General features: G+C 63.0%; 37 protein-coding genes and 2 tRNA genes (1 of these 39 cut by a window edge). 19 read left to right on the top strand and 20 right to left on the bottom strand.

Features of this window, described 5'->3' with window-relative positions; all coding sequences use genetic code 11:
* A partial coding sequence (locus ACFOMF_RS01895) for a sodium ion-translocating decarboxylase subunit beta (RefSeq protein WP_386360670.1) occupies window positions 1-100 on the top strand: 100 nt, incomplete at its 5' end.
* Window positions 101-162: 62 nt separating this feature from the next.
* On the opposite strand, the gene ACFOMF_RS01890 is transcribed toward ACFOMF_RS01895, so the two are convergent.
* The 3 genes from ACFOMF_RS01890 to ACFOMF_RS01880 form a co-directional block, all read right to left on the bottom strand.
* Window positions 163-489, bottom strand: a complete 327-nt coding sequence (locus tag ACFOMF_RS01890; RefSeq protein WP_386360651.1) for an Arc family DNA-binding protein — start codon at window positions 487-489, stop codon at window positions 163-165.
* 257 nt (window positions 490-746) lie between these two features.
* Window positions 747-929 carry a PA3371 family protein gene (locus ACFOMF_RS01885; protein ID WP_386360649.1) on the bottom strand — a complete coding sequence of 61 codons (183 nt, stop codon included), beginning with the start codon at window positions 927-929 and terminating at the stop codon, window positions 747-749.
* Window positions 930-971: 42 nt separating this feature from the next.
* Entirely contained in the window at window positions 972-1,100 is a 129-nt protein-coding gene (locus tag ACFOMF_RS01880) for a hypothetical protein (protein WP_386360648.1), read from the bottom strand.
* A gap of 383 nt (window positions 1,101-1,483) precedes the next feature.
* Here ACFOMF_RS01880 and phnN point away from each other — a divergent pair, with 383 nt between their 5' ends.
* A complete protein-coding gene (gene phnN / locus ACFOMF_RS01875; RefSeq protein WP_386360646.1) occupies window positions 1,484-2,062 on the top strand; it encodes a phosphonate metabolism protein/1,5-bisphosphokinase (PRPP-forming) PhnN in 579 nt (192 codons plus the stop codon).
* A 38-nt stretch (window positions 2,063-2,100) separates the two neighbouring features.
* Window positions 2,101-2,177, top strand: a tRNA-Arg gene (locus ACFOMF_RS01870).
* Window positions 2,178-2,452: 275 nt separating this feature from the next.
* On the opposite strand, the gene ACFOMF_RS01865 is transcribed toward ACFOMF_RS01870, so the two are convergent.
* From ACFOMF_RS01865 to glcD, 5 genes are all read right to left on the bottom strand, one after another.
* Complete coding sequence (locus tag ACFOMF_RS01865) at window positions 2,453-4,636, bottom strand: malate synthase G (RefSeq protein WP_386360644.1); 2,184 nt, start codon at window positions 4,634-4,636, stop codon at window positions 2,453-2,455.
* A gap of 29 nt (window positions 4,637-4,665) precedes the next feature.
* Window positions 4,666-5,067 carry a heme-binding protein gene (locus ACFOMF_RS01860; protein WP_386360642.1) on the bottom strand — a complete coding sequence of 134 codons (402 nt, stop codon included), beginning with the start codon at window positions 5,065-5,067 and terminating at the stop codon, window positions 4,666-4,668.
* Between the two features lie 187 nt (window positions 5,068-5,254).
* On the bottom strand, window positions 5,255-6,472 hold the full coding sequence (glcF, locus tag ACFOMF_RS01855; RefSeq protein ID WP_386360640.1) for a glycolate oxidase subunit GlcF: 1,218 nt from the start codon (window positions 6,470-6,472) through the stop codon (window positions 5,255-5,257).
* 1 nt (window position 6,473) lies between these two features.
* Window positions 6,474-7,535, bottom strand: coding sequence for a glycolate oxidase subunit GlcE (gene glcE / locus ACFOMF_RS01850; RefSeq protein ID WP_386360638.1), 1,062 nt, complete (start codon window positions 7,533-7,535; stop codon window positions 6,474-6,476).
* The gene (gene glcD, locus ACFOMF_RS01845; RefSeq protein ID WP_386360636.1) at window positions 7,535-9,034 is read right to left on the bottom strand and encodes a glycolate oxidase subunit GlcD; all 1,500 of its coding nucleotides are present in this window, start codon (window positions 9,032-9,034) and stop codon (window positions 7,535-7,537) included. The genes glcE and glcD overlap by 1 nt, the downstream gene beginning before the upstream one ends.
* Window positions 9,035-9,250: 216 nt before the next feature.
* On the opposite strand from glcD, the gene glcC reads away from it, so the two are divergent.
* Window positions 9,251-10,024, top strand: a complete 774-nt coding sequence (gene glcC, locus ACFOMF_RS01840) for a transcriptional regulator GlcC (protein WP_386360634.1) — start codon at window positions 9,251-9,253, stop codon at window positions 10,022-10,024.
* Between the two features lie 120 nt (window positions 10,025-10,144).
* On the opposite strand, the gene ACFOMF_RS01835 is transcribed toward glcC, so the two are convergent.
* From ACFOMF_RS01835 to ACFOMF_RS01815, 5 genes are all read right to left on the bottom strand, one after another.
* The gene (locus tag ACFOMF_RS01835) at window positions 10,145-10,870 is read right to left on the bottom strand and encodes a TorF family putative porin (protein WP_386360632.1); all 726 of its coding nucleotides are present in this window, start codon (window positions 10,868-10,870) and stop codon (window positions 10,145-10,147) included.
* 296 nt (window positions 10,871-11,166) lie between these two features.
* Window positions 11,167-12,213: a metal-dependent hydrolase gene (locus ACFOMF_RS01830; RefSeq protein WP_386360631.1), complete on the bottom strand. Its 1,047-nt coding sequence runs from the start codon at window positions 12,211-12,213 to the stop codon at window positions 11,167-11,169.
* Window positions 12,214-12,243: 30 nt separating this feature from the next.
* Window positions 12,244-14,508: a glucosylglycerol-phosphate synthase gene (gene ggpS, locus ACFOMF_RS01825; protein WP_386360629.1), complete on the bottom strand. Its 2,265-nt coding sequence runs from the start codon at window positions 14,506-14,508 to the stop codon at window positions 12,244-12,246.
* 137 nt (window positions 14,509-14,645) lie between these two features.
* Window positions 14,646-15,950, bottom strand: coding sequence for an MFS transporter (locus ACFOMF_RS01820; protein ID WP_386360627.1), 1,305 nt, complete (start codon window positions 15,948-15,950; stop codon window positions 14,646-14,648).
* 364 nt (window positions 15,951-16,314) lie between these two features.
* Window positions 16,315-17,433, bottom strand: coding sequence for a mechanosensitive ion channel family protein (locus tag ACFOMF_RS01815; protein ID WP_386360625.1), 1,119 nt, complete (start codon window positions 17,431-17,433; stop codon window positions 16,315-16,317).
* A 469-nt stretch (window positions 17,434-17,902) separates the two neighbouring features.
* Between ACFOMF_RS01815 and ACFOMF_RS01810 the strand changes: the two genes are divergently transcribed.
* Entirely contained in the window at window positions 17,903-18,235 is a 333-nt protein-coding gene (locus ACFOMF_RS01810) for a hypothetical protein (RefSeq protein ID WP_386360623.1), read from the top strand.
* Window positions 18,236-18,464: 229 nt separating this feature from the next.
* Here ACFOMF_RS01810 and ACFOMF_RS01805 read toward each other — a convergent pair.
* Window positions 18,465-18,554, bottom strand: a tRNA-Ser gene (locus tag ACFOMF_RS01805).
* A gap of 282 nt (window positions 18,555-18,836) precedes the next feature.
* On the opposite strand from ACFOMF_RS01805, the gene ACFOMF_RS01800 reads away from it, so the two are divergent.
* Together ACFOMF_RS01800 and ACFOMF_RS01795 are read left to right on the top strand one after the other, a co-directional pair.
* Complete coding sequence (locus tag ACFOMF_RS01800) at window positions 18,837-20,057, top strand: aspartate aminotransferase family protein (protein ID WP_386360621.1); 1,221 nt, start codon at window positions 18,837-18,839, stop codon at window positions 20,055-20,057.
* Between the two features lie 10 nt (window positions 20,058-20,067).
* Window positions 20,068-20,352, top strand: a complete 285-nt coding sequence (locus ACFOMF_RS01795; protein ID WP_386360619.1) for a topoisomerase II — start codon at window positions 20,068-20,070, stop codon at window positions 20,350-20,352.
* A gap of 45 nt (window positions 20,353-20,397) precedes the next feature.
* On the opposite strand, the gene ACFOMF_RS01790 is transcribed toward ACFOMF_RS01795, so the two are convergent.
* Together ACFOMF_RS01790 and ACFOMF_RS01785 are read right to left on the bottom strand one after the other, a co-directional pair.
* The gene (locus ACFOMF_RS01790) at window positions 20,398-20,802 is read right to left on the bottom strand and encodes a YgaP-like transmembrane domain (protein WP_386360617.1); all 405 of its coding nucleotides are present in this window, start codon (window positions 20,800-20,802) and stop codon (window positions 20,398-20,400) included.
* Between the two features lie 77 nt (window positions 20,803-20,879).
* A complete protein-coding gene (locus tag ACFOMF_RS01785) occupies window positions 20,880-22,922 on the bottom strand; it encodes a S9 family peptidase (RefSeq protein WP_386360615.1) in 2,043 nt (680 codons plus the stop codon).
* 208 nt (window positions 22,923-23,130) lie between these two features.
* Here ACFOMF_RS01785 and fadB point away from each other — a divergent pair, with 208 nt between their 5' ends.
* From fadB to ACFOMF_RS01755, 6 genes are all read left to right on the top strand, one after another.
* Window positions 23,131-25,284 carry a fatty acid oxidation complex subunit alpha FadB gene (gene fadB / locus ACFOMF_RS01780; protein WP_386360613.1) on the top strand — a complete coding sequence of 718 codons (2,154 nt, stop codon included), beginning with the start codon at window positions 23,131-23,133 and terminating at the stop codon, window positions 25,282-25,284.
* A 3-nt stretch (window positions 25,285-25,287) separates the two neighbouring features.
* A complete protein-coding gene (gene fadA / locus ACFOMF_RS01775; RefSeq protein WP_386360612.1) occupies window positions 25,288-26,463 on the top strand; it encodes an acetyl-CoA C-acyltransferase FadA in 1,176 nt (391 codons plus the stop codon).
* A 40-nt stretch (window positions 26,464-26,503) separates the two neighbouring features.
* On the top strand, window positions 26,504-26,731 hold the full coding sequence (locus ACFOMF_RS01770; RefSeq protein WP_386360610.1) for a DUF1653 domain-containing protein: 228 nt from the start codon (window positions 26,504-26,506) through the stop codon (window positions 26,729-26,731).
* A 119-nt stretch (window positions 26,732-26,850) separates the two neighbouring features.
* Window positions 26,851-29,463 (top strand): type I DNA topoisomerase, encoded by a 2,613-nt coding sequence (gene topA / locus ACFOMF_RS01765; RefSeq protein WP_386360608.1) that lies wholly within the window; start codon window positions 26,851-26,853, stop codon window positions 29,461-29,463.
* Window positions 29,464-29,570: 107 nt separating this feature from the next.
* Window positions 29,571-30,074: a DUF6586 family protein gene (locus ACFOMF_RS01760; RefSeq protein WP_386360606.1), complete on the top strand. Its 504-nt coding sequence runs from the start codon at window positions 29,571-29,573 to the stop codon at window positions 30,072-30,074.
* An 87-nt stretch (window positions 30,075-30,161) separates the two neighbouring features.
* Window positions 30,162-30,410: a hypothetical protein gene (locus ACFOMF_RS01755; protein WP_386360604.1), complete on the top strand. Its 249-nt coding sequence runs from the start codon at window positions 30,162-30,164 to the stop codon at window positions 30,408-30,410.
* A 16-nt stretch (window positions 30,411-30,426) separates the two neighbouring features.
* Here the strand turns inward: ACFOMF_RS01755 and sulA are convergent, their stop codons facing one another.
* Window positions 30,427-30,894, bottom strand: a complete 468-nt coding sequence (gene sulA, locus ACFOMF_RS01750; protein ID WP_386360602.1) for an SOS-induced cell division inhibitor SulA — start codon at window positions 30,892-30,894, stop codon at window positions 30,427-30,429.
* A gap of 8 nt (window positions 30,895-30,902) precedes the next feature.
* Entirely contained in the window at window positions 30,903-31,502 is a 600-nt protein-coding gene (gene lexA, locus ACFOMF_RS01745) for a transcriptional repressor LexA (RefSeq protein ID WP_386360600.1), read from the bottom strand.
* A 135-nt stretch (window positions 31,503-31,637) separates the two neighbouring features.
* On the opposite strand from lexA, the gene ACFOMF_RS01740 reads away from it, so the two are divergent.
* Genes ACFOMF_RS01740 through ACFOMF_RS01730 form a run of 3 tightly spaced genes read left to right on the top strand, consistent with a single transcriptional unit; the run spans window position 31,638 to window position 33,928 of the window.
* Complete coding sequence (locus ACFOMF_RS01740; RefSeq protein WP_386360598.1) at window positions 31,638-32,162, top strand: L,D-transpeptidase family protein; 525 nt, start codon at window positions 31,638-31,640, stop codon at window positions 32,160-32,162.
* Window positions 32,163-32,171: 9 nt separating this feature from the next.
* A complete protein-coding gene (gene nagZ / locus ACFOMF_RS01735) occupies window positions 32,172-33,170 on the top strand; it encodes a beta-N-acetylhexosaminidase (protein WP_386360596.1) in 999 nt (332 codons plus the stop codon).
* A gap of 20 nt (window positions 33,171-33,190) precedes the next feature.
* Entirely contained in the window at window positions 33,191-33,928 is a 738-nt protein-coding gene (locus tag ACFOMF_RS01730; RefSeq protein ID WP_386360594.1) for an S-methyl-5'-thioinosine phosphorylase, read from the top strand.
* Here ACFOMF_RS01730 and ACFOMF_RS01725 read toward each other — a convergent pair.
* Window positions 33,925-36,195, bottom strand: coding sequence for a DEAD/DEAH box helicase (locus ACFOMF_RS01725; RefSeq protein WP_386360668.1), 2,271 nt, complete (start codon window positions 36,193-36,195; stop codon window positions 33,925-33,927). The two genes, ACFOMF_RS01730 and ACFOMF_RS01725, sit on opposite strands and share 4 nt — an antisense overlap.
* A gap of 144 nt (window positions 36,196-36,339) precedes the next feature.
* Window positions 36,340-39,786 carry a transcription-repair coupling factor gene (gene mfd, locus ACFOMF_RS01720; protein WP_386360592.1) on the bottom strand — a complete coding sequence of 1,149 codons (3,447 nt, stop codon included), beginning with the start codon at window positions 39,784-39,786 and terminating at the stop codon, window positions 36,340-36,342.
* Between the two features lie 306 nt (window positions 39,787-40,092).
* On the opposite strand from mfd, the gene ACFOMF_RS01715 reads away from it, so the two are divergent.
* The 3 genes from ACFOMF_RS01715 to ACFOMF_RS01705 all read left to right on the top strand — a co-directional run.
* Window positions 40,093-41,559 carry a glyceraldehyde-3-phosphate dehydrogenase gene (locus ACFOMF_RS01715; protein WP_386360590.1) on the top strand — a complete coding sequence of 489 codons (1,467 nt, stop codon included), beginning with the start codon at window positions 40,093-40,095 and terminating at the stop codon, window positions 41,557-41,559.
* A gap of 331 nt (window positions 41,560-41,890) precedes the next feature.
* Entirely contained in the window at window positions 41,891-43,228 is a 1,338-nt protein-coding gene (locus tag ACFOMF_RS01710) for a Na(+)-translocating NADH-quinone reductase subunit A (protein WP_386360588.1), read from the top strand.
* A 2-nt stretch (window positions 43,229-43,230) separates the two neighbouring features.
* Window positions 43,231-43,753, top strand: partial view of an NADH:ubiquinone reductase (Na(+)-transporting) subunit B gene (locus ACFOMF_RS01705; RefSeq protein WP_386360586.1) — the beginning only. The gene runs 689 nt beyond the window's last position; only the first 523 of its 1,212 coding nucleotides appear in the window; it begins with the start codon at window positions 43,231-43,233; its stop codon lies beyond the right edge, outside the window.

Below are 43,753 nucleotides of genomic sequence, written 5' to 3'. Positions count from 1 at the left end.
CCCGCAGAACTTCCTGCTGATGCATGCCATGGGGCCCAACGTGGCCGGTGTGATCGGCTCGGCGGTGGCAGCGGGTATCCTGCTCAATATGGTGGGGTAGGTTCGTACTGAATAAAAAGCCGGCATATAGCCGGCTTTTTAATGCGCTCAGGACTGGTTCGACTACTCGGAGTCTGGAGGGTTGTCCACGTCCTGGGCAATCAGCGAGATGAGCGCGTTCTGCTGACGGCGCGACAACTGACGAAAGCGCTGCAGCAGTTCACGCTCATGCAGGGACAGTTCGGGGCTGTCGATCCGCATGCTCAATTCATCGTCCAGGGCCCCTTCCTGAAAAAGGCTTTGCTCCAGTCGGGCAATAATTTCGGAATTCATGCTGCGGTGATGATTGCGAGAAACCTCGGCAATGCGGTCTCGCATGCCGTCGGGAAGCCTGACCACGAACTTGTCAGCCGTGCGGCTGGAAAAAACAGCCTGTTTCATAGGGCGCATTATCTTAACCGGTTAGTCATTTGGGCGATGATGGCATTGCAGTTGCAACTGTCACCGGTCTGACAATCAAAGCGGGCATAGCGTTCCGTCCGCAACGCTATAAATGAGCATCACGGCGCAATTATGCGTCCTGGCGGGGGGACATGTAAGAGCGCTTCGCTATTACTGAGAGCTGCTCAGGGTAAATGCGCTGACGCTCACAAATCAGATCGCGCGCGGTACGGCCATTGTGCTAGCGACCCTAGGCCCAAGCTTGATCACCGAAGCACCGGGTCAAATTTGATGCGCCGTCCGACGAGCAAGGCACCAAACAGGAGAACGCTGAAGAGAGCCAGGCCGATCTTGCCAATGGCGTTCCAGGCTTCGCTTGCAGGCGCGAGGAGTACGATGAAGCCGCATACGAATACGGCACCGAGAAACAAGAATGCTGCCTTGGACATGAGTGTCATCTCCCTATTCTGCCTTCCGTCCTGGCGGGTGAATCAAAACACCCAGCGCTGGGTTTCGGCGGGGCGGACCATTTCATTTTCGCTGGTGGTCAGGATGTTGGCGCGCGGCTCCAGGCTGACCTGGCGAATCAATTCGTATTGCTGAGCTTGCTGGTAGGACATCCCAGTGTCGCGGTCGGGCAAATGAGTGGCTGCCGCGGAGGCCAGAAAAACTGCGCTGAGTGCGAAAACAACATATGGCATTTGGGCGTCTCCATTCGCTCGATAGCTTGAACGAAATAGAGAATTGCAGGTCCTGTGCCAATCACCTCAAAGAATATATTCCTTTAAAAACAATGACATATGAGTAAGGCACGAGCGCAGGGGATTGCGCATTGCACGAAGGGCTTTGGGTGACATTGCATTTTGCAAGGATCGTATTAATTCCAGATGACCCCTTGCTTCAGCTAGGCACTAAGCCCCTAGGCGAACCATTCAGCCTGCGCTGGCTCTACGATATGACCCCGTAACATACGGCTTTAGTTCCAACTACCAGGGATTTCGCGATGAAGGGACGGTTGATCTATCTGGTCGGGCCTTCTGGCGCCGGTAAGGACAGCTTGCTGGAGGCCTGCCGGGAGCGATTGCTTCTGCAAGAGTGCCGGATCGCGCCGCGGCAGGTGACCCGCGTATCAGGTGAACCCGAGGGGGGCACTTCGTGCATATCGCCCGACGAGTTCGAGGCATTGGAACGCAGCGCTGCCTTTGCGTTGCACTGGCATGCCAACGGTATTGCCTATGGAATCCCACTGGTGATCGATCAGTGGCTTGCAGAAGGCTATAGCGTTGTGGTGAATGGCTCTCGGGAATACCTGCCGCAGGCTTTGTGCCGCTATCCCGGCATGTTGACGGTGCTGTTGTCCGTGCAGCCAGCGGTGTTGCGCCAGCGCCTGCTGCAACGCGGCAGGGAGAGCCTCGATGAGGTGGAAGCTCGGCTGGCGCGTAACAGGCGATTTGCCGACGGCCTTGAGAGTGAGTACGAGCGGGTGATCATCCTCGACAACTCCGGCCCGCTCAGTGACACCGCCGAGCGCTTTCTGCAGACGGTCTGTACTGGGCGCACGACTGCCCAGGATTGCCCATGACAAAACCACCGCGGCCCGTTAACATTCCGCCTCGCCTTGTCCCAGTAGCTCAATTGGATAGAGCATCCCCCTCCTAAGGGGAAGGTTGCAGGTTCAATTCCTGCCTGGGACACCATGAATATCAAGCACTTAGCGCCGATGGCTCTGAGTGCTTTATGCTGGGCTGATCGTTTTGGAGGCGGCCGGCCGGCACTTTTCCTCGCCAGGCGGCACGGGCGGAATCGAATAAGCGCTGAGGATGTCACGCCGACACTGCTGGCCGAGTGCCCTGAGCGGGACAGCGCCGTGTGACCGGTGCCCGGTCGTGCAACGAAAAAGGCGAAGGATTGCTCCTTCGCCTTTCCTTTATTTCACCGCGAGCCGCTCATTCGTATGGGCGGCTCGGGTCGATCAGCCCTGGCTGGCTTGCTTGTACTTCAGACGCCACTGGTGGAGCAGCGGCTCGGTGTAGCCGGAGGGCTGCTCGCGTCCCTTGAACACCAGATCGCTGGCAGCCTGGAAGGCAGCCGAGCTGGCGAAATCGCCGGCCATCGGGCGGTACAGCGGATCGTGGGCATTCTGCCCGTCCACCACCTTGGCCATGCGCTCCAGGGTTTCCTGCACCTGTTCCTTGCTGACCACGCCGTGGTGCAGCCAGTTGGCCATGTGCTGGCTGGAGATGCGCAGGGTGGCGCGGTCTTCCATCAGGCCCACGTTGTGGATGTCCGGTACCTTGGAGCAGCCGACGCCTTGTTCAACCCAGCGGACCACGTAGCCGAGGATGCCCTGGGCGTTGTTGTCCAGCTCCTGCTGCTTTTCGCCTTCGCTCCAGTTGGCTTCGGGGGCCACCGGGATTGTCAGCAGGTCGTTCAGCAACTGCTCGCGCTCGGTGGCCAGATCGACCTTTTCCAGCTCCTGCTGGATTTGCTGCACGTTCACCTGATGGTAGTGCAGCGCGTGCAGCGTGGCGCCGGTGGGCGAAGGGACCCAGGCGGTGTTGGCGCCGGACTTCGGATGCCCGATCTTCTGCTCCAGCATCGCCGCCATCAGGTCCGGCATGGCCCACATCCCCTTGCCGATCTGCGCCTTGCCGCGCAGGCCGCAGGCCAGGCCCACCAGTACGTTGTTGCGCTCGTAGGATTGGATCCAGGGAGTGGACTTCATGTCACCCTTGCGCAGCACCGGGCCGGCTTCCATGCAGGTATGCATCTCGTCGCCGGTGCGGTCGAGAAAACCAGTGTTGATGAAGGCTACCCGGTGCTTCGCCGCCGCGATGCACGCCTTGAGGTTGGCACTGGTGCGGCGCTCCTCGTCCATGATGCCCAGCTTCACGGTATGGCGCGGCAGGCCGAGCAGGTCCTCGACGCGGCCGAACAGCTCATCGGCAAAGCCAACTTCGACCGGGCCGTGCATCTTCGGCTTGACGATGTAGATGCTGCCGGTACGCGAATTGCCCTTGCGCTTGAGGTCGTGCTTGGCGATCAGGCTGGTGAACACGGCGTCCATGATGCCTTCGGGAATTTCCCGGTCGCCGTCGTAGAGGATCGCAGGGTTGGTCATCAGGTGACCGACGTTGCGCAGGAACAGCAGCGAGCGGCCGTGCAGGGTCAGGCTCCCGCCATCGGGCGCGGTGTATTCGCGATCCGGGTTCAGCCGGCGGACGAAGCTCTTGCTGCCCTTGGCGACTTCCTCGCTCAGGGTGCCCTGGACGATGCCCAGCCAGTTGCGGTAGGCCAGCACCTTGTCATCGGCATCCACTGCGGCGACCGAGTCTTCACAGTCGAGGATGGTGGAAACGGCGGCCTCGACCAGCAGGTCCTTCACTCCGGCTGCATCGGTCTGGCCGATGGGGCTGTTGGGGTCGATCTGGATCTCGACATGCAGGCCGTTGTTCTTCAGCAGCACGGCCTTGGGCTCGACCGCATCACCCTGGTAGCCGACGAATTTCTCCGGCTGGGCGAGGCCGATGGTATTGCCGTTTTCCAAGGTGACCTTCAGCTGACCATCCTGCACGCGGTAGGCGACGGCGTCCGCGTGGGAGCCTTCGGCCAGTGGCGCGGCCCCGTCGAGGAACTGGCGAGCATAGGCGATGACCTTGGCGCCACGGACTTCATTGTAGCCCGGACCTTTCTGAGCGCCGCCTTCCTCGCTGATGGCGTCGGTGCCGTAGAGCGCGTCATACAGCGAGCCCCAGCGGGCATTGGCGGCGTTCAGCGCGTAGCGGGCGTTCATGATCGGCACCACCAGCTGCGGGCCTGCCTGCTCGGCGATCTCGGTGTCGACGTTGGCGGTCTCGATCTTCACTTCGTCCGGCACCGGCTGGAGGTAGCCGATGGACTCGAGGAAGCTGCGGTAGGCGGCCATGTCGCGGACCGGACCAGGGTTAGCCTTGTGCCAGTTGTCCAGCTCGACCTGCAGGCGGTCACGCTCGGCCAGCAGCTCGCGGTTCTTCGGTGCCAGTTCATGGACCAGCTTGTCCAGGGCTTCCCAGAAGGCCGGGGCTTCGACGCCAGTGCCCGGCAGGGCTTCGTCTTCAATGAAGCGCTTGAGGTTGGCGGCCACCTGCAGGCCGTGCAGCGATACGCGTTCGCTCATGGTTCTTCTCCGTCTTGTTGTTTGTCTGTTCAGCCGATGGCGGCGACGCCGGCTTTGGCAATTTGGGCATCCTGAGCGGCGGTGACGCCGGAGACGCCCACCGCACCGATCACGTTGCCATCGACGAGCACCGGCACGCCGCCTTCCAGCGAGCACACCACGGGTGCGGAGAGGAAGGCGTTACGGCCGTTGTTCACCATGTCCTCGTAGCCCTTGGTCTCGCGGCGGCCCAAGGCGGCGCTGCGGGCCTTCTCGGTGGCGATGTAGGCGGCGATCGGGGCACAGCCGTCGAGGCGCTCCAGGGCCAGCGGATGGCCACCGTCGTCGGCGACCACGATGGTGACGTTCCAGCCATTGTTCTGCGCCTCTTCACGGGCGGCGGCGAGAATGGCGTTGACTTCGGTTTGGCTCAGAAAGGCTTTGGTTTTCATGGGGTCTCCTGATGAATTCTAGGTTCCGCTGTTTCCGGGGCCCCGTCGGTGGGTTTGCACCCCGTGGACGAGGCAAGCGTAGGATGGGAAACGGCGCAGCCTTTCCCACCGCAATTGTTTCCGTTGGAAGTTCGCTGTGCGAGACTTCCACCCTACGACTCGTTCAGCTCCAGCACTCTTCTCGACGTTACCGCATCGCCTCCTCGACGATTTCTATCCAGTGCCGCACCGGCGTCCGGCCGGCGCCGTCGAGGTGGGTCTGGCAGCCGATGTTGGCGGTGACGATCACCTCCGGTTTGCCGCTTTCCAGCGCGTTCAGCTTGTTGTCCCGCAACTGCTTCGAAATTTCCGGCTGGGTGAGCGAATAGCTGCCCGCCGAGCCGCAGCACAGGTGGGCATCCGGGACCGGGGTCAGGGTGAAGCCCAGGCGGGTCAACACACCTTCGACCGCGCCGCCAAGCTTCTGCGCGTGTTGCAGGGTGCAGGGGCAGTGGAAGGCCATGCGCTTGTCGCCCTTGATGCGCAGGGATTCGAGGTCCTGCGCCTGCAGCACTTCCACCAGGTCCTTGGCCAGCTCGCTGACCCGTCTGGCCTTGTTGGCATAGGCGGGATCGAAGCGCAGCAGATGGCCGTAATCCTTGACGAAGGCGCCGCAGCCGCTGGCGGTCTGCACGATGGCTATGGCGCCGGCCTCGATGGCTGGCCACCAGGCGTCGATGTTGCGACGGGCGCGGTCCAGGCCGGCGTCCTGGGCGTTCAGGTGGTAGTCCACGGCGCCGCAGCAGCCGGCCTCCCGCGCGGGGGTGATACTGATGCCGAGGCGATCCAGCACCCGTGCGGTCGCCGCATTGGTGTTCGGCGACAGGGAGGGCTGCACGCAGCCTTCGAGCATCAGCACCTTACGAGCATGCTGCACCTGCGGACGCGCCTTGGCCGGACGGGCCTGGCGCGGCATGTGCTCGCTCAGCGAAGCCGGCAGCAGCGGGCGGAAGGCGGAGCCGGATTTCAACAGCGCCTTGAACAGTCCGCCGTTGGGCACCACCCGACGCAGGCCGCTGCGCAGCAGCTTGTCGCCGGTGGAGCGCGGCACGTGCTGGTCGACGAAGTCGCGGCCGATGTCTAGCAGGTTGTGGTAGTCGACCCCGGACGGGCAGGTGGTCTCGCAGTTGCGGCAGGAGAGGCAGCGATCCAGGTGCAGCTGGGTGCTGCGGGTGATCTCGTTGCCTTCTAGCGCCTGCTTCATCAAATAGATGCGCCCGCGCGGGCCGTCCAGCTCGTCGCCGAGCAACTGGTAGGTGGGGCAGGTGGCATTGCAGAAGCCACAGTGCACGCAAGACCGCAGGATGCGCTCGGCCTCTTCGGCCCGGGGCAGCTTCTTTGCGGCTTCACTCAGATTCGTTTGCATATCAGATCTCGGAGTACATACGGCCGGGGTTGAAGATCCCCTGTGGGTCGAGCGCGGCCTTGAGCTGGCGGTGGTAGCGCACCAGGGGCGCGGCCAGCGGCTGGAACGGGCTGTCGGTCACCCCTGGCGTGAAGCAGGTGGCATGGCCGCCCACTTCGCTGGCGATGGCGCGAATCGTCGTTTCACCGGCGTCGGACTTCAGCCAGCGCTGGGCGCCGCCCCAGTCGATCAACTGCTCGCCCGGCAGGGCCAGCGTCGGCACGTTGTTCGGCAGCGAGATACGCCACAGAGGCCGGGCATCGGCGAAGTAGGCCAGGCGCTGCTCGTTCAGGTCGTCCCAGTACTGCATGTCCATTTCTTCGCCGCCGATGCGGTCGCAGGCGGCGTTCACCGAGCCCTCGCCGCCTTCCAGGCGCAGGCGCAGAGCACCGTCGTGATGGCTGGCGGCAGTGATCGGGACCGGCTGCTGGCCCCATTCGGCGAGCTTGAGCAAAGCGCGATCCAGTGGCATTTCCACGTGCAGGTTGCGGCACAGGCGTGGCTTGGGCAGTACCTTCAGCGAGACCTCGGTGAGCACGCCGAGGCAGCCGAAGCTGCCAGCCATCAGTCGGGACAGGTCGTAGCCGGCGACGTTCTTCATGACTTCCCCGCCAAAGCGCAGGTGCTTGCCATGGCCGGTGATGACCCGGGTGCCCAGTACGAAGTCGCGCACCGAGCCGGCCCAGGGGCGGCGCGGGCCGGACAGCCCGCTGGCAATCATGCCGCCGACGGTGGCGTCGTCACCCAGGCGCGGCGGTTCGCATGCGAGCATCTGCCCGGCCTCGTCCAGTGCCTGGTCGAGATCGGCCAGTCGAGTGCCAGCGCGGACCGTGATCACCAGTTCGGTGGGGTCGTAGCTGACGATGCCGCGATGCTCGCGGGTGTCCAGCAGCCTGCCTTCCAGCGGGCGGCCAAGGAAAGCCTTGCTGCCACTGCCCTGGATGCGCAGCGGCGTCTTCTCGGCCAGCGCCCCGTTGACCTGCTCGAGCAGTACGGCGCTGGCGTCGTGGTCGAAAACCGTCATCAGAAACGCTCCAGTTCAGGGAAGGGCAGCTGGCCGCCGTGCACGTGCATCCCACCGAATTCGGCGCAGCGGTGCAGGGTGGGGATGTTCTTGCCGGGGTTGAGCAGGCCGGTCGGGTCGAAGGCCGCCTTCACCGCGTGGAACAAAGTCAGCTCGTCGCTGTTGAACTGGGCGCACATCTGATTGATCTTCTCGCGGCCCACCCCGTGCTCGCCGGTGATCGAGCCGCCTACCTTGACGCAAAGTTCGAGAATCTTGCCGCCCAGGGCCTCGGCCCGTTCCAGCTCGCCTTCAGTATTGGCATCGAACAGGATCAGCGGATGCATGTTGCCGTCGCCGGCATGGAACACGTTGGCCACTCGCAGCCCGTATTCCTCGGACAGTTCACTGATGCCCTTGAGCACGCCGGGCAGTTCGCGGCGGGGAATGGTGCCGTCCATGCAGTAATAGTCCGGCGAAATGCGCCCGACCGCCGGGAAGGCATTCTTGCGCCCGGCCCAGAATTTCGCCCGCTCGGCCTCGTCGCGGGCCTGGCGCACTTCGGTGGCGCCGGCGGCCTTGAGCACTTCGCTCACCCGCGCGCAGTCGTCATGCACGTCGGCTTCGACGCCGTCCAGTTCGCAGAGCAGGATGGCCTCGGCGTCCACCGGGTAGCCGGCGCGGATGAAGTCCTCGGCGGCGCGGATGGCCAGGTTGTCCATCATTTCCAGTCCGCCCGGAATCACCCCGGCGGCGATGATGTCGCCCACCGCGCGACCGGCCTTCTCCACCGAGTCGAAGCTTGCCAGCAGTACCTTGGCCACCTGGGGCTTGGGCAGCAGCTTGACCGTCACCTCGGTGACGATGCCAAGCATGCCCTCGGAGCCGGTGAACAGCGCCAGCAGGTCGAAACCGGGCGAATCCAGCGCGTCGCTGCCCAGGGTCATGCGCTCGCCCTCGACGGTGAGGATGTCCACCTTCAGCAGGTTGTGCACGGTCAGCCCGTATTTCAGGCAGTGCACGCCACCGGCATTCTCGGCAACGTTGCCGCCAATGGAACAGGCGATCTGCGAGGAGGGGTCCGGCGCATAGTACAGCTCGTGGGGCGCCGCTGCCTGGGAGATAGCCGCGTTGCGCACGCCTGGCTGGACCCGGGCAAAACGGCCTGCGGGGTTCACTTCGAGGATCTTGTTGAAGCGCGCCATCACCAGCAGGATGCCCTGTTCCAGCGGCAGCGCGCCGCCGGACAGGCCGGTGCCAGCGCCGCGGGCGACTACCGGCACACCGCGCTGGTGGCAGAGCTTGAGCAGCTTTTCCACCTGCTCGATGCGCTCGGGCAGTACCACCATCAATGGCTGGGTGCGGTAGGCCGACAGGCCGTCACATTCGTAGGGCTTGAGGTCCTCCGTGCGATGGAGGATCTCCAGGTCAGGCAGGGCGGCGCGCAGGTCCGACAGCAGGCTGTCCTTGTCGACCTTGGGTAGCGCGCCATCGACGCGTTCGTCGTAGAGAATGTTCATGGCGAGTTCGACGCTCTCTTTATTGACCGCGCCGGCAGGCTGCGGTGACAGGTCGCACTTTGTAGCCCTGTTGAATATCTGCTACAAACTGGTCGGACCAGTTGTTGAGTACGACCTTCGGCTAGCCTTGAGTTATAGCCCCGTACGACAGGGCTTCTGCGGTTGCCGATGACCGGTTTATAATCACCGCACAACTGGTCCTACCAGTGGAGGCGCATGAAATCATATCCAGAGAGTGAGGATCGACGGCAGCTCGCCGACGTGGTCGCCGAACGCATCGAGCGGCTGATCGTGGACGGAGTGCTGAAAGTGGGCCAGGCACTGCCTTCGGAGCGGCGCCTGTGCGAAAAGCTCGGCATCTCCCGCTCGGCCTTGCGAGAGGCGCTGCGCGTACTACGCGGACGCGGCATCATCGAGACGGCGCAGGGCAAGGGTTCGTTTGTTGCCCAGTTGGGCGGCACCCGGGACAGCAGTCCGCTGATGCACCTGTTCAGCTCCCAGCCGCGCACGCTCTACGATCTGCTGGAAGTGCGCGCAGTACTTGAAAGCGAGGCAGCGCGACTGGCGGCCCTGCGAGGCACTGAAGCGGATTTTCTGATCCTGCGCAGTCGCTACGAGGAGATGGTCGCGGCCGAGGCGGAGGAGGGGGCTGACCCACGCGAGCACACGCGGCTCGATCACGCTTTCCATCTGGCGATCAGCGAGGCGTCCCACAACCCCGTGCTGGTCTACACGCAGCAGTCATTGAGTGATCTGATGTTGAGCTCGGTGTTCGCCTCGGTGAACAACCTTTACCACCGCCCCCTGCAGAAGCGGCAGATCGACCGCCAGCACTCCAGGCTTTTCCACGCGATTACCGAGCGCTTGCCTGAACAGGCCCAGCGAGCCGCCCGGGATCATATCCAGGGCATCCGCGACAACCTGAAGGAGATCGAGGGAGAGGAGCAGCGGCTAGTGCGGGCGACCATGCGGCTGGAAGGCTGGACCTGATCGAGACGATGCGTTCGCGCAAACGAACGAAACCCCGCGGGCGGGGTTTCGTCTGGCGATACCGGCTTCAGCCGTTTCGCTGCAGTCTGGGTGACGGGAACCTGGCTGGCGCGGTCAGATTCAGAACGCCTTGGAGGCCGAGAAGGTCCAGTTCGAGCCGCACGAGGAGGTGCGATCGAGGTACCAGTCACGGCAGACGCTGTTGCTCAGGTTGGTGTCGCTGTACATCAGGGCGAAGTCGACGGTGGCGAAAGTCTTGGCCAGGGTCAGGCTCCAATCAGTATAGGTTTCGCCATGGCGGCGCTCGAGCAGGTAGTCCTTGGTGTCGGTGTGGCCGAGAGCCAGGATCACGCCGGTGTCGTACGGCAGTTCATGCGAGTAGGAGACGAACTTGTACAGCGAGCTGCCGGGGTGGTAGGCATATTTTACACCGCCGGTCAGGCCGTAGGCGCTCAGCGAGCCGATCCACTCCTCGACATTGCCCACACCGCCCGGATAGGTGTAGACGTTCCAGGACAGGTCGTAGGAAAGCACGTCGTTGATGTCATTGCCATAGCCGATGTAGTAGTCCACTTCGATGCTGGCACCGTCGAACACGTCTCCATCGACATTGGAGGCCCAGATACCGGTATAGACGCCAGACTCATGACCGACGTCCAGGCTGGCCTGCACGGCTGCCTTGCCCTGGGTTTGAGATTGACCACGCCAGATGTAATCGGTGGCGAGGGTAGCGGACATGCTTACGTCGAAATCGCCAATCGGGGACGGTACGGTTTCACTTACAGCAAAGGCGCTCATGCCCATGGTGGAAGCGGCGGTCACGGCCATGGCAAATTTTTTCAGCATTTTCTTTCCCCTGAAATTGTGTTTGAGGGTTGGCCCTCATTCTTACTCTCGCCCTTACCGGCCAGATGCTGCTACTGATGCAGATTCCCTGCCATATTTAAAAAGACTAGTTAATTCAATTGGTTATCGGCGTTTAGAGGTGCTGGCCAGCCGCTTCGCTTGCAGGGCCGTTGCGCTGATAAGGAGCAGTGTCAGCCCCTTGGTTTAAGTCTTGCACTTTTATAGTGCATTTGGCTGCCTATTTACAGGTGGACCAGTATCCTGACCCTTTGGTCAGGAGCCGGGCAGGCACCGTCTTAGTGCCTTGCCTCCAATACGAGCGCCCAGTGCTCCAGCGGAAGCTCTGGTTGCTGGTTCCATATGCGAGCCCATAGTTGCCACAGACGATCCGAATTTCCTCGATTGGCCGCCAGGCGTTCCGGCGCGTCGATCAGCTCCCATCTGCCGTCTGGAGCACGTTCGGCAAGGGGAAATCGAAAGGGGTGGAAGCCCGTCATGCCCAATCGCAGGTCGGTCACGACGAGCTGGTCTTCCATCTCGTCGTAGCGCAAGGCACCACCGCTGAACCATTGCAGGCGCGCATGCTGAGCCGATTCGGCGAGGGCCGGTCTCAGCTCGGCGCCCCTGGGCAGGCTGACCAGGCGGGGCGGTTCACGGTCCAGCCAGCCCACCACAGCCTCGTGGTAGTGCCCTTCGTCCATGATCACTACGCGCCAGAGCAGGCTATTGAAAGGAGTGGGGGCGCTGAACACCAGCTCCGGTCTGATGCCTTCTTCCCTGAGCACCGCCGCCACGCTGCTTTCCGCCATCTGCTTGCCGGCGACAGTGAAGCCGAGATAGAGCGTGGATAACGCCAGTGCCATTGCTGGCCAATGGCGCAAGCGTCCGCGCAGGCCGAACGTGGCGCCTAGGATGGCGGCCAGCAGCAGCGGGAGGGTGTACAGCGGGTCGATGATAAAGATGGTGGACCATGCCACCGGCTGCGATTGCAGGGGCCAGAACAGCTGGGTGCCATAACTGGTGAAGGTGTCCAGCAGTACATGTGTGATCAGCACCAGCCAAAGCGTCAGAAACAGCCGCGTGCCGCTGTAGCCTGGGTGAGGCCGCACCCGCCGTATGAACCAGGCGAGCAGTACCGCGACCAGGCTCAAGACCAGCAACGCGTGGCTGAAGCCACGGTGCTGGGTCATGTTGGCTACCGCGTCGCCGTAATCGAGAATCACATCCAGGTCCGGCAGGGTCGCCAGAGCTGCGCCATAAAGCAGAGCCTTGCGGCCCTGCCAGCGTCCCAACAGGGTGCCTTGGACACAGGCACCCAACACCGCTTGAGTCAGCGAGTCCAAGATTTCTCCCGTCGATTGTCTACCGTGCTATCACGCCACCTGCCGGTCGCTTGGCTCAAGCGCCGGCGTTTCCAGGGCGGCAAGAAATTCGTCGCCCCATCGGCGGATGTCATTGTAAGCGGTGATGCCGAACAGTTCGCGCAGGCGGGTCTTGGCTTCGGTCTTGTGCATGTTCAGCGCCATGTAGCAACTGCTGACCAGGTCGGCGGTGTCGTGAGGGTTGGTGAGCACAGCGCCTTTCAATTCGGCAGCCGCACCGGCGAACTCCGACAGCACCAGAACGCCATCGCCATCGAGCATTCCCTGGGTAGCGACGAACTCCTTGGCCACGAGATTCAGGCCATCACGAAGTGGCGTGATCCACATCACGTCGGCCATGGCGTACCAGCCCACTACCTCTTCGAACGGCAGGCTACGGAAAAAGAACTGCACGGGTGTCCAGCCGATCCGTGCGAAACGTCCGTTGATGCGGCCCACGGCCTGCTCGATCTGTGCCAACAGTTCATCGTAGACGGTCATCTCCTTGGCAGCCGGTACGCAGACGCTGGCCAGGGTGACCTTGCCGATCAGTTCGGGGTTATTGGCCAGTAGCTGCTCATAGGCGTTGAGCTTTTCCAGCACGCCCTTGGTGTAGTCCAGTCGCTCGACCGCCAGGATCAGCCGAACGCCGCTGAGCTCTTTGCGCAGGCGGCTCATCTGCTCCTTCACCTCCGGCTTGGCCAAGGCGTTGCGCACCCGGTCCAGATCGAGTCCGACCGGATGAGCGCCCAAACGCACCTGGCGCATGCCGGTGTCGATGCAGGTGGTCATGGTGTCGAGCCCCACGGCACAGCCATAGGTGACAAAGCGCGGGGCGCAGTTCTGTACCTCGAGCGTCTGCAGGGGGAATACGCCGCGTGCAACGTCGACGAAGTTCTCGACCTGCCGAGGAATATGGAAGCCGATGTAATCACACTGCAATAGGCTTCCAATGATCTGCCGACGCCAGGGCACCACATTGAAGACGTCGGCCGAGGGAAAGTAGGTGTGGTGGAAGAACGCCAGCTTGAGGTCGGGGCGCATCTCGCGCAGGTAGGCTGGCACCATCCACAGGTTGTAGTCATGCATCCATACGGTGGCACCTTCAGCCGCTTCGGCAGCGGTGCGCTCGGCAAAGGCGCGGTTGACGCGCATGAAGACTTGCCAGTCGTCCTCGTTGAAGCTGGCGCGCTCCCAGAAGCAATGCAGGGTCGGCCAGAAGGCTTCCTTGGAAAACCGCTTGTAGAAGGTGTCGACGTCGGACTTGCTCAAGGGTACCCGGGCCGCAGTCAATTGAGGGTAGCGCTCCGCATCCACCGCCGTGCGGGTTTCGAATTCGCCCTGGTCTTCTTCGTGCTCGGCCCAGGCCACCCAGGAACCCTTGCGTCCGTCGGAGAAGAAACTCAGCAATGTCGGGATGATGCCGTTGGGCGAGGTGTGACGTTGGCGACGGATCTGGCCTTTGACGCGCTTTTCCTCATAGGGCAGCCGGTGATAGACGATCACCAGCTCGGACTGGCCTGGTTCGGCGGAGCGGCGACTTTCAGCGGCGAAACCGTGTTCGCCGAGAAAGCCGAAATGCGAGAACCCCTGAATGATGCCGCCGCAGCCCGGGCTGTCGGCATGGAAAACCCGTGCGCTGGTGTGGCTGCGGGTACTTTCCAGCAGCCCGGGTTCGGACTGGCCCACGCACACACCCTTGAGTCCGGAGGTGAGCATGCTCAGGTCATTGAGGGTGTCGCCGGCGACAAGGACCTGCTCGGGATCGATGCCAAGCGTTTCCACAAGACGCATCAGGCTGCTGCCCTTGTTCACGCCCCGCGGCAGAAAATCCAGGTAGAGGTCGGCCGAGTACAGCAGGTCGCAATCGAGCGCGTCGGCAATTTCCTTGAGTCTCGGGTCGGCAGCACGTTCGGGGCTGCAGTAATAAGAACAGCGCCGCGATTGCGGCACGTCCTGGCGCTCCATGTCGGGAAACTCCAGCAGTGCGCTGGCGACCTGGGTTTCCCCGGGCCAGCAGGCGTCGATCTGCTGCTGGATGGGTTGAATGGGCTGCAGGGTTTCGCCATGGTAGAGGCTGGCGCCGACGTCCGCGATGATGTAGTCAGGCTGCGGTAGCGTCGGGTCTGCCAGCAGGGGCAGAACGGTTTCGAGGCTGCGCCCGGTGACATAGGCGAGCTGGATGTCTGGGTGGGCGGTGATGGTCTGGTAAAGGCTGAGGCGGTCCTGCGGATCGCCGCTGAGAAAGGTTCCATCAAGATCGGTAGCAAGTAGCATGCGCTGTCTCCCTGTCCAAATAAGTACGGTTGACGCGCCGACCTGGGCCGACGTGTAACTAATGAAGTTCCAGCCGTGCGATGACGGGCCGGGGCAATCAACCCAAGCTGGCCCGCTTGTGGCGGACCCCGGACGACCTAGGGTTGATTTGCGCGATCTGAAGGCGTGGCGTGTGCCTCCTTGTCAGCGTCTTCCGAACCATGCCCGGAAAGCGGATCGTTGTCGTTTGGAGCGTCCGGCATCAGCTCCAGCACTGTCGGGCTGGTCCGCAGCATAGGCGCAAAGTGCCCATGAGGTTCGGTAATCAGGTCCATGACCCTGCGCGAGCGATAGTAGGAGTACACCGCCAACAGCCCCAGGGTCACCGCGAAGTACAGCGGAAGTGCCCGGGGACCGGCGAGGCTCATCAGGCCACCGGCCAGCAGCGGGCCGATCGCGGCGCCAACACCGTTGACCAGCAGCAGCCCGCTGGAGCCTGAAAGAATCTCGTCAGGGTGCAGTTGGTCGACCATTTGCGCCACGGCAACCGAATAGATCGAGAAGGCCAGGCCGCCCCAGATGAACATCAGCGCAAGCTGGAGGCCGCCGGCCGCCAGCAGGCTGATCACACCGGCGAGGATGGCCGAGAGCATGACGATCCATAGCATCACCAGACGGCGGTCGTGGCTGTCTGAAAACCGGCCGATGGGCCACTGCAGCACTGCGCCACCGACGATGGTGAGGCTCATCATCAAGCCGATACCGGTGGCATCAAAGCCGATCTGGCTCGCATACACGGGGCCAAGCCCCCAGAAGGCGCTCAATGACAGCCCGGACATGCCCGAGGCAGCCAGAGGCAGAGGGGCGATGCGGGCGAGCTGCAACAGGTCGGTTGCCGGAACTTCGGGCAACGTCGGCTGAACCTGGCGGGTCAGGGTGATGGGCATCAGCGCGGCGCAGATGAAGATGCCGGCAAGGGCGAACAGGGTGAAGGTCTCGGGGCTATCGAGACGCAACAACTGCTGGGCGATGGCCAGGGCGCCGAGGTTGACGATCATGTAGACCGCGAACACCTGTCCACGCTTGTTGCCGCTGACGGTGGCGTTCAACCAGCTTTCCACCACCATGTACAGCGTCACCAGAGCCACGCCATAGAGGATGCGCAGGAGCATCCAGACCCATGGATTGATGATCAGCACATGTAGCAGTGTCGCGACCGCTGCCAGGGCTGCGCAGAAGGCGAAGGCACGGATGTAGCCGACCCGGCGGATCAGCGGAGAAGCGGTCCAGGTCCCAAGCAGGTACCCCAGGAAGTAGCCTGACATCATCAGGCCGATCAGCCCGGTGGAGTAGCCTTCAGCGATGCCGCGAAGCGTCAGCAATGTGTTGAGCAGGCCGTGGCCCAGCAGAAGCAAGGCGACTCCGCCAAGCAATGACCCAATGGGGGCTAGTAGTGACCTCATATAACTACCCTGAGCGAATATCGTCCCGATGGCAACCCCGAAATGCCTTCCGGTGCCAGCGCTGTTTGCCTAATTGGCTGATTTAAAAGGAGATTCTTCTAGTCGATTGAAGTGCTGCGAGCGGGGCCGTGCGGCCGCTCAAGGCTCTTTTCGGAGCTTCGAAGGCGTGTCAGTTCAGTGGGCGCCACGGCAGAGGTATCGACCAAGGTGCAATGGGAAGCGAAAGCGGATCTGGACAAACTGATCGCCGTCAACATGATCCTTAGATCAATCGACACCTTTGATCAAGCGGCCCTACCCTGAGCCGCTTTTTTTTTTCGCCCGCGGTTTGCTCGGCGTGGTTAATGCCTGCAGTTGCACCGGGTCATGCCTGAGGCGCGCCCCGACCCTCCGTGGACTGATTGGCCGAAGTCTTCGGCAGTCCGGCAACGCTGATCTCCGGCAGCGTGCCGCCGATGAATTCGACATTTCGCACCGGAAGGGCGAATTTCACATCGATGTCCCGTAGCCCCTGCAGCAGGCCGAGATTGATCTCCTGCTGCACATGCATATAGCGGTTGTAGTCCGAACTCTGCACGATGTGCACCACTTCAAAGGTCAACTGACTGTCGTCGAAGGCCATGAAGTGGGCGCGGTCGAACTTGGTCTCACCTACCGACTCGATCACGCGCTTCACCAGCGCCGATACCTCGCGGACCTTGTCGGTCGGGGTGTCGTAGGTAATGCCGAAGCGGAACACGATACGCCGCGTACCCATGCGCTTGTAGTTGTGAAGGGTCTGGGACTGCAGTGCGGCGTTGGAGCAGACGATCTGCTCTCCGCTGAGGCTGCGGATGCGCGTGGTCTTCAGGCCGATGTGCTCGATGGTGCCGGCGACGTCGCCAAAGACCACGAAGTCGCCGATCTCGAAGGGCTTGTCCAGCCCGATCGACAGCGAGGCGAAGAGATCGCTGAGCAGAGTCTGTACCGCCAACGCGATGGCAATGCCGCCGACCCCCAGGCTGGCGACCATCGCAGTGATGTCCACCCCCAGGTTCGCCAGGATCGACAGCAGCATCATGACCCAGATGAGGATGCGCAGCATGATCCCGACGATGGTCGTGGTAACCGGGTTCCGGGCCTTGCCGTCCAGTGTGAGGCTCTGCATCCAGAGACGTACGGCCATGTCCAGCCAGAGAGCTATCTGGAAGGCGAGGGCGAGAAACCAGGCTTGCGAAAGCGTGGCTTCCCAGCGCGGAGCGAGCTGGACGATCTTCAGACCGATCATCAGTGAGAAGGCCAGCACCAGCAGACGGCTCGTGCCCTGCAGCATTTCTGCAGCGAAACCGTAGGTCCGGCCCTGGGTGCGCTCATGCAGCGCCCGCAGGCGACGAACCGCGATGCGCTGGGCGGCGCATAGCAGCCAGTAGCTCACTAGGGTGATGGTGACCAGGATTGCAAGGTTGGTCCAGAATGACTGATTGATCAGAACATCCCAATTCATGAGTTCTCCTACGATGGCGGCTTTGGTGGCGAGACTAAGGATACGGCATGAATTCGTTAGCGTGCTTGCTGGATTGGTTCCCGCCAATAGCGAGGCAGGCCGAGCGGAGGGTCGGCAATCAGGGTGTCACCAGGGACGCGTTGCGGCTCAGCCGATGAACCGGCTGATATTGGGGAGGATCAGGACCATGGTCGTGGCAAGCAGAATCCATGTCGCCTGACGGATGTGCTTTTTGGTGAACATTGCGAGAGCCTGTAGGGGGCGAGTGAGGCGATTGCCTGGCCGTTTCGGTGGTTGCGGCAGCTGAACGCGCCTCGAAACGGCAGGTAGTCCCTGTGGGAAATGACAAGTCCCAAGCAACTTTCGAGCCGGTGCGCCGCGGGCAAGCGGGTGGACCCAGGCCGACGAGGTGATGAGAGGCTTGGGGATTTTTCGTGTCCACCTGGGTAAGCCCACCCAGGAGTTTGGCATGAAGCACGTTATCTGCATGTCTGGCGTACTGCTTGCTCTGACCATGAACGCGGTCCAGGCCGCTCCCCAAGTCGAGCCTGCCGAATCACGGGAATCCGCGACCCAGAGCGCCCCGGATGATCCTTCCAGAATCGAGCCCGGCGAGCAGCCTGGCGCTCCGCTGTACCCGCACGAACACCCCGACTCGGTGCCGAACGAATCGGGCAGCGGCCTGCGGAATCCGCATTTCGACACCCTGCCCGGCGAGGCGCCGGTTCCTCGCGGTACCACTGATCCAGCCGACCCGGCCCGGCCCACGACGCCGTTGGAACCCGGTTCAACGGTGCGATGAGTGTGGGGAAAAGGAACACTTGGCGTTACATGAGAGACGAATGGCCTGTTGCCGACAGCGCCAAATGGACGGGGGCAGCGTCTGAGAGGTGGTGCTGAGAGGGGGCGGATTTGCCGGAGGTCTTGTCGCGGCCTGGTCTGTACCAGTCCGTTGTACCGATGGCGCGGGAGCGGCTGCCCCTTAAGCGAAAAGCCCCTGAAATCGTCAGATTTCAGGGGCTTTGTAGATCTGGCGGTGAGGGAGGGATTCGAACCCTCGATACGGTTTCCCGTATACACGCTTTCCAGGCGTGCTCCTTCAACCGCTCGGACACCTCACCAGATCCCGTCGGGTGTGTCCCGTCGAGGCGCGCTAATTTATCCGATGAGGCTGGTGAAGGCAAAAGTTTTTTAGCTTTTTCATGCGTTTATCTCAGAGGCGGCGAGTATGGCGGCAAGCGTCACGGGGAGCGCTCGGCCCGGGCGGCGAGTGGTAGGGTTTTTGACGAGATTTCCTGGCGGTAGCGCCGCTGCCGCTGTCGCTGGTTTACACTGCCAGGCGCGCTCCGCAAGGGGTGGAGCGCTTCCATTTCGACAGCGATTCCTCGCAGGAGACCACACGAATGTCTGCTCCGCAGAACCCGGTAGAACGGGCCGATTTCGACAAGGTGATTGTTCCCAGCTACGCACCCGCCGCCTTCATTCCGGTGCGAGGCCAGGGATCTCGCGTGTGGGATCAGAGCGGGCGAGAGTTGGTGGATCTGGCCGGTGGTATTGCGGTGAATTCGCTGGGGCACGCCCATCCGGCGCTGGTGGAGGCCCTGACCGAGCAGGCTGGCAAGCTTTGGCACGTATCCAATGTCTTTACCAATGAGCCAACGCTGCGCCTGGCCAAGAAGCTGACGGCGGCGACCTTCGCCGAGCGCGCCTTTTTCTGCAATTCGGGCGCCGAGGCGAACGAGGCGGCCTTCAAGCTGGCCCGTCGTTATGCTCACAACCTGTTCGGTCCGGAGAAGTGCGAGATCGTCTCGGCACTCAACAGTTTCCATGGTCGAACGCTGTTCACCGTGACGGTGGGTGGCCAGCCCAAGTATTCCGATGGCTTCGGTCCCAAGATTCAGGGCATCCGTCACGTGCCCTACAACGATATCCAGTCGCTTGAAGCCGTTGTCACGGACAAGACCTGCGCTGTGGTGCTCGAGCCGATCCAGGGCGAGGGCGGGGTGCTGCCGGCGGACCAGGCTTATCTCGAGGCGGCTCGCGAGTTGTGCACTCGGCATCGGGCCCTGCTGGTGTTCGACGAAGTGCAGAGCGGCATGGGCCGCACCGGCTCGCTGTTCGCCTACATGGGCTACGGCGTGATCCCTGACATTCTTACCAGCGCCAAGAGCCTGGGGGGTGGGTTTCCCATCGGGGCGATGCTGACCACCGATCGGATCGCCTCGCACCTGAGTGTGGGGACCCACGGGACTACCTACGGCGGCAATCCCCTGGCCTGCGCAGTGGCCGAGCGGGTGCTGGATGTGGTGAACACGCCCGCGGTACTCGAGGGGGTCAAGGCCAAGCATGAGCGCTTTGCTACTCGGCTGGCCGAGATTGGTCAGCGCTACGCTGTGTTCAGCGGAGTTCGCGGTAAAGGCCTGCTCATTGGGGCGGTGCTGGCCGAGGATTTCAAGGGTCGGGCCAAGGATTTCGTCGATGCGGCAGAGCGCGAGGCGCTGATGATCCTGCAGGCGGGACCGGACGTGCTGCGCCTGGCCCCGAGCCTGGTCATCGAGGATGCCGATATCGATGAGGGCATGGCACGCTTTGAGCGGGCAGTCGCCCGTGTCGTACAAGCCTGAGGAGGCTGGCATGGCTGATGAGATGAAAGTGCTGCTGGAAAAAGCCGATGGGTCGCTGGAGGAGATGTCCTGTCAGCGCCTGGCGGTGATCTGGGAGGGCCGCGAGGTCTGGCTGCAACCGGCCGCTGATGCGCAGCTGGTTGTCGGAGTTGAGGACGAAGAAGACAGTGCGGAATATGCCAATCTGGTAGTGCGCCCGTTAGCGGCCAATCTACTCAGCCTGGCGCTGGAGCTCGAACCTGCCGATCTGGTGGAAGAGCATGTCCATGGTCCGGATTGTGGTCACGCGCATTGACCGATCGCCTGACGCAGCGTAACGGCTGCGCCAGGCGAACTGGCTTCAACTGATCGAATTGCCGAGGTTGCTGCGGTCCGGGTTGACGTCCCCCTTGGGATTGGCGCCGGGCAGCGAGCTGTCGAACGGATCTACCTCGATGGCTTCACCCAACGGCACTGGATCATCCGCAAGCGCTGCCGAACGCTGCATGTCGCTCGTGTCGGAAGTGCTGGAGCCGGTCTCCTGTTCCTTTGCCTCTTGCTTCATCCCGGTCAGAACGCGCTTGGCCTCGCAGTGGCCAGTCATGCCACGTGCCAGGGCCATACCTCCGAGGGCCAGTTGCAACAGCCCGCCGATGCCGCCGCGCCTCAGACCCTTGCCCAGGAAGAGAAGGCCGCCGGCAATGGATGCGGTACGTTCCCAGCCGTGGACATTGGGTTCGGTGGCGCTGGAAAAGGGGCTTTTCATGAAGGGTTTCTCCTGTGCTGTCTAGAACCTGACCCTGGGGCCTTGCGGTCCGTTCACTCCGCAGGTCGGAAGGCCTTTTAGTGCGCCATCCCGAATACCTTGAGCAGGAAGGCATACTCCAGCGCCACGTCGTGAAGCGCCTGGTAGCGCCCGCTCATGCCGCCGTGGCCGGCGCCAAACTCGGTCTTGAGCAGCATCAGGCTGTCATTGCTGCGGGTAGCCCTGAGTCGGGCGACCCATTTGGCCGCCTCCCAGTACTGCACCCGGCTGTCGTGATAGCCGGCGACCGCCAGCAAGGCAGGGTAGGGTTGGGGCTTCAGGTTCTCGTAGGGCGCATAGCCGGCGATGCGGGCATGGACCTCCGGCTCGTTCGGATCGCCCCACTCGTCGTACTCAGTCACCGTGAGGGGAAGGTCGGGATTCATCATGGTGTTGAGCACGTCGACGAAGGGCACCTCGGCGATGGCCGCGCCAAACAGGTCAGGCCGCATGTTAAGCACTGCGCCGATCAGCAACCCGCCGGCGCTGCCGCCACTGATGGCGAGTCTGTCCGGAGTACTGAAGCCCTGCTGGATCAGGCATTCGGCGCAGCTGATGAAGTCGCCGAAGGTGTTGCGCTTGTGTTCCAGCTTGCCGGCGCGATACCAGGCCTCGCCCAGATCGCCGCCGCCTCGTACATGCGCAATGGCGAAGATGAAGCCGCGATCCAGCAGTGACAGGCGCGCATGGGAAAACCAGGGGTCAAGGCTATGGCCATAGGCGCCATAACCGTAGAGATAGAGCGGGGCGGGCTGGCCAAAGACTTCGCGCCGTCCGACCAGGCTGATGGGAATCTGCGTGCCGTCCTCGGCAGTGGCCCAGATGCGCTGACTCAGATAGGCCTCGGGGTCGAAGGGGCCTTCGACCGGGGTTTCCTTGAGCACCGACTGAAGGCCATCGGCGAGCACCAACTGGCGCACCTGGGCGGGCCGGTTGAGTGCCTCGTAGCGCAGCCGGATCACCTGGCTGTGAAACTCGAGCCCGCTCTGCACATGCAGGCTGTACACCTGATCTGGCAATTGCACGCGGTAGGGTTCGGCCTTGTCGGGGCGAACCTCGATCACCGCCAGGGCTCCCGATCGCAAGGTCAGGGTGAAAGCGTCGGCGTTGAGATTGACGTCTTCGAGCATCACTGAGGAATCATGGGGGACCAGCAGTTGCCAATGGGCTCGCTGCGGCATCGTCTCGGCCGTCTCATAGAGTGCGAAGTTGATGCCGGCCTGGTTGCTGCGGATGAACCAGCGCCATTGCTGGTCGAGACGACCATGATCGGGGAAATACTCGTGGCCCTCCTCGCGCGGCGCCAGGCAGGTCCACTGGCCTTCTGGCCGGTCGGCTGGCAGCACCCAGGCTTCGCTGGTGGTCTTGCTGTTGGCGAGAATGATCAGCTGCCTTTCCGAGCTGGAGCGATAGCAATGGACGAAGAAACGGCCATCTTCCTCATGAAAGACTTCCGTGCTGCCTGGCTCGCCCAGGCGGTGCCGATGGATGCGGTGTGGGCGGTGGGTTTCGTCCAGTTCGCCGAAGAACAGCGTCTGGCTGTCCGCGGCCCAGGTCATGCTGCCGTCGCAGTCATCGAAGGGCAGCTCGGTCAGCTCGCCGCTGTCCAGCTCCTTGACGAACAGACGATAGATCTCGTCTCCCTGGGTGTCGGTGCTGTAGGCCAGTCGCGCGTGGTCGGGGCTGATGCTGAAGTCTCCCAGTGAAAAGAACCCGCCTGCGGCCAGCTCATTCGGATCGAGCAGAAGCTGTTCGCCGGAGGGGTCCACTTCCAACGAGCCGTCGGCCGGGCGCGGGCAGCGGTAATGGCGGGGGTATTCGTCGCCTGCGGTGGTGCGTCGGTAGTAGAGCCAGGGTCCCCATGGCGTAGGCAGTGAGAGGTCCGTCTCGCGTATGCGCCCCTTGATCTCTTGGAACAATGACTCACGCAGGGGCGCCTGATCGACCATGCAGGCCTCCAGATAGGCGTTCTCGGCCTTGAGGTAGTCGAGCACCTCGGGGCTGTCGCGCTGCTCGAGCCAGTGATAGGGGTCGCGGCGGTCATCGGCGCGGGCGATCGGGGCGGCAGGAAGTGCGGGCATTTGAACTCCAGGCTGGGATGCGTGAGCCAGCGGCTGATCCACCGGGCGCGGCTGAGTGTAAGGCGGCATTGCGCGTATTCGTCAATCTCCCGGCGCGACCGGGCCGGCTATGCTGTGCATACATGGGCCAGCCGTGACTATCCTTGACCCGATTCAGCCCGTCGTCCGACGGCACTGCCGCTGGGCATCCATTCTGGAGATCCGTTTGATGAGTCACCAAGCCATCAAGACCATTGCCCGGGGCAACGGCATCGTCGAGCTTTGTTTCGATCTGCCGGGCGAGTCGGTCAATACCTTTGGACGTCAGGTGCTCGAGGAGTTGCGCCAGGCGGTCGAGACGCTGCGTGGCGATGCCGGCTTGCGTGGCGTTCTGCTCACCAGCGCCAAGGACAACTTCGTGGTGGGCGCGGACATCACCGAGTTTCTCGATGCCTTCAGTCTCCCGGAAGAGCAGCTTCAGGAGAGCACCCTGAGCGTCAATCGGATCTTCTGTGACCTCGAAGACCTGCCGGTGCCTTCGGTGGTGGCGATCAACGGGCTGGCGCTCGGCGGCGGCTTCGAGATCTGCCTGGCCTGTGATTTCCGCGTGATGGCCGAGGGTGCCAGGGTCGGTTTGCCGGAAGTGAAGCTGGGCATCTATCCCGGCTGGGGCGGGACCGTGCGCCTGCCGCGACTGATCGGCGTCGACAATGCGGTGGAGTGGATGGCCGCGGGCAAGGAGCACAGCGCGGAGGCGGCGATGAAGGTCGGCGCGGTCGACGTTGTGGTGCCTGCCGCGTTGCTCGAGAAGGCCGCGCTGGATCTGCTGGCTCGCGCGATTTCCGGCGAGCTGGATCACCAGGCGAGGCGAAAGCCAAAGCTGCAGCGGCTCAAGCTCAACCAGATCGAGCAGATGATGGCCTTCGAGAGCTGCAAGGCAGTGGTTGCTGGCCAGGCCGGGCCGCATTATCCGGCGCCGCTGGCAGCGGTGAAAAGCATGCAGAAGGCCGCTGGCATGGCCCGCGACAAGGCGCTCGCGGTGGAAGCCGAAGGCTTTGCCCGGCTGGCCCGGAGCCCGGTCGCCGCCTGCCTGGTGGGTTTGTTTCTCAACGACCAGGCGCTCAAGCGCAAGGCCAGGGAGCTCGAGCGAGCCGCCTTGCCGATCGACCAGGCCGCAGTGCTTGGTGCCGGCATCATGGGCGGCGGGATTGCCTACCAGTCGGCGAGCAAAGGCATCCCCATTCTGATGAAGGACATTCGCGAGCCGGCGCTCCAGCTTGGTCTGTCGGAGGCGGCGAAGTTGTTGGAAAAGCGCATGGAGAAGGGGCACATGACCACAGCAGACATGGCCCGCGCCATGGGGGCCATCCGCCCGACGCTTTCCTACGGCGATTTCGCTGGGGTCGATATCGTCGTCGAAGCAGTCGTCGAGAATCCCAAGGTCAAGCGCGAGGTGCTGGCGGAGGTCGAGCGTGCCGTCCGTGCCGATGCCATCATCGCCTCGAACACCTCGACCATTTCCATCAATCAACTGGCCGCAGCGCTGCAGCACCCGGAAAATTTCTGCGGCATGCACTTCTTCAATCCGGTGCACATGATGCCGCTGGTGGAAGTGGTCCGCGGCGAGAAGACCAGCGAAACGGCGATCGCCACCACCGTGGCCTACGCCCGCAAGCTGGGCAAGAGTCCGATCGTGGTCAATGACTGTCCGGGGTTTCTGGTCAATCGCATCCTCTTTCCCTATTTCGGTGGCTTTGCCAGGCTGGTGGCGGCAGGGCTGGATATCCAGCGGATCGATATGGTCATGGAGCGTTTCGGCTGGCCGATGGGGCCGGCCTACCTGCTCGATGTGGTGGGCATCGACACCGCCCATCACGCCCGCACGGTAATGGTGGAAGGGTTTCCCGAGCGTATGAGGGACGAGGGGCCCACTGCCATCGATGCGCTCTATCAGGCGCAGCGCCTGGGGCAAAAGAGCGGCGCAGGCTTCTATCGCTACGAAGTCGACAAGCGTGGCAAGCCCAAGCGGGTGGAAGATCCGCTGGTGAAGCCCTTGCTGGAATCGGTGGCCACAGCGCAGCGCGAGCTGACCGACGAAGATATCCTCAACCTGATGATGATTCCCCTGTGCCTGGAAACCGTGCGCTGCCTGGAGGACGGCATCGTCGAAACCGCGGCCGAGGCGGACATGGGGTTGGTCTATGGCATCGGCTTCCCGCCTTTCCGTGGTGGTGCCTTGCGTTATATCGAAGCCATGGGCATCGCCGAATTCGTCGCCTTGGCCGATCGCTACGCCGAATATGGTCCGCTATACCGGCCGACCGCCCAACTGCGCGAAATGGCCGTCCGCGGCCTGCGCTTCTACGGCCAGGAGCAGAAATAAGCCATGAGCCTGAATCCCAGAGATGTCGTCATCGTTGATTTCGCGCGGACCCCCATGGGTCGTGCCAAGGGTGGCATGCACCGTCACACGCGGGCCGAAGACCTGTCGGCCAGGCTCATCGAGGGCATGCTCGAGCGCAATCCCGAAGTCGATCCGGCAGAGATCGAGGATGTGATCTGGGGGTGCGTCAACCAGACCCTCGAGCAGGGCTGGAATATCGCCCGAATGGCCTCGCTGCTGACCAGGATTCCGCACAGCTGCGGCGCCCAGACCGTAAGCCGGCTGTGCGGCTCGTCGATGAGCGCCTTGCATACCGCTGCGCAGGCGATCATGACCGGAAATGGCGATGTGTTCGTCATCGGCGGTGTCGAGCATATGGGGCATCTGGGCATGCTGCACGGGGTCGATCCGAATCCACGGCTCTCGCTGCATGTAGCCAAGGCGTCGGGGATGATGGGCCTGACCGCCGAAATGCTCGGCAAGATGCATGGCATCACCCGCGAACAACAGGACGCCTTCGGTCTGCGCTCGCATCAGCGGGCCTGGCAAGCGACCCAGGAGGGCGCCTTTGCTGACGAGATACTGCCCATGCAGGGTTATGACGAGCAGGGACTGCTCAAGCGCTTCGAAGCGGACGAGACCATCCGCCCGGAAACGACCTTCGAGGGCCTGGCTGCGCTAAAACCGGTATTCGACCCGAAGAACGGCACGGTCACCGCCGGGACCTCGTCGCAGATCACCGATGGCGCCTCCTGCATGCTGGTCATGTCCGGTCAGCGCGCCACGGACCTTGGCCTGGAACCCATGGCGCGTGTGAAGGCAATGGCGATTGCCGGTGTCGATCCGGCGATCATGGGCTATGGTCCGGTACCCGCCACGGCCAAGGCGCTCAAGCGTGCCGGCCTGAGTATGGCCGACATCGATTACCTTGAGCTGAACGAAGCCTTTGCCGCGCAGGCGCTGCCGGTCCTGAAGGACCTCAAGGTGCTCGAGCGGATGGACGAGATGGTCAACCTGCACGGCGGTGCCATAGCCCTCGGTCACCCCTTCGGCTGTTCAGGCGCGCGCATCTGCGGCACCCTGTTGAGCGTGATGAAGCAGCGAGGTGGAACCCTGGGCGTTGCCACGATGTGCATCGGCCTCGGGCAGGGCATCACGACCGTCTTCGAACGAATCTGACCCAATGTCGGGTCGCGGCTTATCGACACAGGTGGACAGCATGCACATCCAACCCGGGCGCTATCGCCATTACAAGGGCCCCGAGTACCGCGTATTTGCCGTGGCGCGGCACTCTGAAACCGAGGAGGACCTGGTGTTCTATCAGGCACTTTACGGCGATTTCGGCCTCTGGGTCAGGCCCCTGGCCATGTTCGCCGAGACGGTGGAAGTGGAGGGCGAGGTGGTGCCGCGCTTTGCCCTTGTCGAGGCGGAACCGAGCCGATTCTAGGCCCTGGCCGCTGCCGCCCGCGCCGGATCCCTGCTTGACCTGACCTCCACGGCCACTATATATAGCGGGGCTTTTGGGCAAGCACGCCCTCTCACTTCGATTCAGGAATTCACCAATCCATGGGTAAATCGCTGGTAATCGTGGAGTCACCGGCCAAGGCCAAGACCATCAACAAGTACCTGGGCAACCAGTACGTGGTGAAGTCGAGTATCGGCCACATCCGCGACCTTCCCACCAGCGGTGCAGCCAGCGGCAAGGAGCCGGTGAAGCGGGGCAAGGCGAGTGCCGAGACCGCTGCGCTGTCGCCCAAGGAGAAAGCCAAGCGCCAGCTGTTCGCCCGAATGGGCGTTGACCCGGAGCATGGCTGGAAAGCCCAGTACGAGATCCTGCCGGGCAAGGAGAAGGTCATCGACGAGCTGCGCCGGCTGGCCGCGGACGCCGATACCATCTATCTTGCGACCGACTTGGACCGTGAAGGGGAGGCCATCGCCTGGCACCTGCGTGAGGCCATCGGTGGCGATGACCAGCGCTACAAGCGCGTGGTGTTCAACGAGATCACCAAGAAGGCGATTCAGGAGGCGTTCGCCCAGCCTGGCGATCTGGACATCGATCGCGTCAACGCGCAACAGGCACGGCGCTTTCTGGATCGGGTGGTCGGCTACATGGTTTCGCCGCTGCTCTGGCAGAAGATCGCCCGCGGTCTTTCTGCCGGCCGGGTGCAGTCGGTGGCGGTCAAGCTGGTGGTTGAGCGGGAGCGTGAGATTCGCGCCTTTGTTCCCGAGGAGTATTGGGAGGTCCATGCCGACCTGGGTACCGCCAAGAAAGCCAAGGTGCGCTTTGAAGTCGCCCGGCAAAACGGGGAAGCCTTCAAGCCGCTGAACGAGGCGCAGGCCACTGCCGCACTGGAGAAACTCAAGGCCGCGAGCTATCAGGTCAGCAAGCGCGAGGACAAGCCCACCAGCAGCAAGCCCTCAGCCCCATTCATCACCTCGACCCTGCAGCAGGCGGCGAGCAACCGCCTGGGCTTCGGCGTGAAAAAGACCATGATGATGGCCCAGCGGCTCTATGAGGCGGGCTACATCACCTACATGCGTACCGACTCGACCAATCTTTCGGGCGATGCCCTGGGCATGGCGCGAGGGTTCATCGAGGACGAATTCGGTACTGAGTACCTGCCGGAAAAGCCGAACTTCTATTCGAGCAAGGAAGGCGCGCAGGAAGCCCACGAAGCCATTCGACCCTCTGACGTCAAGGTGCGTCCGGGGCAGCTGTCTGGCATGGAGCGCGATGCCGAGCGACTGTACGAGCTGATCTGGCGTCAGTTCGTGGCCTGCCAGATGCCTCCGGCGCAGTACCTCTCGACCAGCGTCACGGTCAGTGCGGGCGAATTCGAACTGCGTGCCAAGGGCCGCATCCTCAAATTCGACGGTTATACCCGGGTCATGCCGCAGCAGAGCAAGAGCGGTGACGACGACGTATTGCCGGAGATGAAGCAGGGTGAGGCGATGAGCCTGCTTGCCCTCGACCCCAGTCAGCACTTCACCAAGCCGCCGGCACGCTTCTCCGAGGCCAGCCTGGTCAAGGAGATGGAAAAGCGTGGTATCGGTCGTCCGTCCACCTATGCCGCGATCATCTCGACCATTCAGGATCGTGGCTATGTGTCCCTGCACAATCGGCGCTTCTACGCCGAGAAGATGGGCGAGATCGTCACCGGGCGCCTTTCGGAAAGCTTCAACAACCTCATGGATTACGGTTTCACTGCCTCCATGGAGGAAAACCTGGACGATGTGGCCCAGGGTGAGCGCGACTGGAAGCACCTGCTGGACGAGTTTTACGGCGACTTCAAGAGCAAGCTGGAGCTTGCTTCCGACTCGGCCGAACAGGGCATGCGGGCCAACCAGCCGACGCTGACCGATATTCCCTGCAAGGTCTGCGGGCGGCCGATGATGATTCGCACGGCATCGACCGGCGTGTTTCTGGGTTGCTCCGGCTACAGCCTGCCGCCCAAGGAGCGCTGCAAGTCCACGGTCAATCTGATTCCCGGAGACGAGATCGCCGCCGACGACGAAGGCGAGTCGGAGTCCATGGTGCTGCTGGGCAAGCGCCGCTGTCCGATCTGCGCGGCGGCCATGGACGCTTACCTGGTCGACGAGAACCGCAAGCTGCACATCTGCGGCAACAACCCCGACTGCGCCGGCTATGAGGTCGAGGAAGGGCAGTTCCGTATCAAGGGCTACGAGGGGCCGAGCCTGGAATGCGACAAGTGCGGTAGTCAGATGCAACTGAAGACCGGTCGTTTCGGCAAGTTCTTCGGCTGCACCAACGCCGAGTGCAAGAACACCCGCAAATTGCTGAAAAACGGCGAGCCCGCTCCGCCGAAGATGGACGCGGTGCCGATGCCGGAGCTCAAGTGCGAGAAGGTGGATGACACCTACATCCTGCGTGACGGTGCCTCGGGGCTGTTCCTGGCAGCGAGCAAGTTTCCCAAGAACCGGGAAACCCGCGCGCCGCTGGTCAGTGAGCTTATCCCCCATCGTGACGAGATCGACCCCAAGTACCATTTCCTGCTCGAGGCGCCTCAGCAGGATCCTCAGAGGCGTCCGGCGGTGATCCGCTTCAGTCGAAAGACCAAGGAGCAGTACGTACAGTCCGAGGTGGACGGCAAGCCGAGTGGTTGGAAAGCCTTCTACGATGGCGGCAAGTGGACTGTGACCGACAAGAGCCAGGCCTGACGGCAGTTAAGGGTAGATCGGGACAAGGGCCGTCCGGCCTGCCAGGCTTGATTTGCCCGGCCCGCGCTGCACACTGCTACTGAAACGCTGACCACCCGGAGTCCGCCATGGCCCAAGAGCGCTACACCCGCACCAACCAGAAGATCTTTTTTGCCGGCCTGGCGCTGGACGCCTGGGCAGCGTCGGGCGGGGTGCCAGGACGGATCCAGGCCGAGCAGGAGGCATGCCTTTTCCACCTCTATGGGGCCATGCTCGGGCTTTGTCATGAGGTCACGGGCTTCTACCGCACGCCTCAGGCCGATGCCGGAACGGTCGAGGCGATCCTCAATCGCCCCGTCCTGGACGCCAATCCTACGCCGGAACTGGCCGAGCTGCTGGAGTTGGCCGAAAGCCCTTCTTCCTGGCTTGCCGGTCTGCTCAGGCACTACCACGCGTTGTTCGAGCCGCCACGTGCTCCGGCCAAGGCCAAGCAGGATCCGGGCATGGCCATCATCGATGCCGTCAGCCTCGACGAGAAGCCGACCGAGCTCACCCTGGAGCAACTGCAAGCGTGGCGGGGCGAGCTCAAGGCCCTGGTGCTGCGCTTTCGTGAAAGCATGACCGAGTGGTAGCCCTGCAGGCGGCAGGGATTATTTGCAAAAGCCTGTTCCTGCGCTAGGCGGCTGTTACAATGCAAGCCTCAACCGGGAGAGCTGATCATGCCCACGTCATTTTTGGAAATTGTAGAACTGCCGGACGGGCGTATCGTATTGCGTCGCGCCGAAGATGAAGAGGTCTTGGTTACCCTCGATTTTGCCGACCCGGCCAAGGAGTTCCTCCACGGGCAGCATGTCGAAGTCGCCAAGGCGATGTTCAACGTAGGGGTGCAGATGGCTGGCCGCATGGTCGAGGGTGACTATGACCTCTACGATGAAGACGAGGAGCAGGCGCCGCGCGTGCTTCATTGACGCGTAGTCTGCCTGCTCACCCCAGGCGTACGTTCAGACTCTGCGCTTGACCCGACTGCCCCGCCGCCTGGAGTTTCATCCGGGCACCCGCGTCAATTTCATCCAGCCAGCTGACCACCGTGTGACTGCAGCCTGCGCTCAGGGCTCGGCACGCCAGTCCTATTACCGTCTGTTCGCCCTTCGGCTGTATCAGCAGGATGCGCTCGCAGTTCAGGCCGTTCTCGCGCAGCCACTGCCTGCAAATGGGGGCCGGCGGTGCGATCAGGGTCAGCCAGCGGCTGTCGGTCGCTTCGCTGAGCGGTCGCAGCATGCTGGCTAGCAGCAGCTCGCAATGTCCGCCATCACCGCTCAGGCTCAACTCGCTGAGGTTGGTCAGAGGGCGTGCGTGTGACTTGACGCTGGGCTGGAAGGGCAGCATCTGCTGGGCGAAGAGGCCTGCAAAAGGCAAGCGCCTGGTTTCCGGAGCAGGGGGTTGATGGTGCATGCTTTCTCCTAGCGACGGATGACGCCGACGCTCAAGCCCTCAATGATCAGCGGCTGGGTCTGCAGATCGACTTCGATGGGTGCGAACTCAGGATTTTCCGCCAGTAACCAGACCCGGTCTCCCTCGCGCTTGAAGCGCTTGACGGTCACTTCGTCGTCCAGCCGGGCGACCACCACCTGGCCGTTACGGGCCTCGCGCGTGGCATGTACGGCCAGCAGGTCGCCGTCGAGAATGCCGATGTCCTTCATGCTCACGCCCTGGACCCTCAGTAAGAAGTCCGCGCGGGGATGAAATAGCGCCGGGTCGATCTGGCAGCATTGCTCGATGTGCTGTTGCGCAAGAATCGGCGCTCCGGCGGCGACCCGGCCGATCACGGGCAGACCGGTGTCCTGCCGCTGCTCGGGTATGCGAATGCCCCGTGACGCACCAGGGGTCATTTCGATCGCGCCCTTGCGGGCCAGTGCCTTGAGATGATCCTCGGCGGCGTTGGGCGATTTGAAACCGAGCTCCTGGGCGATCTCCGCCCGGGTGGGGGGAAAGCCGTTCTCTTCAAGGCAACGCTTGATGAACTCGAGGATTTCGGTCTGGCGAGGCGTCAGCTTGATCATGGCTGTCTTCTGGTTTTCTATACAGGTGCTGGGATTATATACAGTGTGAGCGGGTTGGCAATCGAGCGGTTGCCCAGTCCCTCGACGAACGGGGTGGAACGCCACTCCGGGGCACTGATCGGCTAAGCTATGCCGATGACTCCACTCGACTTCATCCATGTCTCCCTTGCCGATCAGCAGCTCTACGGCTTCGTCGCCGACGAATTGCGGTTGCGCATGCCCGTGTCTTCCGCCGCCAACGGAGCGGGCGAGCGCAACGGTTCAGGTCGTACCCCGCGCGGTCTGCATCAGGTGCGGGCGCGAATCGGCGATGGACTGCCGGAGGGTGCGGTGTTGCGCGGCCGGCGCTTCACCGGTGAAATCTGGACGCCGGCGTTGCACGAGCAGTTTCCCGGCCGCGACTGGATCCTCACCCGGATCCTGTGGCTCAGCGGCTGCGAGCCTGGGATGAATCGCCTTGGCGAGGTGGACACCTTTCGCCGCTATATCTACCTGCACGGCACGCCGGACCTCGAGCCCATGGGCGAGCCCCGCTCCCACGGCTGCCTGCGGCTGCGCAACGCCGACCTGCTGCGGCTCTTTCCCCTGGTACCGCCACACTGCCCCGTGCGCATTGACGAAGCGGCCTGTGCCGAATGGGCGCAGGCCGCCATCGCTTAAGGATTTCCCATGCAAGGCTCTCTGATGCTGGACATCGCCGGCACCTGGCTGACTGCCGAGGATCGACACCTGTTGCGTCAGCCCGAGGTGGGCGGACTCATTTTGTTCGCGCGTAACATCGAGCATCCGCGGCAGGTGCTCGAGCTCTGCCGCTCGATCCGCGCGCTGCGGCCTGACCTGCTGCTAGCGGTGGATCAGGAGGGCGGCCGTGTGCAGCGGCTGCGCCAGGGTTTCGTGCGCCTGCCCGCCATGCGCCGCTTCGCTGGCAGGGCAAATGCCGAAGCGCTGGCCAATGCCTGCGGCTGGTTGATGGCCACCGAAGTGCTGGCGGTGGGGCTGGACTTCAGCTTTGCCCCGGTGCTGGATCTGGATCACGGTCGCAGTGCCGTGATCGGCGCTCGTGCTTTCGAAACCGAGCCCGGGGCGGCCGTGGCACTGGCGGGGGCCTTCATCGATGGCATGCACCAGGCCGGCATGGCCGCGACCGGCAAGCATTTCCCGGGGCATGGCTGGGCGGAGGCGGATTCCCATGTTGCCATTCCGCTCGACGAGCGCGATCTCGATAGCCTCAGGCAGGCGGACATGCTGCCGTTCGCCCGGTTGACCGGGCGGCTCGATGCGATCATGCCGGCGCATGTGATCTATCCGCAGGTGGACGAGCAGCCGGCCGGTTTCTCCCGTCGCTGGTTGCAGGACATCCTGCGTGGCGAGCTGGGTTTTGCCGGCACACTGTTCAGCGACGACCTGTCCATGGCGGGTGCGCACGTGGCAGGCGATGCCGGCGAGCGGATCACGGCAGCTCTGGCGGCGGGCTGCGACATGGGCCTGGTCTGCAACGACCGCGCCGCTGCCGAACTGGCGCTGACGGCGCTGCAGCGTGACGGGGTGATCGCTCCCGCGCGGCTGGCCGGCATGCGTCGGCGGACCGGCGATGGCCTGGACTACAAACAGCACCCGCGCTGGCTGGAGTCGCTCAGCCTCCTGCGCCGCGCCGAACTCATCGATTAGCCTTTCAGAGGATTAGCTCCATGACCATCCACGCCATCATCGGCGGCACCGGCCTGACCGAGCTGACCGGCATGACCGACCTCGAGCCGCTCCACCTGGATACGCCCTACGGGCCGCCCTCCGCACCGGTCCTGCGCGGCGAGTTCGCCGGGCGGCCGGTGCTGTTTCTCGCCCGCCATGGCCATCCGCACCGGATCCCGCCGCATCAGGTCAACTACCGGGCCAACCTCTGGGCGCTCAAGGAGGCCGGCGCCGAAGCGGTGCTGGCGATGAACGCCGTCGGCGGTATCCACATGGCCATGGGCTCCGGGCATTTCTGTGTTCCCCATCAGCTCATCGATTACACCTATGGCCGGGAGCACACCTTCTTCGCCGGCGCGCTTGAGCACGTGACCCATGTCGACTTCAGTTATCCCTACGACCCGGCCCTGAGGCAGCACCTGATCGCCGCGCTGGCGGCTGAAGGCTATGCCTTCAGCGACCATGGGGTGTATGGCTGTACCCAGGGGCCGCGGTTGGAGACCGCCGCCGAAGTGGTCCGCCTGGAGCGCGATGGCTGTGACATCGTCGGCATGACCGGCATGCCCGAGGCAGTGTTGGCGCGTGAGCTGGATCTGCCCTATGCGTGCCTCTCGCTGGTGGTCAACCCGGCTGCCGGCAAGACCGCCGGCGTCATCACCATGGCGGAGATCGAAGCGGTGCTCGCCGAGGGAATCGGCAAGGCTCGAGCGGTACTGGCGCGAGTGCTCGCAGGCTAGCGAGCCGGGTCGGCAAGGGGCGCGAACAGCGCCTCGATCTCGCTCTGCTGGAGATCGCATACCCGTTCCCCGTCCTGCTCCAGCAGGTCGCTGGCCAAGGTCGCCTTGCGCCGTTGCAGCTGTTGGATCTTTTCTTCCACGGTGCCGCGGGCAATGAGCTTGTAGACCAGCACCGGCTTGTCCTGGCCGATACGGTAGGCGCGATCGGTAGCCTGATCCTCGGCGGCGGGGTTCCACCAGGGGTCGAAATGGATCACGGTGTCGGCGGCCGTGAGGTTCAGGCCGGTGCCTCCCGCCTTGAGGCTGATGAGGAACAGGGCGACCTGTCCCCGCTGGAAGCGCTCCACCGGGGTGCGCCGATCCACCGTCTTGCCGGTGATCTGCACGTAATCGATCTTCCTGCTTTTGAGCTCTCCCTCGATCAGTGCGAGCATCGAGGTGAATTGCGAGAAAAGCAGGATGCGGCGCCCTTCGGCCAGTTGCTCATCGAGGATGGTCAGAAGGCAGTCCAGCTTTGCCGAACCCCGTGACGGCCTTTCGAGCTTCTTCACCAGACGCAGGTCACAGCAGACCTGGCGCAGCTTGAGCAGTGCCTCCAGGATCACCAACTGGCTGCTTGCCAGGCCGTGGCGTTCGATCTCGCGACGCACCTTGCGGTCCATGGTCAGGCGGATGCTCTCATAGGCATCACGCTGGGCCGGGCTCAGCTCGACCCACTGGATGATCTCGATCTTTGGCGGAAGCTCGCGCGCCACGTCCTCTTTTTTACGACGTAGCAGAAACGGCTGGATGCGCGTCTGCAGCTGCTGCAGGCGGGCCTGGTCGCCGTGTTTCTCGATCGGGAACCGGTAGTCGCGGTTGAACGCCTTGGCATCACCGAGCCAGCCGGGCATCAGGAAATGAAACAACGACCAGAGCTCGCCCAGATGATTTTCCAGCGGCGTGCCGGTCAGGCAGAAACGTTGTCGTGCCTGTAGCCGCCGAGCTGCCTGAGCCGCCTTGCTGGTGGCATTCTTGATGTTCTGCGCCTCGTCGAGGATCACCAGATGCAGGGGCAACTGTTCCAGCGTGTCTATATCCCGCGAGAGTAGCGGGTAGGTGGTCAGCAAGAGATCGAAATCGCGCAGCGCATTTAAATCGTGCGCTCGTTTGCTGCCGTGCAGGGACCGTACCCGCAGTTCCGGGGCGAAACGCGCGGCTTCGTCCAACCAGTTCGGAATCAGGCTGGTCGGCATTACCACCAGACTGGGCAGGGTCAGGCGTCCTGCCTGTTTTTCGCTCAAGAGGTGGGCAAGGCTTTGCAGGGTCTTGCCCAAGCCCATGTCGTCGGCCAGGATTCCTCCCACCCGCAGCCCGCCAAGGGTCTGCATCCAGCGAAGCCCCTGCAGCTGGTAGCCGCGCAGGGTGGCCTGAAGGCCCATGGGCTGGCCTGTCGCACAGCGATCATAGTCGCGAAGGCTGCGGGCAAACTGCAGCAGCGCGTCGCCACCTTGCCACTGCAGCGTGCTGCCTTCCAGATCGAGCAGGCGAGAGGCGTCGCTACGATCAAGGCGCAGTCGATCGTCGCTCTGGTGAAGGCAGGTGTCGGCAAGCAGTGCGAGGATGGGTTTCAGGCGGCCCAGCGGCAGCGCGACGTTGAACGGGGTGCGCGCTTCGAGCGTGAGACGCATCAGTTCGTGGTCGGCGCGCAGGGCGAGCCGCTTGTGATCGGCCAGGCCTGGGTGCGACGAGCGAATCAGTCTGAGCAGGACCGGCACCAGGCTGATGCGTTCGTTGTCGACGACCAGCCCGAGGTCCAGCTCGAAGTGGCGCTGTCCAGGGAGTTCGTCGACCTGGGCGTACCAGTGCTGGACGCTGTGCAGGTCGAAGGCGAACCCCGACTGGATCTCGATGCGCCAACCCTCCTGTCGCAACAGGGCAAGGTGCTCGGTGGCAAAGCGCAGCCATGCCGGCTCGCTCGGCAGGTCGAACATCTCGCCAGAGTCCTTGGGCAATGCCTGGCTCTGGCGCAGGGCCGGACTGAAGCCAAGCTCGAGCAACCGTTGCCGGTAGGCCTGCTCGACCCGGGTCTGGCGGACAATGCTGAGACGGCTTTCCCCATCCTTCACCGACAATCGTTCGTTGGGCCGAGCCTTATCGTGGGTCCGCGCGTCGAGATAAGCGAAGCTGAGACCGGCGCGGTGTTGCAGTGCAGGGACCATCCGGCCGCTGCCGGGTTGATAGTTGAGTCCCGCGTGGCTGCCCAGGCTGAGCATGGGAAGCGGCATCAGATCATCGATCAGGCGCACGTCCCGTTCATTGCCAGCGCCGTCGTGGCCGCTTCGTTCAGGATCCAGGCGCGGCACGGCGGGCTCCTGTCAGGGGGCAGGTCGTCGCGGACGAGCCCCGCCGCGGAAGATCCTGCGGGTTGCTCATCCCGCCCGGTCTGCCGGAGTCAGGCGCTCCAGCAGCGCCTCCAGGGTGTTGAAACGGTCTTCGGCGCGTTCCATCGGAACCTGAATCTTGAACAGGGTAGCGCCTTCCAGTCGATAGCGATTGGGCTGTGCCTGGATCATCTTCACCAGAACCAGCGGATCGACGCAGGTGCTGGCGGCAAATTCGATGCGTCCCCCCTGGGGGCCGGCGTCGATCTTGGCGACTCCAAGCTTCTCGGCCTGCAGTTTGAGCAGTGTCAGGCGCATCAGATGCTTGGCCGGTTCCGGCAGCAGGCCGAAGCGATCGATCATTTCCACCTGCAGCTCGTTCAGGGCGTCTTCGGTTTCGGCAGAGGCGATGCGTTTATAGAGGATCAGGCGCGCGTGCACGTCGGGCAGGTAGTCCTCGGGGATCAATGCCGGCACCCGCAGGTTGATCTCCACGCCGCCGCCGAGCGGCTGTTCGAGGTTCGGCTGCTCACCCTTGCGGATGGCTTTCACCGCCCGTTCGAGCATCTCCATGTAGAGCGTGAAGCCCACCGCCTGGATCTGGCCGCTCTGGCCTTCGCCAAGCAGCTCGCCCGCGCCACGGATTTCCAGGTCGTGGGTGGCGAGAATGAAGCCGGCCCCCAGGTCCTGCGCACCGGCGATGGCCTCCAGGCGCTTCTGGGCATCCTCGGTCATCTGCTTGCGCGGCGGTGTAAGCAGATAGGCGTAGGCTTGGTGGTGGCTGCGGCCGACTCGGCCGCGTAGCTGATGCAGCTGGGCCAGGCCGAACTTGTCGGCGCGCTCGATGATGATGGTGTTGGCGCTCGGCACGTCGATGCCTGTTTCGATGATGGTGGAAGCCACCAGCACATTGAAGCGCTTGTGGTAGAAGTCGCTCATCACCTGTTCGAGTTCGCGCTCGCGCATCTGTCCATGGCCGACCGCGATGCGTGCCTCCGGTACCAGGTCGGCCAGCTCGCGGGCGGTCTTTTCGATGGTCTTCACCTCATTGTGCAGGTAGTACACCTGCCCGCCGCGAAGCAGTTCGCGCAGCAAGGCCTCCTTGATGACCGCGTTCTGCTGCTCCATCACGAAAGTCCGCACCGACAGCCGGCGCGCCGGCGGCGTGGCGATGATCGACAGGTCGCGCATGCCCGCAACCGCCATGTTCAGCGTCCGCGGGATAGGTGTGGCGGTCAGGGTGAGGATATCCACCTCGCTGCGCAATGCCTTGAGCTGTTCCTTGTGGCGCACGCCGAAGCGGTGCTCCTCATCGATGATGACCAGCCCGAGATTGCTGAACCTGACATCGCTCTGCAAGAGTTTGTGGGTGCCGATGACGATGTCGATCTTGCCGTCGGCAAGCGCGGCCATGGCCTGTTCGATATCCTTGGCCGATTTGAAGCGGCTCATGACTTCGACCTTGACCGGCCAGTCGGCGAAGCGGTCGCGGAAGCTGTTGTAATGCTGTTGGGCGAGCAGAGTGGTCGGCACCAGAACCGCGACCTGACGTCCGCCGTGGGCGGCGATGAAGGCGGCACGCATGGCCACTTCGGTCTTGCCGAAGCCCACGTCGCCGCAGACCAGGCGATCCATCGGCTTGCTCGAGAGCATGTCCGCGCGGACCGCCTCGATGGCGTTCTGCTGGTCGACCGTTTCCTCGAACGGAAACCCGGCGCTGAAGGTCTCGTAGTCCGCTGCCGGGTCGCCGAAGGCGAAGCCCTTGCGGGCAGCGCGGCGGGCATAAATGTCGAGTAGTTCGGCGGCGACGTCGCGAACCTGCTCGGCCGCCTTGCGCTTGGCCTTCTGCCACTGTTCGGAACCCAGCCGATGCAAGGGAGCGAGGGCATCGTCGCTGCCGGTGTAGCGGGCGATCAGGTGCAGGCTGGCCACCGGTACATAGAGCTTGGCTTCTTCGGCGTACTCGAGCATCAGGAACTCGGCGGCCTGGCCTTCCACTTCCAGGGTGGTCAGGCCGAGGTAGCGGCCAACGCCGTGGTCGATGTGGACCACCGGCGCGCCTTCGCGCAACTCGGTAAGGTTCTTGATGACGTTCTCGCCACCTTCTCGGCCCTTTTCCCGTCGGCGACGCTGCATGACCCGCTGACCGAACAGACCGGTCTCGGCGATCAGGGCGACCGGTTCGAGCAGCATCCCCTCGTCAAGCGAGGCGACGGTGATCGACAGGCGCTCCTGGCTTTCGAGGAAGGCGGGCCAGCCATCGACCTCCTGGGGACGGATCTTCAGTCTCGCAAGCAATTCGAGCAGCACCTCGCGACGGCCCGCCGATTCGGCCGTGAACAGGACCCGGCCCGGATACTGGTCGAGAAACTGGCGCAGGGCGCCCAGGGGTTCAGTTGCCTTGGCCTCGATCGATAGCGTCGGCAGCGGTCGCGCAGCGAAGCGTTCGCGGCCGACGCCAGGCTCGAAATCCTCGCTGCTGACCACCACGCGGGGCGACTGCTTGAGTCTCGCAAAGCAATCCTCCACCGGCAGGAACAGCTCGGTTGGAGGCACCAGCGGCCGCTCCGGGTCGTAACGGCGGTCCTCGTAACGGCTGCGCACATCGTTCCAGAACTGTTCGGCAGCCTGCTCGATGCCCGGCAGCGAGAACACCTGGGTGTCCTGCGGCAGGTAATCGAACAGCGTGGCGGTTTCCTCGAAGAACAGCGGCAGGTAGTACTCGATGCCCGCTGGCGTGATGCCGGTGGAAAGATCCTGATAAATGGGGCAGCGGCGAAAATCCACGTCGAAGCGCTCGCGGAAGCGGGCGCGGAAGCCGGTCACCGATTCCTTGCGCAAGGGAAATTCCCGGGCGGGCAGCAGGCGAATGGCCTCTACCTTGTCGATCGAGCGCTGGGTCTCCGGATCAAAGGTCCGCAGGGTCTCGATCTCTTCATCGAAAAGGTCGATGCGGTAGGGAAGCTCGCTGCCCATGGGAAAGAGGTCGATCAGCGCGCCGCGGACGGCGAACTCGCCATGCTCGTAGACCGTATCGACAAAACGGTAGCCCGCGGCTTCCAGGCGACCGCGCATTTCTTCGACATCCAGCCGCTGACCGACATCCAGCACCAGGCTGGAACCGAGCATGAAGCGAACCGGCGCAAGCCTGTGCAGGGCCGTGGCGATGGGCACCACCAGCACGCCATGGCGCAAGCCGGGCAGCTCGTAGAGCGCCGAGATGCGCTGGGAGATGATGTCCTGGTGGGGCGAGAAGACATCGTAGGGCAGGGTTTCCCAGTCAGGGAAATGCAGCACGGGCAGTGCTGGGGCGAAGAAGGCCAGCTCCTGTTGGAGGCGCTCGGCACTGCGGCTGTCGGGGGTCAGCAACAGAGTGAATCGAGTGGCGCTACTGGCGGCCTCGGCGATGGCCAGGCTCAGCGACGCGCCGGTCAGGTTTCCCCAATGTTGCTTGCCGCTGGCGGCCGGCAGGGGCGGAAGGCGCAATACGGACACAGGTGGGCGTGACTCCGATGAAATGGATCGGGAAGATTGTAACTATCGTGACGTTTCACTGTCAGTGTTTGGGTCGTGCCATTATCCACCCGATGTTCGGGTTCCAGAGTAGGACCCGGTGCGGACGGATTGGTTGGGCCATTCCAGCGAGCGACAAGCAGCAGCGCAGTGTTTCGAAAGCCTTTCTGTGCTTTCGATGCCGGCGGGAAGCAAGGCAAGCGGGGAGATAATGGATGACTGACCGAGGCCTGCATTGCCGGCACCAGGGGGTGCCGTCATAATGTAGTCCTTTTTCGAAGCCCCTACATGTGGAAGGAACTGCCCGTGAATCAGAAGCCCGACCAGTGTCTTGGAGAATGGATCGATCGTGAAGCCCTTGCCGAGGCGATGATTCCGCTGATTGGCCAGCTGTACCGCAACAACAATGTCGTTACCTCGATCTACGGCCGCGGCCTTATCAATCGCTCGGTCATCGCGATCCTAAAGGCACACCGCTTTGCCCGTCACCGCATGGCCGACCAGGACGAACTCTCGGTCCATGACACCTGCCAGGCGCTCAAGACCATGAGCGAGATGAGCCTCGGTGCCGCTTCGGTCGACCTGGGCAAGCTGGTTTCGAAATTCAAATCCGAAGGCAACGGCCGCTCGCTCGACCAGTTCGTGCGCGAAGAGCTGGCCGATGTCGCCGACAAGCGCAACGCCAGCGCCCGTCGCGGCACTGACGTAGTGCTCTACGGTTTCGGTCGAATCGGCCGGCTGCTGGCGCGCATCCTCATCGAGAAGACCGGTGGTGGCGAAGGTCTGCGCCTGCGCGCGATTGTCGTGCGCAAGGGGTCCTCCGACGATCTGATCAAGCGTGCCAGCCTGCTGCGTCGCGATTCGGTGCATGGCCCGTTCGAGGGAACGCTGGTCATCGATGCCGAAAACAACACCATCACTGCCAACGGCAGCCTGATTCAGATCATCTACTCCAACGATCCCGCTTCGGTCGACTATACCCAATACGGCATCGAAAACGCGCTGCTGGTGGACAACACCGGCAAGTGGCGTGACGCCGAGGGTCTGGGTCAGCATCTGAAGTGCCCGGGTGTCGGTCGCGTGGTGCTCACCGCGCCGGGCAAGGGGGAGCTGAAGAACATCGTCCACGGCATCAACCACTCGGAAATCACCGATGACGACAAGATCATCTCGGCGGCGTCCTGCACCACCAATGCCATCGTGCCGGTGCTGAAGGCGGTGTACGACAAGTACGGCATCCAGCATGGCCATGTGGAAACCGTGCACTCCTACACCAACGACCAGAATCTGATCGACAACTTCCACAAGGGCAGTCGTCGTGGTCGTAGCGCCGCGTTGAACATGGTCATCACCGAGACAGGGGCCGCCACGGCTGCTGCCAAGGCGCTGCCCGTTCTCAAAGGCAAGCTCACGGGCAACGCCATCCGCGTGCCGACGCCGAACGTGTCCATGGCGATCCTCAACCTGACCCTGGACAAGCCGACCTCCCGTGAAGAGATCAATGAGTACCTGCGCCAGATGGCCATGCACTCCGATCTCCAGAAGCAGATCGACTTCGTCAATTCGCCAGAGGTTGTTTCCAGTGATTTCGTCGGTTCGCGCCACGCCGGCGTAGTCGACGCCGAGGCGACCATCTGCAACGACAACCGCGTCGTGCTGTATGTCTGGTACGACAATGAATTCGGTTACAGCTGCCAGGTCGTGCGGGTCATGGAAGAGCTGGCGGGTGTACACCCGGCATCCTTTCCGCGCTGATTAGACTTAGGTCTCAAGAAGGGCTCGCTTCCGGTCAGGAAGCGAGCCCTTTTGTTTTTCCCCGAAAGCGGGGCAGGTCCATGCCCCCAGCGCTTGGCGTCGACCCTGGTAGGGCTCGGTGTCGTAACGAAAACAGTCGGATTGCCCTTTTTTTGGAAAGGCTCGGGTGGCCAGCCGGTGCAAACGAACCCTATAATTGCGCGGTTTATTTTCAGGATGCCGTGACAAGTGGTCGCGCCTCTCAGGGGGGAGGGCGCTGATGCAGGCTTCGCCCTGTAGCCAGGATGTCCAGGCGTCGAAAGCTTTTCCATTCAGCAGGTTAGGCAAACCCATGATCCAAATAAAGCGTGGGCTCGATTTGCCCATAGCCGGCGCGCCCGTTCAGCGTATCGAGGCCGCGAGGCCAGTGCGCAGCGTCGCCGTCATAGGCTTCGACTATCCGGGGATGAAACCGACCATGAACGTCCAGGTCGGTGATCGCGTGAAGTTGGGGCAGGTCTTGTTCAGTGACAAGAAGACCGAAGGTGTGCATTTTACCTCGCCGGGAGCTGGGGTCGTGAGCGCCGTTCACCGGGGTGAGAAGCGCGTCCTGCAGTCGGTGGTCATCGATCTCGAGGGCGACGAGGAAGTCACTTTCGCCAGCTACGACAGCTCGGCACTGGAGGGGCTCGGCGACGAAAAGGTGCGCCAGAATCTCCTCGAGTCCGGCCTGTGGACCGCGCTTCGTACCCGTCCGTACAGCCGTGTACCGGCTCCGGACGCTACGCCGAAGTCGATCTTCGTCACCGCCACCGACACCCATCCTCTGGCGGCAGATCCTCAGGTCATCATTGCCGATCAGGCCGAGTCGTTCGAGGCCGGCCTCAAGGTGCTTGGCAACATCGCCAACATCTACCTGTGCAAGGCCGAGGGTGCTTCGCTGCCGGGCGAGAGTCTGGCGAAGGTGCGCACCGAAATCTTTTCCGGGCCGCATCCTGCGGGGCTGGCCGGTACGCACATCCACTTCCTCGACCCGGTCAGCGCAGTGAAGAGCGTCTGGACCATCGGTTACCAGGACGTGATTGCGGTCGGCAAGCTGTTCACCAGCGGCCGTCTGTCTGTCGAGCGGGTGGTAGCCCTGGCGGGGCCGGTGGTCGAGCAGCCGCGTCTGCTGCGTACCCGTCTGGGTGCCAGTCTGGATGAACTCACCGCAGGCGAACTGCAGGCCGGCGGCAACCGGATCGTATCCGGTTCGGTACTGGGCGGGCGTACCGCCCATGGCGCCTTTGCTTTTCTCGGTCGCTACCACGTTCAGGTTTCCTGCCTGCGTGAGGGTCGTGAACGTGAGTTGATGCACTACCTGCGTGCCGGTGGCGAGAAGCACTCGGTGTTCCACATCTATATCTCCAAGCTGATGGCCGGCAAGAAATTCGCGTTGTCCACCACCACCAACGGCAGCCCCCGAGCCATGGTGCCGACCGGCAACTACGAGGAAGTCGTGCCCCTGGATGTCCTGCCTACCCAGCTGCTGCGCTCGCTCATCGTCGGCGATACCGAGATGGCACAGAAGCTCGGCTGCCTTGAGCTGGATGAAGAAGACCTGGCCCTGTGCACCTATGTATGCGCTGGCAAGTACGAGTACGGCCCGATCCTGCGGGACAATCTCACCCGCATCGAGAAGGAGGGTTGACCATGGGTCTGCGATCAATGCTCGACAAGATCGAGCATCATTTCGAAAAAGGCGGCAAGCACGAGAAGTATTACGCCCTGTATGAGGCACTCGATACCTTCTTCTACCGTCCAGGCAGCGTAACCAAGACAACCGCTCACGTGCGCGACGGCATCGACCTCAAGCGCATGATGATCACCGTCTGGCTGTGCACCTTCCCGGCCATGTTCTTCGGCATGTGGAACACCGGGTACCAGGCCAACCTGATCTACGCGGCCAACCCTGAGTTGCTGCAGGCCCAGCAGGGCTGGAACTTCGCGCTGATCTCGGCGCTGGCCGGGTTTGACCCGAACAGTCTCTGGGACAACCTCGTCCAGGGTGCGGCGTACTTCCTGCCTGTCTATGCGGTGACCTTCATTGTCGGTGGTTTCTGGGAAGTCCTCTTCGCCTCGATCCGCAAGCACGAAGTCAACGAAGGCTTTTTCGTCACCTCGGTGCTGTTCGCCCTGATCCTGCCGCCGTCCATTCCCCTGTGGCAGGTGGCGA

It is taken from the genome of Stutzerimonas tarimensis (assembly GCF_042648805.1).
Lineage (GTDB): Bacteria > Pseudomonadota > Gammaproteobacteria > Pseudomonadales > Pseudomonadaceae > Azomonas > Azomonas tarimensis.
The sequence above is the reverse complement of the archived record's forward strand: the minus strand, read 5'-3'. Positions and strand labels throughout refer to the sequence as shown.

Bases quoted from the DNA above. Each gene is read 5' to 3' on its own strand.
- ACFOMF_RS01890 (WP_386360651.1), bottom strand. From the start codon at position 489: ATGCGCCCTATGAAACAGGCTGTTTTTTCCAGCCGCACGGCTGACAAG.
- ACFOMF_RS01885 (WP_386360649.1), bottom strand. From the start codon at position 929: ATGTCCAAGGCAGCATTCTTGTTTCTCGGTGCCGTATTCGTATGCGGC.
- ACFOMF_RS01880 (WP_386360648.1), bottom strand. From the start codon at position 1,100: ATGTCCTACCAGCAAGCTCAGCAATACGAATTGATTCGCCAGGTCAGC.
- phnN (WP_386360646.1), top strand. From the start codon at position 1,484: ATGAAGGGACGGTTGATCTATCTGGTCGGGCCTTCTGGCGCCGGTAAG.
- ACFOMF_RS01865 (WP_386360644.1), bottom strand. From the start codon at position 4,636: ATGAGCGAACGCGTATCGCTGCACGGCCTGCAGGTGGCCGCCAACCTC.
- ACFOMF_RS01860 (WP_386360642.1), bottom strand. From the start codon at position 5,067: ATGAAAACCAAAGCCTTTCTGAGCCAAACCGAAGTCAACGCCATTCTC.
- glcF (WP_386360640.1), bottom strand. From the start codon at position 6,472: ATGCAAACGAATCTGAGTGAAGCCGCAAAGAAGCTGCCCCGGGCCGAA.
- glcE (WP_386360638.1), bottom strand. From the start codon at position 7,535: ATGACGGTTTTCGACCACGACGCCAGCGCCGTACTGCTCGAGCAGGTC.
- glcD (WP_386360636.1), bottom strand. From the start codon at position 9,034: ATGAACATTCTCTACGACGAACGCGTCGATGGCGCGCTACCCAAGGTC.
- glcC (WP_386360634.1), top strand. From the start codon at position 9,251: ATGAAATCATATCCAGAGAGTGAGGATCGACGGCAGCTCGCCGACGTG.
- ACFOMF_RS01835 (WP_386360632.1), bottom strand. From the start codon at position 10,870: ATGCTGAAAAAATTTGCCATGGCCGTGACCGCCGCTTCCACCATGGGC.
- ggpS (WP_386360629.1), bottom strand. From the start codon at position 14,508: ATGCTACTTGCTACCGATCTTGATGGAACCTTTCTCAGCGGCGATCCG.
- ACFOMF_RS01820 (WP_386360627.1), bottom strand. From the start codon at position 15,950: ATGAGGTCACTACTAGCCCCCATTGGGTCATTGCTTGGCGGAGTCGCC.
- ACFOMF_RS01815 (WP_386360625.1), bottom strand. From the start codon at position 17,433: ATGAATTGGGATGTTCTGATCAATCAGTCATTCTGGACCAACCTTGCA.
- ACFOMF_RS01810 (WP_386360623.1), top strand. From the start codon at position 17,903: ATGAAGCACGTTATCTGCATGTCTGGCGTACTGCTTGCTCTGACCATG.
- ACFOMF_RS01800 (WP_386360621.1), top strand. From the start codon at position 18,837: ATGTCTGCTCCGCAGAACCCGGTAGAACGGGCCGATTTCGACAAGGTG.
- ACFOMF_RS01795 (WP_386360619.1), top strand. From the start codon at position 20,068: ATGGCTGATGAGATGAAAGTGCTGCTGGAAAAAGCCGATGGGTCGCTG.
- ACFOMF_RS01790 (WP_386360617.1), bottom strand. From the start codon at position 20,802: ATGAAAAGCCCCTTTTCCAGCGCCACCGAACCCAATGTCCACGGCTGG.
- ACFOMF_RS01785 (WP_386360615.1), bottom strand. From the start codon at position 22,922: ATGCCCGCACTTCCTGCCGCCCCGATCGCCCGCGCCGATGACCGCCGC.
- fadB (WP_386360613.1), top strand. From the start codon at position 23,131: ATGAGTCACCAAGCCATCAAGACCATTGCCCGGGGCAACGGCATCGTC.
- fadA (WP_386360612.1), top strand. From the start codon at position 25,288: ATGAGCCTGAATCCCAGAGATGTCGTCATCGTTGATTTCGCGCGGACC.
- ACFOMF_RS01770 (WP_386360610.1), top strand. From the start codon at position 26,504: ATGCACATCCAACCCGGGCGCTATCGCCATTACAAGGGCCCCGAGTAC.
- topA (WP_386360608.1), top strand. From the start codon at position 26,851: ATGGGTAAATCGCTGGTAATCGTGGAGTCACCGGCCAAGGCCAAGACC.
- ACFOMF_RS01760 (WP_386360606.1), top strand. From the start codon at position 29,571: ATGGCCCAAGAGCGCTACACCCGCACCAACCAGAAGATCTTTTTTGCC.
- ACFOMF_RS01755 (WP_386360604.1), top strand. From the start codon at position 30,162: ATGCCCACGTCATTTTTGGAAATTGTAGAACTGCCGGACGGGCGTATC.
- sulA (WP_386360602.1), bottom strand. From the start codon at position 30,894: ATGCACCATCAACCCCCTGCTCCGGAAACCAGGCGCTTGCCTTTTGCA.
- lexA (WP_386360600.1), bottom strand. From the start codon at position 31,502: ATGATCAAGCTGACGCCTCGCCAGACCGAAATCCTCGAGTTCATCAAG.
- ACFOMF_RS01740 (WP_386360598.1), top strand. From the start codon at position 31,638: ATGACTCCACTCGACTTCATCCATGTCTCCCTTGCCGATCAGCAGCTC.
- nagZ (WP_386360596.1), top strand. From the start codon at position 32,172: ATGCAAGGCTCTCTGATGCTGGACATCGCCGGCACCTGGCTGACTGCC.
- ACFOMF_RS01730 (WP_386360594.1), top strand. From the start codon at position 33,191: ATGACCATCCACGCCATCATCGGCGGCACCGGCCTGACCGAGCTGACC.
- ACFOMF_RS01725 (WP_386360668.1), bottom strand. From the start codon at position 36,195: ATGCCGCTTCCCATGCTCAGCCTGGGCAGCCACGCGGGACTCAACTAT.
- ACFOMF_RS01715 (WP_386360590.1), top strand. From the start codon at position 40,093: ATGTGGAAGGAACTGCCCGTGAATCAGAAGCCCGACCAGTGTCTTGGA.
- ACFOMF_RS01710 (WP_386360588.1), top strand. From the start codon at position 41,891: ATGATCCAAATAAAGCGTGGGCTCGATTTGCCCATAGCCGGCGCGCCC.